Origin of the sequence: Streptomyces sp. NPDC050422 (genome assembly GCF_044458665.1) — a bacterium.
Taxonomy (GTDB): domain Bacteria; phylum Actinomycetota; class Actinomycetes; order Streptomycetales; family Streptomycetaceae; genus Streptomyces.
In genome coordinates this window covers 1-57,152 of sequence record NZ_JBITIE010000021.1, presented here as the reverse complement: position 1 = coordinate 57,152, position 57,152 = coordinate 1, and the positions used below count along the sequence as shown (strand labels likewise).

Below are 57,152 nucleotides of genomic sequence, written 5' to 3'. Positions count from 1 at the left end.
ATCGCCCAGGCCGAACCGGAGCGGATCTCCGCGGCCCGGACGCTGCTGCGCGAGCTGCTGCACGACTGGGCGGATGCGGAACAGGTCGACTCGGCCGTGCTGATGGTGTCCGAGATGGCCACGAACGTGCTGGTCCACACGGACGGCGACGCCTTCATGGTGGCGCAGGCGACCGGTGAGCACGGGGAGCGGCGGCTACGGGTCGAGGTGTCCGACGGCAGCGACGAGCTGCCGCACAAGCGGCGGCCCGGCGAGATGGCGTCCAGCGGCCGGGGCCTGGTGTTGATGGAGATGCTCGCCGACGTGTGGGGGGTGGACCCGCGGGGCTCGGGGAAGTCGATCTGGTTCGAGCTGTACGAGTCGGCGGACCCTGCGGAGCCGTAGGGACCGGCGAGGGCGTTACGGTGACGGCTCCCCGGGCGGCCCGTCGGGTGTCTCCGGGGCGTCCGGGCGGCCCTTGCGCAGCTCGCCCAGGATGCCGAAGGCGGCCGCGCACAGCGGGACCGCGAGCAGCATCCCGAGGATTCCCGCCACGCTCGCGCCCGCCGTCAGCGCGATCAGGATCATGGCGGGGTGCATCTGGACCGTCCGGCTCTGGATCATCGGCTGGAGGACGTGCCCCTCCAGCACCTGGACGGCGAGGACGACTCCGAGCGCCCAGAGCGCGATCACCACCCCCCGGTCCGCGAGTGCGACCAGGACCGCGACGGCTCCGGAGATGAAGGCACCGAGGTAGGGGATGTAGGCGCCGACCAGGACCAGCGCGCCGAGCCCCACCGCACCGGGCACGCCCAGGATCAGCAGACCGATCGTGATGCAGACCGCGTCGATCAGGGCGATGAGCGTCGTCCCGCGCATGAAGCCCTCGACGGCCTCGAAGGCCCGCCTGCCCATCGCCTCCACCAGGTCACCGGTGCCGCGCGGGGCGATGGAGTGCGCGAGTCTCACGGCCCGGTCGGAGTCGCGCAGGAAGAAGAAGGTCAGCAGCAGGGCGAGGACACCGGTGGCGACGAGGGAGCCGATCAGGCTGATTCCGGTGAGGAGCCCGCCCGCGGCGCTGGCGCCGAACTTCTCCACCAGGGTCTTCGCGTTGGCCGCGAGGTCGTCGACGTTCGTGCCGCCCTCGATCCCGAAGTGATCGATGACCCACTGCCCGGCGTCCTTCAGCGACTGGACGATCTGGGAGCCCGTGTCGACGAGCGCGGTGACGACGATGTAGCCCGCGCCGCCCACGACGGCGACGAGCAGGGCACAGGTGAATCCGGCGGCCACGGAGCGGTTCACCCCGTGGGCGGTCATGCGGCGGTGGACCGGACCGAGCAGCGCCGTACCCAGCAGCGCGAGCAGGACCGGCGTGACCGCCGTCTTGAGAGTGCCGCACAGCCAGACGCCGACGGCGGCGACGCCGGCGACCAGCAGGACGACCCCGCACCAGGCGGCGGTCCGCCGGGCGGCATCGGGCAGGAGGGGCTTCGGGGTCTGCACCCTCCCACCCGACCACGCCGCGGGGGCCGTGTCCCGCCCGTGCCGCCGTATGAGCGAGGCACCGTCATACGGCGGCTGCGGTACTCACATTCCGTGGACGGCGGGCACGGTGCCGAGGCGGCCGGCCTGGAAGTCCTCGAAGGCCTGCTTGAGTTCGGCCTGGCTGTTCATCACGAACGGCCCGTAGTGCGCCATCGGCTCCCGGATGGGACGGCCGCCGAGCAGCACGACCTCCAGGTCCGGGGTGTTCCCGTCCTGCTGCTCGTCCGCACGGACGGTCAGCGAGGAACCGGCGCCGAAGACGGCGGTCTGGCCCATGTGGACGGGGCGGCGCTCCTCACCGACGGTGCCGCGGCCGGCGAGCACGTACGCGAGGCCGTTGAAGTCCTCGCGCCACGGCAGCGTCACCTCGGCGCCGGGGCGCACGGTGGCGTGGATCATCGTGATGGGGGTGTGGGTGATGCCCGGGCCCTCGTGGCCGTCGAGCTCGCCCGCGATCACCCGGAGCAGCGCGCCGCCGTCGGGGGAGGCGAGCAGCTGGACCTGGCCGCCACGGATGTCCTGGTAGCGCGGGGCCATCATCTTGTCGGCCTTGGGCAGGTTCACCCAGAGCTGGAGGCCGTGGAACAGGCCGCCCGACATGACGAGGGACTCCGGCGGCGCCTCGATGTGGAGCAGCCCGGCTCCGGCGGTCATCCACTGGGTGTCGCCGTTCTGGATGGTGCCGCCGCCCCCGTTGGAGTCCTGGTGGACGAAGGTGCCGTCGATCAGGTAGGTCACGGTCTCGAAGCCGCGGTGGGGGTGCCACGGAGTGCCCTTGGGCTCTCCTGCCGCGTACTCCACCTCGCCCATCTGATCCATCATGATGAACGGGTCGAGGTGCTTGTAGTTGATCCCCGCGAAGGCGCGGCGGACCGGGAAGCCCTCGCCCTCGAACCCGCTCGGCGCCGTGGTCACGGCGAGCACGGGACGGGCCGCGGCGTCGCCGGCGGCGGCGACCTTGGGCAGGGTCAGCGGGTTTTCGACGGTCACTGCGGGCATGAGAGCCACCTCCGGGGGACTGTTCTGGAACCAATTTAGTTGAATGGTGAACATCCTGCAAGGCGTCATCCATTCCCGCGCCGGCAGAGCAGCAGAAAGGGGCCCGTACCGCCGAGCGGTACGGGCCCCTCTCCGAAGGCCTGCGGTCAGCCGTACATGCGGCGCATCGCGAAGTCGACCATCTGCTCCACGGCCTTGGCGTCGAAGACCATGCGGTGCTCGCCCTCCATGTCCAGGACGAAGCCGTAGCCCGTCGGCAGCAGGTCGATCACCTCGGCGCCGGTGATCACGAAGTACTTGGACTCCTTGCCCGCGTACAGCCTCAGCTCCTTGAGCGTGGTGAACATCGGGATCACGGGCTGCTGGGTGTTGTGCAGCGCGAGAAATCCCGGATTGTCGCCGCGCGGGCAGTAGACCTTCGACGTCGCGAAGATCTGCTGGAAGTCCTCGGCGGACAGCGAGCCGGTCGTGAAGGCCCGTACCGCGTCGCCCAGCGAGGGCGGCGAGGGTTCGGGATACAGCGGCTGCTCGCCGTAGCCGCCACCCATCGGCTGCTGTGCGCCCTGGTTCTGGTCGTAGCCGTACATGAGGCAAAGAGTAATCGGACACATCCGACCCTTGAGGGGTTGCGTCTTATTACCGACGGGTAGCATCATCGTAGGGGTCAGCTGATACGTCCGGGCCACCCCTCCACGGGGCGCTGCGCGCCACTGCTATTGATTACGGAGCCTTCCCATGGGGCACTACAAGTCGAATCTCCGCGACATCGAGTTCAACCTCTTCGAGGTACTCGGGCGCGACAAGCTGTACGGCACCGGACCGTTCGCGGAGATGGACGTCGAGACCGCGAAGAGCATCCTCGACGAGGTCACCCGCCTCGCGGAGAACGAGCTCGCCGACTCCTACGCCGACGCCGACCGCAACCCGCCGGTCTTCGACCCGGAGACCAACACCGCACCGGTCCCGGACAGCTTCAAGAAGTCGTACCAGGCCTTCATGGACTCCGAGTACTGGCGGCTCGGCCTGCCCGAGGAGATCGGCGGCACCACCTCGCCCCGCTCCCTGATCTGGGGTTACGCGGAGCTGCTGCTCGGCGCCAACCCGGCCGTGTGGATGTACTCCTCCGGCCCGGCGTTCGCCGGCATCCTCTTCGACGAGGGCAACGACGCACAGAAGAAGATCGCCGAGATCGCCGTCGAGAAGCAGTGGGGCTCGACGATGGTGCTGACCGAGCCGGACGCCGGCTCCGACGTCGGCGCGGGCCGCACGAAGGCCGTCGAGCAGGAGGACGGCTCCTGGCACATCGAGGGCGTGAAGCGCTTCATCACCTCGGGCGAGCACGACATGTCCGAGAACATCATTCACTACGTGCTGGCCCGCCCCGAGGGCGCCGGACCCGGCACCAAGGGCCTCTCGCTCTTCATGGTCCCGAAGTTCCACTTCGACTGGACCACCGGCGAACTGGCCGAGCGCAACGGCGTGTACGCGACGAACGTCGAGCACAAGATGGGCCTCAAGGCGTCCAACACGTGCGAGATGACGTTCGGCGACCAGCACCCCGCCAAGGGCTGGCTGATCGGTGACAAGCACGACGGCATCCGCCAGATGTTCCGCATCATCGAGTTCGCCCGCATGATGGTCGGCACGAAGGCCATCGCCGCGCTCTCCACGGGCTACCTCAACGCGCTGGAGTACGCCAAGGAGCGCGTCCAGGGCACCGACCTGTCGCAGTTCATGGACAAGACGGCCCCCAAGGTCACCATCACGCACCACCCCGACGTGCGCCGCTCGCTCATGACGCAGAAGGCGTACGCCGAGGGCATGCGCTCCCTCGTGCTGTACACCGCCTCCGTCCAGGACGCGATCCAGGAGAAGGAGGCCGCGGGCGAGGACGCGAAGGCGCTGAACGGCCTCAACGACCTGCTGCTCCCGATCGTGAAGGGCTACGGCTCGGAGAAGTCGTACGAGCAGCTGGCGCAGTCGCTCCAGACGTTCGGTGGCTCCGGGTACCTCCAGGAGTACCCGATCGAGCAGTACATCCGTGACGCCAAGATCGACACGCTGTACGAGGGCACGACGGCCATCCAGGGCCAGGACTTCTTCTTCCGGAAGATCGTCCGCGACCAGGGCGCCTCGCTCAACACGCTCTCCGAGGAGATCAAGAAGTTCCTCGCGGGCGCCCAGGGCAACGAGGAGCTGTCCGGCGCGCTGGACCACCTCGCGAAGGCGGCCGTGGACCTGGAGGCGATCGTCGGCACGATGATCACCGACCTCACCGCGACCGGCGAGGACGTCAAGAACATCTACAAGGTCGGCCTCAACTCGACCCGCCTGCTGCTGGCTTCCGGCGATGTCGTCGTCGGTTACCTGCTGCTCAGGGGCGCGGCCGTGGCCGCCGAGAAGCTGCGAGACGCTTCCCCGAAGGACGTCGCCTTCTACCAGGGCAAGATCGCCGCCGCGAAGTTCTTCGCCGCGAACGTCCTGCCGGGCGTCGGCGCCGAGCGCGCGCTCGCCGAGGCCGTCGACAACTCCCTGATGGAGCTGGACGAGGCCGCGTTCTGAGGCTTCGCCCGTAGAGATCCTCACCACAGCACCGCCACCCGGACCTGTTGCCGGGTGGCGGTGCTGTGTGGCGCCCTCTCTATGATCGAACCTGGGCCCGGGAGGGCCGAGTTGTGGAGTTGCCGAGGGGGAGGGTAAACAACTGTTCCTATTTCTTTCAGTGGATATGCGGTGTTCTCTGTGAATATCGTGGTGCTGTGAAGCTTTCGGAGTGGGCGGCGCGTAACGGTGTGCATTACCAGACTGCGTGGACGTGGGCGAAGGAGGGCCGGATGCCGGTCCCGGTCGTTCAGACGCCGTCGGGTACGTGGCTGGTGACGGAGCCCGTAGTGGAGTCGGCGGGCCGGGTGGTGGTGTATTGCCGTGTGTCGTCGGGTGATCAGAAGGCGGACCTGGACCGGCAGGTGGCGCGGACGGTGCAGGGTGCGACTGCCCGAGGTTGCGCGGTCTCCGAGGTGGTGACGGAGATCGGATCCGGTCTGGATGGGCGCCGCCGTAAGCTGCACGGGCTTCTGGCCGATCCGGGGGTGGGGACGATCGTGGTCGAGCATCGGGACCGCCTCGCCCGGTTCGGAGTCGAGCACCTCGAAGCGGCCTTCTCGGCCTCGGGGCGGTGTCTGCTGGTCCTTGATCCGGTGGAGACCGCCGATGACTTGGTGGGGGACGTCACCGAGGTCCTCACCTCGATGTGCGCCCGTCTGTACGGCCGGCGCTCGGCGAAGAACCGGGCCGCCCGGGCGGTCGCGGCCGCCACCGCCCCACAGGACATGGCCGGATGAAGAAATTCACGCCGCAGCCGGGCTTCACCGTGTCCGCTTGCAGGCTGGCCCTGGATCCGAACGCCACGGCCATGCGTCGTCTTCATTCGCATGCGGGTGCTGCACGGGCCGCGTACAACTGGGCCATCGCGCATGTCACCGCGGTGTGGTGGCAGCGCAAAGCCGAAGCCTCGTACGGCATTCCCGAGGATGAGCTGACTGCGTGGCGGTCATGGTCGCTGCCCTCGCTGCGGAAGGCGTTCAACGAGTCCAAGCGGGCCGATCCGCGGTTCGCAGGGTGGTGGGAGGAGAACTCCAAGGAGGCCTACAACAACACCGGCCTCGCGAACGCGTCGGCCGCCTTCGACAACTACGCCAAGTCCAAGAACGGCAAGCGCAAGGGTGCGCGGGTGGGTGTTCCGCGTTTCAAGTCGAAGCGAAAGGCCCGTCTGACGTGCCGGTTCACGACCGGCACGATCCGTATCGAGCCCGGCGGCAGGCATGCCACCCTGCCCAGGATCGGCACGGTCCGCCTCCACGAGAACCGCCCCGACCTGCGCGCCCGTGTCGACACAGGGCACCCTGCGGATCCTGTCCGCGACGGTACGTCTGGACCGGGGACGCTGGTTCGTCGCCTTCCAGGTCGAGGAACAACAACCTCTGCTGAGGGTCGCCCGCCCGGATGCTGCGGTCGGGATCGACCTGGGCATCAAAACCCTGGCGGTCCTCGCCGACAGCGACGGCACCGTGGCGCAGGAACCCAACCCGCGCCACCTCGACCACGCACAGAAGCAACTGCGCCGCACCAGTCGTGTCGTCTCACGCCGTCGGGGACCCGACCGGCGTACCGGGCAGCAGTCTTCGCGTCGGTGGGAGAAGGCGAACCGGGCCCGGAACAAGGTGCATCACCGGGTCGCGAACCTGCGCGAGGACACCCTTCACAAGCTGACCACCCGCCTCACCGCCGAGTACGGCACCATCGTGGTCGAGGACCTCAACGTCGCCGGGATGGGCCGCAACCGGCGGCTTTCCCGCCGGGTCGCGGACGCCGCGTTCGGTGAGATCCGCCGCCAGTTGACGTACAAGACCCGCCGGCACGGCACCCGCCTGATTGTGGCCGACCGGTGGTTTCCCTCCTCGAAGACGTGCTCACGCTGTGGTGCGGTGAAAGCCAAACTGCCCCTGAGCGTGCGCGTCTTCGCATGCGACACCTGCGGGCTCGTCCTGGACCGGGACGAGAACGCGGGACACAACCTGCTCGCCCTCGCGACCCGCAACACCAGCACCATCCGCAGTACAGGTACCGGAGTGGTCGGAGACCTGGACCCCACCGCGGTGGGGTCGAAGCCCCGTGGAGCCGACCGCAAGACCCGCACCACCCGCCCACGCCCCACGGCGTGTGCGGGGCGGGCAGGTGGCACAATCCCCAGCCCCCGGGCCGGGACAGAAACGGGAGACCGTCAACAGGACACCAGGACACAACTCGCGCTCTGGTGAAACCGTTACGGACCATTCCGGCAGAAACGCCGGGATTGCTGAGATCTACTGATGATTAAAGCAACGGTGACACGTGAGCGGTCTGCGTAAGCGGTGGTGCGTACGGAGCGGGGCGGCCGGGGTGGTCGCACTGCTGCTGGCCGGCTGCGGGGGTCCGGAATCCGGTTCCGCCGAGGACGCCAAGGCTGCCTGGATCGACCAGAGCCGGATGCGGACGGTACTGCCCGACGCACAGGCCATGCCCGGCTGGAAGACGACCGCGGCCCTGTCGACCGCGCCGATGTCGGACCGGATGAGGAAGAAGCTCATCTGCCCGAATGCTACCCAGACGGGCTGTGAACGGGCCCGGTTCCTCGGCTCCGTCAGCTTCCGGCGCGACGACGACCGGGCCGAGGCCCGGTTCTGGCTGGTCACCTACCAGAACGAGCGGGACGCCGACCTCGCGTACGACATCCTGTGGAAGGACACCTGGGGCAAGAACGGCACCGAGAACGTCGACATCGGCACGGTGGGCGCGGAGCGCGGTGCCACCGGGGGCACCGCCCGCCGGAACACGGACGGGTTCACCGCCCAGGTCCGCGTCGGCACCGTGATCCTCTGGGTCGGCAGTTCCGCCGCGACGGGCACGGCCGACAAGGACTTCGCCAAGGACGTCACGGCGATGTTCGCCGAACGGGCCCAGCAGGCGCAGAACGACGAGAAGCCGTCCTCGCGCTGCCCGGACAATAGCTGTGCGGCGAGCGGGGGACGACGGTGAATCCTCCCGGCCGGGTCTGGTTACAGTGAAGAACATGAGTTCCTCCCTCCGGTTCGACCGCGGCCACACCGACGATCTGATGGCCTTCCTGATGTCCGCCCCCTCGCCGTACCACGCCGTGGCGAGCGCCGCGGCGAGGCTGGAGAAGGCCGGTTTCCGGCAGGTCGAGGAGACCGCGGCCTGGGACGGGACCACCGGCGGGAAGTACGTCCTGCGCGGCGGCGCGATCGTGGCCTGGTACGTGCCGGAGGGCGCCGGGGCGCACACCCCGTTCCGGATCGTCGGAGCACACACCGACTCCCCGAACCTGCGGGTGAAGCCGCTTCCCGACAGCGGTGCGTACGGCTGGCGGCAGATCGCCGTGGAGATCTACGGCGGCACGCTCCTCAACACCTGGCTGGACCGCGACCTCGGCCTCGCGGGCCGCATCTCGCTGCGCGACGGCACGCACCGGCTCGTCAACATCGACCGGCCGCTCCTGCGCGTCCCGCAGCTGGCCGTGCACCTGGACCGGTCGGCCAACACCGACGGGCTCAAGCTCGACCGCCAGAAGCACATGCAGCCCATCTGGGGGCTCGGCGACGTCGAGGAGGGCGACCTCCTCCGTTTCGTCGCCGAGGAGGCGGGCGTCGACGCCGAGGACATCGCCGGCTGGGACCTGATGCCGCACCCGGTCGAGGCACCGTCCTACCTGGGCCGCGACCGTGAGCTGGTGGCCGGTCCCCGCATGGACAACCTCCTCTCGGTGCACGCGGCGACCGCGGCGCTCGCCGCCGTCGCCGGGCAGCCCGACGCCGAGATCCCGTACATCCCGGTGCTGGCCGCCTTCGACCACGAGGAGAACGGCTCGCAGTCCGACACCGGCGCGGACGGACCGCTGCTGGGCACGGTCCTGGAGCGCTCGGTGTTCGCCCGCGGCGGTACGTACGAGGACCGTGCGCGCGCCTTCGCCGGCACCGTCTGCCTCTCCTCGGACACCGGTCACGCGATCCACCCGAACTACGCGGAGCGGCACGACCCGACGCACCACCCGGTCGTCAACGGCGGACCGATTCTCAAGATCAACGTCAACATGCGGTACGCGACCGACGGCAGCGGCCGGGCCGTGTTCGCCGCGGCGTGCGAGAAGGCGGGCGTGCCGTGGCAGACGTTCGTCTCCAACAACTCCATGCCGTGCGGCACGACGATCGGCCCGATCACCGCCGCCCGGCACGGCATCCAGACGGTCGACATCGGCGTGGCCATCCTGTCCATGCACAGCGCCCGTGAACTGTGCGGCGCCGACGACCCGTACCTCCTGGCGAACGCGCTGGCCTCGTTCCTGGCCGGCTGACACGAAGGCCCTGACGGCCCCCTGCCCGTGCGACGGAACCCGTCCCACGGGCAGGGGGCCGCTGTCATTCCGCGACGGTCCTGAACCGGCGCCGGTACTCGGTCGGTGTCGTGTCGAGCCTGCGCCGGAACGCCCTGACCAGGGTGTCGACGGTGCCGAACCCACAGGTGGACGCGATCCGCTCGAGGGTGGCGTCGGTGGATTCCAGCTGGTGGCGTGCCCGCTCGACGCGGACCGACTCGATGTACGCGTGGGGCGTCGTACCCAGTTCGGTCTTGAAGATGCGGGTGAGCTGCCGGTCGCCGATGTGGCCGTACTCGGCAAGGTCGGCGACGGTGAGCGGTTCGCCAGCATTGCGCATGATGTAGTGCCGCAGGTCCTCGATGCGCCGGGTCGGGGAGGCCTGTTCCAGCGGAACGCTGAACTGACTCTGCCCGCTCGGCCGCTTCAGGTACATCACGAGCTGCCGGGCGATCCGCAGCGCGAGGGCCTCACCCAGATCGTCGGCGACGAGGGCGAGCGACAGGTCGAGGCAGGCGCTGATCCCCGCACCGGTCCACACGTCCCCCTCGCGGATGAAGATCGGATCGGCGTCGACCTCGACCAGCGGGTGGTCCGCGGCGAGCTGCCGCGCTGTCGACCAGTGTGTGGTGGCCCGCTTGCCGTCGAGGAGCCCGGCGGCGGCGAGAAGGTGCGCGCCGACGCAGACGGACGCGACCCTGCGCGTGCGCCCGGCGAGCTGTTCCACCCGGCGCACCACGGCCGGGTCGGTGAGCGGGTGCACGCGCCCCCGGCCGTCGACCTCCACGGCACCCGGTACGAGGAGGGTGTCGATGCTCCTCGCCGCGAGGTCGTCGAAGGTGAGGTCGGGGAGGATCCGGACGCCGGCGGCGGTGGTGACCGGGTCCGTCGTCTCGGCGGCGAGCACCACCTCGTAACCCGCCGCCTCCTCCGTCTCGCGGCGTGCGAGGGAGAACACCTCGGGCGGTCCGGTGACGTCGAGCAGGTCGACGCCGGGGAAGAGGACGATGACGATCAGTCGTTCGACGGTACTCACGGGCTCACGGACCTCCTGCCCCGACGTACGGCTGCCGTCATGTCGGTTTCTGCATGTTAGACGACATTGCCGACACACCGGGGTCGGTCGTAGCGTCGTCAGCGCGGTCCACCGCACCGGTGGGCACCGCCCTCCCCGACCCGGAACCCGAGGTGCCCCAGGCATGCCCCGAACAACGCTGCGCCGGCTCAACGGCCTCGACGACACCCCCGCGAAGCTCGCCGACTCGACCCTGGTCCTCATCGACTACCAGAACACGTACACGACCGGCGTGATGGAGCTGGACGGCTGGCAGTCCGCGCTCGACGCCGGCGCCCGTCTCCTGGCACGCGCCCGCGAGGCGGGCGCCGCGGTCATCCACGTCATCAACGACGGCGGCGAAGGCACCCCGTACGACATCCGGGCCGAGATCGGCCGGATCCACCCGAGCGTCGCCCCGGCCGACGGCGAGACCGTCGTCGTCAAGCAGGCACCGGACTCCTTCGTCGGCACCGACCTGGGCGAGCACGTCGACGCCGCGGGCAGGAACGACCTCGTCCTCGCCGGGTTCATGACCCACATGTGCGTCGCGTTCACCGCCCAGGGCGCCTTCCTGCGCGGCAACCGGCCCACCGTCGTGGCCGATGCCTGCGCCACCCGTCCGCTGCCGGTCGCCGGAACCGAACTGGATGCCTCCCAGGTGCACCACGCCGCCCTCGCCACCATCGCCGACCTGTACGGGGTCGTCGTCCCGACGCAGGAGTCCCTGAGCCGGGCCGTGTCCCAGGCGCGTGTTTCAGCAGCATGCTCGTCGGCGGGCCGGGTACACGAGCCGTGAACGGTCCGGAGCTTCCGGGCCTGAAGGAGGCGGAACTCATGGGACTCGGAGGATGCATCATCCTCATCGGTGCGGGGGCGATCCTCGCCTTCGCCACCGACTGGCACATGGACACCGTCAACGTCGGCATGGTCGGCTGGATCATGATGGTCGTCGGCGTCATCGGCGTCTTCGTCTACGCGAGCGTGATGCGCCGGCGCCGTATGGTCGTACCGCCCACCACGGTGATGTCCGAGGACGAACGCCGGCTGTGACCCGGACGGGCGCGCCCCGCCCACCGGGCGCACCCCTTCGCCGGTACCTCGCAATCCCCGATATTCTGGGCACTTGTCCGTGACCCGGCACCGGGCGCGTCACACCCGGAAACAGGGGAGCCGCTCGTGGAGTTCCGGTTGCTCGGCACGGTCTGCGTCGACACCATGACCGGGCCGCTGCCGCTCGGCCCCGCCAAACGCCGCAGCCTGCTCGCCGCTCTGCTGCTGAGCGCCAACACACCTGTCTCCATGGCCCGGTTGACCGACTGCCTCTGGGACGACGCCCCTCCCCTGCACGCTCGCACGGTCATCCAGGGCCATGTCTCCCGGCTGCGCGCCCTGCTGGTGGGCGCGGACGCGGAGGCGTACGGGGTCGAACTGGCCACGCTCGGCGACGCGTATGTGCTGCGGGCGCCGGAGACCCTGCTGGACTCCCAGCGGTTCGAGGAACTGCTGATGCTGGCCCGGGAGCAGCGCAGTCCGGCCGACGCGGTGCTCATGCTGAAGGAGGCCCTGTCGCTGTGGCAAGGGCCCGCACTCACCGGTACGTACGCGAGCGCGCCGCTCCAGGCGGCCGCCCACGCACTGGAGGAGTCCCGGCTGACGACGGTCGAGCAGCTGGCCCGGTCCTACGCCGGGCTGGGGGAGTACCACCGGGCGGCGGCGGTCCTGCGGGCCGAGGCCGTCGCGCATCCGATGCGGGAGTCGCTGGCCGCGGCCCTGATGACGGCGCTGTACCGGTCGGGGCGTCAGTCCGAGGCGCTGGACTGGTTCCACCGCACCCGGCGGCTGCTCGCCGACGAGTTGGGCATCGATCCGGGGCGCGAGCTGGCCGACGCGTACGCGCAGATCCTGCGCGGCGATCCGGACCCGGCGGACGCCGGGCGCGGCAGCACGCCCCGGGCCGGGGGGAGGCCGGAATCCGTTCCGTCGTCCGTGGCCCACCGCAGGCCCGGCACGGGCGACGAGGTCGGCGCCGCCCCGTCGTCCGTGGCCCACCGCAGGCCCGGCTCGGGCGACGGGGCCGGCGCCGCCCCGCTGCCCCACCAGGCCGGTGGCACCACGACCGCCCCGGCCCGCTCCCCGCGCCTGCTGCCCCCGCCGCACCCGAGCGTCGCTCCGCACCCCGTCGATCTGCTGCCCCGCGCCCCTCGCGGCTTCCACGGGCGGGGCGTGGAGCTCACCGCGCTCTCCCGGGCCGCGGCGGGCGAGGCTCCCGTCTGTCTGGTCACCGGTCCGGCCGGGGTGGGCAAGACCGCGCTGGCCCTGCACTGGGCGCGCCGGTCCCCCGCGGCCTTCCCGGACGGGCGGCTCTTCGCCGACCTGCGCGGGTTCTCCGACACCGGTGAGCCGACACCCCTCGAAGTCCTGCGCGAGTTCCTGCTCGCGCTCGGCGTCGCGCCCCGCCGGGTCCCGGAGTCCGTCGCCGGCGCGGCGGCACTGTTCCGCTCGCTGACCGACCGGCTCAGCGTGCTCGTCGTCCTCGACAACGTCCGGGACTCCGCCCAGGTCAGGCAGTTGCTGCCGGGTGGCACGGACTGCGTCACGCTGATCACCAGCAGGCACCGGCTGGAGGGGCTCATCGCCTCGGACGCCGCCGTGCCGGTCCCGCTGGACGTGCTGGAACCGCCGGACGGCACCGCACTCCTGGCCGGGGTGCTGGGCGAGGAACGGGTCACCGCCGAACCGGTGGCGGCCCGGCGGCTCGCCGAGCTGTGCGGCGGACTGCCCCTCGCCCTGCGGGTCACGGCGGCCCGGCTGGCGGGGCGACCGCAGTGGACGCTCGCCGGCATGGCCGACGAACTGGCCGACGAGCGCAGTCGGCTGACGTATCTGGCCGTGGAGGACACGGGGGTCTCCGCCTCGCTCCGGCTGACCCTGCAGCAGCTGCCGCCGGACGCCGTCCACCACTTCACCCGGCTCGGCCACCACCCGGGCAGCCACTTCGACCCGTACACGGCAGCCGCCCTCGCCGGCACCGACCCGGTCGTCGCAGCGGCCGCGCTGGAGCGGCTCGCCGCCGCCCATCTGGTCACCGAGGCCGGCCCCGGGCACTGGATACTGCACGATCTGGTGCGGCTCTACGCCCGCGGACTCGACCCCGGGGCCGGAGCCGACGCGCTCACCGGCGTGCTCGACCACTACATCGCCACCGCGCTGGCCGCCGCGGACACGGCCGAACCCGGTGGGGAGCCCTGCTTCGTGCTGCCGGAGGGCTTCCACCGGCCCGCCGCCGTCCGGGACTTCACCGACCGGGCCGTGGCGATGGACTGGCTCGCGACCGAGCGCGAGGACCTCGCGCTGGCCGCCGCGGCCGCCCGCACCGCCGGACTGGACGACCGGGCCTGGCGGATCATCCTGCTCCAGTGGCCGCACGTGGTGTGGCGGGCGCGGGACGGCTGGGCCCCGATGCTGGAACTGGCCCTGGCCGCGGCGCTCGCGCGCCGCGATCCGTACGCCGAGTCCCGGGTGCGCAACCTGCTGGGCTGGGTGCTGTCGGAGGAGGGCAGGACCGCCGAGGCGGTGGCCCTCCTTGAGCCTTCGCCCGGTCTCGCCCGGCAGGCCGGGGACCGGCTCGGTGAGGCGACGGCGCTGATCAACCTGGCGATCGTCCAGGCCGAACAGGGCGGTCTCGACGTGGCGATGGAGGGCTGCGGCCGGGCCCTGGAGCTGGCCAGGAAGGAACCCGACGCGCACACGGAGATGCTCGCCCTGCAGCACCTCGCCCGCATGCAGCTCACCGCGGGACGCCCGCAGGACGCCCTGGACTCCACCCGCGCTGCCTTCGAGCTGGGCCCCGAGCACGAGGAGGCGGCCCGCCGGGTGCTGCTGACGACCGTCAGCGGCGAGGCGCAGCTCGCCCTCGGCGCGGAGGACGAGGGGGTCCTGCTGCTGGACGTGGCGGCCACGGAGGCCGAGCGCGCCGGGTACGACGTGGGCGCGGTGCGCGCCCTGGAGGCACTGCTGCGGGTGGCCGCGACGCCGGAGTACGTGCGGCGGTACGAGGAAGCGGCCCGGCGGCTAGCCGACAGCGGGTGAGAGCGGGCCGGGACGGGCGGCGGTGACGCTTCCCGCCGTCCCGCCCGGCTTCGCCTTCTCAGCCCTGCTCGTCCATGCCGGCCAGCACCAGCGGCAGGCGCGAGACCCCGTCGGCGGTCACGCTGACGGGGACGCCCCAGTCCTGCTGGTGGACGTGGCAGGCCGGGTACTCGTTGGCCGGGTCGTCGTCGCAGGACGCGGCCATCGCGGAGACGTGCAGGACGCCCTCGGTGACGCCGTCGGCGAGGACCAGGTCGCGGAAGAGGTCGGTGCCCGCCCCGTCGCCCCCGGCCAGCAGCTCCGGCGGGGTCGCGGAGACCAGCAGCCGGGTCGAGGGGCCGTAGCGGGTGTCCAGTTTCTGACCGGCCGGCGCCTGGAAGACGACGTCGAGCCGGAGCGTGCCGGGGGCGATCCCCGTCGCCGCGCGCTGGGTCCGGTGCGCCTGGTCCGCGACCCGTACCGCCTCTTCGGGCAGCCGCAGCCGGGTCAGCCGGTGCCGGGCCGACTCGACGACCACGAGGTCGCCGTCGACCAGCACGGCGTCGCTGGGCTCGCGCAGATCCGTGGCCAGCGTGGTGACCTCCCCGCTCGCCGGGTCGTAGCGGCGCAGGGCGTGGTTGTACGTGTCGCAGACGGCGACGGACCCGTCCGGCAGCGCGGTGACGCCCAGCGGGTGCTGGAGCAGCGCCTGCGCGGCGGCCCCGTCGCGGTGGCCGAAGTCGAAGAGCCCGGTGCCGACGGCCGTGTGTACGGCGCCCTGACGGTCGACGTAGCGCAGCGCGGACGTCTCCGAGTCGGCGACCCACAGCCGGTCCTCGGTCGCGGCGAGCCCGGACGGCTGGGCGAACCAGGCCTCCGCACCGGGACCGTCGACCAGCCCTTCGTTGGTGGTGCCGGCCGCGACCCGTACGGTGCCGGCCTCGGGGTCGTACGTCCACAACTGGTGCACGCCCGCCATGGCGATCCACAGCCGCCCGTCGAACCAGGCGACGTCCCACGGCGAGGAGAGGTCGGTCTCGTGGCCCGCGCCGCTGGTGGGCGCACCCTGCCACCACTGGCGGCCGGTGCCCGCGAGGGTGGTCGTCCCACCGGTCGTGAGGTCGAGCGCGCGGATCGCGTGGTTGACCGTGTCGGCGACGGCGATCCGCCCGTCGGGCAGCAGCGCCAGCCCCTGCGGCTCGCTGAACCTGACCTCGTCGGGCCCGCCGTCCACGAGCCCCCGCTCGCCGGACCCGAAGTGGCGCCGGACGCTCTCGCCGTCCGCGTCCAGCTCGACCAGCCGGTGGCGGGTGGTGTCGGAGACGAGGAAGCCGCCGTCGGCGAGGAGCAGGGCCTTGCCGGGGAACCGCAGATGCGTGGCCACCGGCTCCGGCGCCACATAGGGCCCGTCGCCGCGGCGCAGCGTGCCCTTCGCCGCGTGCTCGGCCTCCAGCTCCTCCACCAGCTTCTCGATGGCGTGGGCGTGGCCCTCACCGGCGTGCTGGGCGACGACATAGCCCTCGGGGTCCACGACGACGAGCGTCGGCCAGGCACGTACGGCGTACTGCTTCCAGGTGGCGAGCTCGGGGTCGTCGAGCACCGGGTGGTGGACCTCGTACCGCTCAACAGCGTCGACGACGGCCCGGTGCTCCGCCTCGTGGACGAACTTCGGCGAGTGCACGCCGATGATCACCACGGTGTCGCGGTGTTTCTCCTCCAGCTCGCGCAGCTCGTCGAGGACATGCAGGCAGTTCACACAGCAGAACGTCCAGAAGTCCAAGATCACAATGCGCCCCCGCAGGTCAGCGAGGGTGTACTGCCGGTCGCCTGTATTGAGCCAGCCACCCTTGCCGACGAGTTCGGGGGCCCTGACGCGCGCACGTGTTGCCATGGGATCAGTCAACATCACCGTGGCGTCCACGCATTCCACGGAGGGGTCGGGGAACCTGTGAGCCATGAGACTCCTCGTGCGTGAGCGACTGTTCGGCATCGGTGACGACTACTGGATCGAGGACACGGACGGCCGCAAGGTCTTCCTCGTCGACGGCAAGGCCATGCGGGTGCGCGACACCTTCGAGCTGAAGGACGCGCAGGGCCGGATCCTCGTCGAGATCAAGCAGAAGCTGCTCAGCCTGCGCGACACCATGCTCATCGAGCGCGACGGTGAGCAGCTCGCGAAGGTCAAGCGGAAGCGGCTGTCACTGCTGCGCAACCATTACCGGGTGACGCTGGTGGACGGGACCGAGCTCGACGTCAGCGGCAAGATCCTGGACCGCGAGTTCGCGGTGGACTACGACGGGGAGCTGCTGGCCCAGATCTCGCGGCGCCGGCTGACCGTCCGGGACACGTACGGGATCGACATCGTGCGCGACGACGCGGACGCGGGGCTGCTGATCGCGGTGGCGGTGTGCGTGATCGTGCTCGCGGAGAAGGAGCACGAGGACTGAGGGGCGGCGGCCCCTGTTTCACGTGAAACAGGGGCCTGGACCGGCGTTCGGCCAGATGCTGCGTCCGACGTTCGGTGAGACGCCGCATCCGACGTTCGGTGAGACGCCACGTCCGACGTTCGGTTACGCCGGGCCCTTCGGTGGCGCGAGACCCAGCCGGCGGTCCTTGAGCGCGGGGAACTGCTCCCGGGTGGCGGCGACCTTGGCCGGATCGAACTCCACGGTCAGCACCTCCTCGTCCGCGCCCGCCTCGGCGAGCACCTCGCCCCAGGGGTCGACGACGATGCTGTGGCCCGCCTGCGGGATCCCGGCGTGGGTGCCGGCGGAGCCGACGGCCAGGACGTAGGCCTGGTTCTCCACGGCGCGGGCCTGGGCGAGCAGCGTCCAGTGGGCGCGGCGGCGCTCGGGCCAGCCGGCCGCGACGACGAGGGTCTCGGCGCCGGCGTCGACGAGGCCGCGGAACATCTCGGGGAAGCGCAGGTCGTAACAGGTGGCGAGGCCGAGCGTGGTCTGCGGCAGGGCGAGCGTCACCAGTTCGTCGCCGGCGCCCATCATGACCGCCTCGCCCTTGTCGAAGCCGAAGCGGTGGATCTTGCGGTAGGCGGCGGCCCGCTCGCCCTCGGGCGTGAAGACGAGCGTGGTGTTGTAGAGCGTGCCGTCATCGGCCCGCTCGACGAAGGAGCCCGCGTGCAGCCAGACCCCGGCGTCGGCGGCGGCCTTGGCCATCACCTCGTGCGTGGGGCCGTGCAGCGGTTCGGCCTCGGCCTCGAATCGCGTGTAGGCGAAAGCTCCGACCGGCCAGAGCTCGGGCAGGACGACCAGATCCGCGCCCCGTTGGGCCGCGATGAGCGAGGCCGCGCGCCCCCTGCGGGAATGGGCTGATTCGTCCGGGTCTACTGCGATCTGGATGAGAGAGGCGCGCACACTACCACCGTCCTGGCATATGAGCCGTCAACACGGGCCTACGATCGTCACACGAAAGCACTGCCGGGGTGCCTGCTCGCAGCGTAACTTGGACCGACCGAACCTCATTGCAGCTCGCAGCCCGCCATCCGCGCCCAGCTCTCCAGCCCATGCACCGCAGAACCGCACGAGGGGTCCCGTGACCGTCCATCCCAGCCTCCAGACCTACGCCGACGCCTGGACCCACTCCATCGAGTCGATAGCCGAGCTGGTGAGCCCGCTCACCGAGGGGGAGTGGAACGGCCGTACCCCATGCCCCAACTGGTCGGTGCGCGACATCGTGTCGCACGTCATCGGTATGGAGTGCGAGCAGCTCGGCGACCCGCGCCCCATCCACACGCTGCCGCGCGACCTCTTCCATGTGCAGAGCGACTTCGCCCGCTACATGGAGATGCAGGTCGACGTGCGGCGCCACCACACCGCACCGGAGATGACCTCCGAGCTGGAGTACACGATCATCCGGCGGGCCCGTCAGCTGCGCAACGAGACGCGTGACCCGGAGACCATGACACGGGCCCCGCTCGGCGCCGAGCAGACCCTCGAACTGGCGCTGCGGATGCGCGCCTTCGACGTCTGGGTGCACGAGCAGGACCTGCGGACGACGCTGGGCAAGCCCGGCAACCTGGATTCCCCCGGCGCCACGATCGTCCGGGACACCCTGCTGGCGGCGCTGCCCAAGGTGGTCGCGAAGGACGCGGGCGCGCCGCCCAACTCGGCGGTCGTGCTGGATGTGCACGGCCCGGTGGAGTTCCTTCGCACGGTCAGGGTCGACGCGGAGGGCCGCGGTTCGGTGGACGGCGCGCCGTCGCTCGGCCCCGCGGTGACGCTGGCGATGGACTGGGAGACGTACGTGCGCCTCGCCTGCGGGCGGGTGCGGGCGAGTGCGGTGGCGGACCGGGTCAAGGCCGAGGGCGACCAGGACCTGGCCGCGGCCATCCTGCAGAACTTCACCGTCACCCCGTAGCCACGGCAACCGGTGCGCCCGCCTCGCAGAGGGACGGGCGCACCGCCGTTTCCGGAGTCACACGGGCACGTGCACGGCCTCCACGCGGCTGATCACATGGTGCTCCCGCTCCCGGTGCGCGGCCTTCAGCCGCAGCCGCAGGATCTGTACGACGCCGAGCGCCTCCAGGACGAAGACCGAGGCGAACGCGATGCGGTAGTTGTCGCCGGTCGCGTCGAGCAGCACCCCGACGGCGAACAGCGTGGTCATGGAGGCGACGAAGCCGCCCATGTTGACGATGCCCGACGCGGTGCCCTGGCGCTCCGGCGGGTTGGCCGGGCGGGCGAAGTCGAAGCCGATCATCGAGGCGGGTCCACAGGCGCCGAGCACCGCACACAGGGTGATCAGCAGCCACATCGGGGCGTGGTCGCCGGGGTGGAGGATGGCCGACGCCCACAGCAGGGCCGTCATGCCGACCGTCCCCAGCGCGAGCGGAATCCGGGCCGCGTGGTGGCGGGCGATGACCTGCCCGTAGACGAGGCCGACGGCCATGTTGGAGAGCACCACCAGGGTGAGCAGCTCCCCCGCGGTCCCCCGGCTCAGCCCCTGGTCCTCCACCAGGAACGGCATGCCCCACAGCAGCAGGAACACCATGGCCGGGAACTGCGTCGTGAAGTGAACCCACATCCCGAGCCGGGTGCCGGGCTCCCGCCAGGCGGCGGCGATCTGCTTGCGCACGTACGTCGCTCCGGCGTGCTCCGCGGGCGGCGGCTCGAACCCCTCGGGGTGGTCCTTGAGGAAGAGCAGGAGCAGCACCAGCACCACGACTCCGGCCAGCGAGCTGCCGACGAAGGTGGTGGTCCAGCCGAAGCCGTGCAGGGACCGGGCGATGACCAGAGTGGAGACGAGGTTGCCCGCCATGCCGAAGAGTGCGGCGACCTGCCCGATCAGCGGACCGCGCCGGGCCGGGAACCAGCGCGCGCCCAGCCGCAGCACGCTGATGAACGTCATCGCGTCGCCGCAGCCCAGCAGGGCACGGGAGGCCAGCGCGGTGCCGTACGAGGGGGAGAGCGCGAAGCCGAGCTGCCCGAGGGTGAACAGGACGGCTCCGAGCGCGAGGACCTTCTTGGTGCCCAGCCGGTCGACCATCAGGCCGACGGGTATCTGCATGCCCGCGTAGACGAGCAGTTGGAGGATGGAGAAGGTGGAGAGTGCCGAGGCGTTGACGTCGAAGCGGTCGGCGGCGTCGAGTCCGGCGACGCCCAGGCTCGTACGGAAGATGATCGCGACGAAGTAGACGGCGACACCGATGCCCCAGACCCAGGCGGCACGCCGGCCGCCGGGCGGGTCACCGGGCAGGGACAGGGTGGGGGCGGCGGCGGAACTCACCGGTCCTCACCCCGGACCAGCACCTTGACGCGGCTGACGTGGCGGCGCACGACCTGCGCGGCGCCCTCCGCGTCACCGGCCCTGATCGACTCCAGCAGCTCACCGTGCTCGGCGATGTTGGCGGCGATCCTGCCGGGGTGGGCCTCCATGACGGCGACGCCCATCCGCAGCTGACGGTCGCGCAGTTGGTCGTAGAGGCGGGACAGGATCTCGTTGCCCGCGTGGCGGACGATCTCGGCGTGGAAGCAGCGGTCCTTCACGGACACGGCCGCCAGGTCACCGGCCTCCGACAGCTCCCGCTGCTCGCCCAGGAGCTCCTCCAGCCGGGCGATCAGCTTCGCCGACGCGGGAACCGCCTTGCGTACGGCGAACTCCTCGACGAGCAGCCGGGTCTCCACGACGTCGGCGATCTCCTGCGCGGAGACGGCGAGCACGAGGGCACCCTTCTTCGGGTAGAGCTTGATCAGCCCCTCGACCTCCAGCCGCAGCAGCGCCTCGCGCACGGGCGTACGCGAAACCCCCACGGCCTCGGCCAGGCCGCCCTCGGTCAGGAGCGTCCCGCCCTCGTAACGGCGGTCCAGGACCGCGTCCTTGATGTGGGTGTAGACGCGCTCGGCGGCGGGGGGCTGCTTCACGGGCGCGCGGACGGGAGAGGGGGCTGGGGCAGGCATGCACACAGCATAGATACAACAGGCACGCAAGAGTGAACCCTTCCACGATGCGGACACCGCACCTCCGCCCGCGATCCGGAACCCGACCCCCCGGATTTCGTAGGAAATCACCCCCCGAGCACCGCAACCATTCACCGGCCCCATGGGTCTCACCAACGCGCGGCACCCCCATGCAGCCGCATTCCAGGGGCATTTGGAGAGTTCAACTTGAAACTCGGCATTCAGCGCATAAGGCGCGTCTCGGCCACTGCCACGGTGGCCCTCACCGCAGGAGCCGTCATCGCGGGCGGCGCGTTCGCGTCCACGGCACAGGCCGCCGCACCGCCGGCTCCGACGATCGTCGCCAAGGGCGGCTTCCTGATGGACAACGGCACCGGGAGGACCGTGTTCACCAAGGCCGCGGACACCCGGCGCTCCACCGGCTCCACCACGAAGATCATGACCGCCCGGGTGGTGCTGGCCCAGAAGGGCCTCACCCTGGACTCCAAGGTCACGATCCAGAAGGCGTACAGCGACTACATCGTTTCCAAGGGAGCCTCCTCGGCCCGCCTCATCGTGGGCGACAAGGTCACGGTCCGTCAGCTGCTGTACGGCCTGATGCTGCCGTCCGGCTGCGACGCCGCGTACGCCCTGGCCGACAAGTTCGGCTCCGGCTCCACACGTGCGGCCCGGGTGAAGTCGTTCATCGGCAAGATGAACAGCACCGCCACGAGCCTCGGCCTGAAGAACACGCACTTCGACTCGTTCGACGGCATAAGCAACGGGTCCAACTACTCGACCCCGCGCGACCTGACGAAGCTCGCGAGCAGCGCGATGAAGTACTCCACGTTCCGCACGGTCGTGAAGACGAAGTCGACGAAGCAGAAGGTCACCACGAAGACCGGCGGCTCCCGCTACATGGCGTGGTCCAACACCAACAAGCTGCTGGGCACCTACAGCGGCGCGATCGGCGTGAAGACCGGCTCCGGCCCGACGGCCAAGTACTGCCTGGTCTTCGCCGCGACCCGCAACGGAAAGACCGTCATCGGTGCGGTCCTGACCTCCACCTCGGAGGCGACCCGCACGGCGGACGCGAAGAAGCTCATGGACTACGGCTTCAAGAGGTACCTCAGCCGGGCGTGAAAAACCGGGCGTGTGAAGCCGGCGCGAGAAACCGGCGCGAGAAACCGGCGTGTGAAACCGGCGTGTGAAACCGGCGCGAGAAACCGGCGCGAGAAACCGGCGCGAGAAAGGTGCCCGGCGTGCGTACACCGCATACGCCGGGCACCTTCGCGTTCCGGGCCTACCGGGTCCGAGGAACCATGGCTCGGCTACGGCCGGCCCGGAGCCGACCCGACGACCACGACCCGACGCCCGCGCGTGTGGCCGGCCCGGCTGTCGGCGTGCGCCGCCGCGGCCTCGGTGAGCGCGTACGCCTTCTCGACCGGGATGTGGAGCTTCCCCCGCGAGAGGAGACGGGCGGCCTCGGCGAGCGCCTCCGGCACACTCCCGGCCACGCCGGAGAACCGGACACCGAACTCCGGCGCACCGAGATCGGCGATGGAGACGACCCTCCGCGGATCCCCCGTCAGCTCGACGAGCTCACGGATCACACCCGAGCCGGCCAGGTCGAGAGCGGCGTCGACCCGGCCGAGCCGCCGCACCCGCTCGGCCCAGCCCTCGCCGTACGTGGTGGCGATGGCGCCCAGGCCCCGCAGATAGTCCTGGTTCGAGGCACCGCCCGTGCCGATCACCGCGATGCCGCGGTCGCGGGCGATCTGCAGCACCGCCGATCCGACTCCCCCGGACGCTCCGCTGACCAGCAGCGTCTCCCCGGGCCGCACACCCACCTGATCGATGACGCGCAGCGCGGTCTCCACCACGGAGGGGTATCCGGCCGCCTCTTCGAACGTCAGCCCCGCGGGCATACGGGCCCAGGCCGACAGCACGGCGAACTCGGCGTACGTACTGGAGCCTTCGCCGAACACGTGGTCGCCGATCTCGATCCCGTCGACGCCCTCGCCCACCTCGTCCACGACCCCGGCGGCGTCCAGCCCGACTCCGGCGGGCAGCTCGGTCGGGTGGGCGCCCAGGACCTGGCCTTCACGGACCCGCCAGTCGACGGGGTTCACGCCCGCCGCCCGCACGGCGACGCGTATCCGGCCGGGGCCCGCGTGGGGCTCCTCGGCATCGATGAGTTGCAGAACGTCCGGACCGCCGAACTCGGCGAAGCTCACTTTCTTCATACGAGGGAACGTAACACTAACGGTTAGCTTTTTGAAACGGTAAGGATTTCCTACCTGCTAGCGTGATCGCATGACCGTTGAGTCCGGACGCCGTGAGCGCAAGAAGGCCGCGACCCGCCAGAAGATCGCCGACACCGCCCTGCGGCTCTTCCTGGAACGCGGGTACGACGCGGTGGGCATCCGTGACGTGGCCGCTGAAGCCGATGTGGCCGTCACCACGCTCTTCTCCCACTTCGCCTCCAAAGAGGCCCTGGTGTTCGAGCAGGACACGGACTTCGAGCTGCGCCTCACGCGGGCGGTCACCGACCGGGCGCCGCACGAGCCGCTCCTGCCCGCGCTGCGCCGCGAGATCCACGCCCTGGTGCGCCACTGCACGGCGGACGGCAACGCCCCCGTCTGGCACCTGATCGACGGATCCCCCGCTCTGCGGGAGTACGAGGAATCGATGAGGCTGCGCCATGCGGAGACGCTGGCGGCTGCCATCGCCGCTGATCCTGACCTCGCCCGGACGCGGACCACAACGGCCTGCCGGACGATCGCAAGGTTCGTGATCGACGCCTACGCGCTGGCCCGTGAGGCACCCGATCCGGAGGCCGCGGTGGACGAGATCTTCGCGATGATCGAGGCGGCGTGGGGCGTCACCTCCCCTTAGCCGGCTACTTCCCGGGGGCGGCGGCCCCGCACAGTTCCTGCTCCACGAGGGCCCTCATCGCCCGCTGCGTGTCCGGGCCGCCGTCACTCGTCGCGTACACCACGGCAGTCCTGGCCCCGTCCCTGGTGATGCCGGCCCAGGTGCGGTAGCCGAGCAGTTCGCCCGGGTGACCGAAGTAGGTGCCGCCGCAGGACAACGGGATCTCGCCCAGCCCGAGTCCGTACCTGACGCCCATCTCCGGTGCGGCCACGGTGGCCGTCATCTCGTCCAGCTCCGCCGGCTCCAGCAGCCGGCCGCCGAGCAGTGCGGCGTAGAACCGGCCCAGGTCGTGCGTGGTGCTGATCACCGCGCCGGATCCGACCGCCATGCTCGTGTTGAGCGCCGTGACATCGATGCCGGTGCCTGCTCCTGCTCCCGCAGCCGTTCCCGCATCTGTTCCCTCTCCCGCTCCCGCTCCTACTCCTGCGCCGAAGGCGGCGTAGGCGCGGGCATGGGGGCCGGGGATGAAGGGCGAGGTGCCGGGCGTACTGGTACCGCTCAGGCCCAGCGGCCGGATGATGCGGTCCTCCACCTCCCGGCCCCAACTCCGGCCGGTCACCTCGTGGATGATCATCGCGGCGAGAATGTAGTTGGTGTTGGAGTACGACCACGCGGCCTCGGCCGACACGTCCTCCGCCCGCCCCATCGCCAGCCCCACCAGCTCCTGCGGGGTGTACGTACGGAACCGCTCGGCCAGATACCCGTCGGCGCTGTTCAACGCGGCGATCTCCGGCAGGACTTCGGGGATCCCACTGGTGTGCTGCAACAGCTGCCGCACGGTGACGGAACCGCCGTCGCCCCCGACCGCTCCCGGCAGCCACCGCTCCACGGTGTCCTCCAGGGACATGCGCCCCTCGCCGACGAGTTGCAGCACGACCGTCGCGGTGAACGTCTTGGTGGCGCTGCCGATCCGGAACCGTCCGTCCCGGGGCATCGGCCTCCTGGTGCCTCTCGCGGCGACCCCGGCCCGCGCGACGGCCCGGGTTCCCGGTGAGGTCACCTCGGCGGACACCCCGACCACCCCGGTGTCGTGGATCGCGTCCACCTGCCGTTGGAGCGGATCGCCGCGCTGCGGGTCTGCCACCGCTGTCGGGCCGCCCGATGCGGCGAGGACGAGCGCGGCCAGGCCGGTCAGGACGAGCAGCCGTCGCCGACGCCTTCGTAACACCTGCATGAGGGGCCCTTCTCTGTCGGGTTGCCCGGCACCCGGAGCCGGTGGTCGGGTCCATCCCACCAGCACGGAGGGGCGCGGCCCATCCTGCATTCCCCCGTCGTACGGAGGCGCTGTCGTCAGGGCCGCCCCGGGGGCTACCCCTGCCGGGCGAGCTGGGGCTTCCCTCCGGACGGCGCCCCGGACCTCGCGGGTCAGCCGCCCTGGCCGGCGCTTCCGATCGGGCCCACCAGCACCTGGCCGCCGTTGCCGCTGTCCGAGACGGGCAGCGAGCTGTTGCCCGGCCAGTCGAGGGTGACCGACTTCGTCTCGTTCGGCGGGGTCACCACCAGACCGGTGATGCGGACGCCGGAGCCACCCGATTCGTTGAGCGGGTAGCTGACGTAGAAGTCGATCTCCTTGCCGTTCTTGAGGGTGTACGGGTCGCCGGGGTCCCCCTTACGCGCCGCGGAGATCGTCCCCGCGTTGGTCTTCAGGTCGACGCCCGCGAAACCGGAGATCACACAGTCCGCGCCGCTGCCGTTCTTCAGCGCCACCACGACGGTTCCGTCAGGGTCGCCGTCGATGAAGTTGTCCGTCGCCGTGATCTCCAGCCCGTCGGTGGTGCACTTGCCACCCTTGGCGTCGGAGCCGCCCCCGCTTCCGCCGGAGGTCGAGCCGCCGGCGGTCGATCCGGCGGAGTCCGGGGCCGGTGACTCCTTGCCACCGTCCTGGTCCGAACCGCCCGAGTCCGATCCCCCGCCGGAGGAGGAGGCGGCGGCGGACGCGGACGACCCGGACGACGGGTCGGCCTGCCCCACGGCGGCGTCGTCGTTCTGGCAGGCCGTGAGCGAGAGGCCGGCGGCAACGACCAGGGCGGCGAAGGTGAGCCTGCGAGCGCGCATCATTTCTTCCTCAGCATCGGTGGAACAGGACCGGCCGCTCCGTACGGGTCCGGTACGAGCGAGCGTTACTGATCACCAAGACCGGCGGGCCCACCACACCGTTCCGCCGAAGCACCGCCTAAGACATGCCTGTTACACGCACCGACTGCCAACGCACCCCACACCCCGGGCCCGCCGGACCCGAACACGCCGCCAGGCCTGCCGGGAGGGCACTTCCCCGCCACGGTTCCGCACTCGTTCGCGGCCGCCGCCCGCTGGGACAGACCCGTAACCCAACACACGGGATGCGGGCATGGCGTCTCACGACAACTTCTGCTCCCGGAGCACCGCGACGGCCGCGTCGAAGGCCGAGTCCCGGTCCGTCGCGAACTCCTCCTCGGTGAAGACCGGTGTACGGATGTGGGGCGGGATGCCCGCGCCGTCGAAGGTCTGCCCACGGCGGGTGAGGAACTCCTCGTTCGGAAGCCAGACCGCCATGCCGCCCGGCAGCGTGCGGTCCAGGGTGTCGGAGAAGACGCCCTGCGTGTTCTCCCCGATGCGGACGGCCCCGCCGGGCCGGTCGATGAGGGCCTGGGTGAACGTCTCACCCGCGCTGAACGTCGTCGCGGCCGTCAGCACGGCGACCGGACCGCTGTAGCGGGGGACGCCGCGAGCGGGCGTAACGGGGACGGGCTGCGGCCGGGTGTACTGGGTGCGCTTGCGGTAGGCCACGTACGAGGAGTCGGTCAGGCGCTCGGCAAGGTGCAGGCCGAGGGCGTCGGACCCACCCCCGTTGATCCGCAGGTCGATGACGAGGCCGGTGAGCGAAGCCGTGTGCTCGGCGGTGAACACCGCGTCCAGCGCCTTGTCGAGCTCGGCCAGCTCTGCGGCGTAATCGTGCCCTTCGTTGCTGCTGTAGCCGGCGAACCCGGAGAGCCGCAGATAGCCCTGCCCGCCGGGCAGATCCGCGTAGCCGATCCGCCCGTTCGCGAACTCCCGCAGCGACTCGCCGTCGAGGTCGCTCCGCACGATGTAGTCCTTGACCTTGGTGTCCAGATCCCCACCGATCACGGCTGTACCCGGACGGACCTCGGAGAAGCGGCGCTCCCCGTCGAAGACGGTGACGTGTGCGTCGTACAGCGGCGTCACCATCTCGCTGAAGAGGGCGAAGAGTTCGTCCCTGGTCGTGTCGGCGTGCACCTTCGGCCGGTACGTGTCGCGTACGGCATGCCAGTCGATGCCCTTGGCGGCAAAGAACGGGTAGTTCTCCTCGAAGGACTGCCAGAAGACGTCGAAGGTCGTCACCGGGTCGTCCTCGGAAATGGGCTGCGCGCATGCCGCCGGGAGCCTGCCGAGCCGGCGCATTTCCCTGTACCCGGCCGAACCGGACAGCCGCAACGCCCCGGAGGCCCGTACGGTGAGGAGCGTCCCGTCGCCGGACCTGTACACACCCGGTGCCGTCTGCTGCGCGGACTCGCCCTTGAGGCAGCCGAGCGCGGTGGTCTGGTACTGCTGAAGCCGCCCGTGCGCGATCGACAGGACGGTGCCGTAGCCGTTCACGCGCCAGACACCGTCGACGGTGGGCCGTGGCGCCGCGACGGCGGGGACCACCGCCCCGCCGGCAAGAGCCAGTGCTACAAACGCCGTTGCCGCCTTGGAAATCCCGTGTCGCAAGGTGTTCCTCTCCCCGTACGCGATCTGCGTCAGGGGACCGACGATCGCCGAGGGGCGGCCGGGGTGCCATCCTGCGGGCTGGTGGGTCGTCAGGGGGATATCCCCCGGTACACCCCCCACGCCCGGCGCAGTCCGGCCTGGAAGGCGTCCCATGCGGTGGGGGTGATGAGGAGGACGGGGCCGACGGCCCGCTTGGAGTCGCGGACGGCGACGGTGCCGGGGATGTTGCGGGCCACCTCGACGCACTCGCCATTGCCGCTGCTGTAGCTGGACTTGACGAACTCGAAGTGCGGCACGACTACAGCTCCTTACGAATACGCTCGATGAGAGCGAGGGAATCGCGGGGAGCGAGGCCATTTCCCGCGATGCGACCGAACGTGACGTTGTGGCGCGCGGCGTCCGTCTCGCTCCCCAGCCACACCACCCCCAACCACGCGGCCGAAACCGCGCTCCTCGTCGGCGAGTTGGCGACCACCGCCTTACTGCACGGCTGCATGCGGGGCCGGCTCTTCCGGGTACACCTCAGCCTTACCGCGGCCACCCTCCGCATCGGAGTCAGCGACCCCCCGCGGGGAACGGCTCCCCGGACTCCCCGAGGCAGGCGCCGACGACTGTTACGGGCGGGGCTCCTCATCGTCGCCCAGCTCGCCGACCGCTGGGGCGTCGAGCCGCGCACTGCCGGCAAGACCGTCTTCGCCGAACTCGCCGTGCGACGGGAGAGGGACGCAGCGGCAGGCCCTGCCCCCGCCGCCTCACCGGGAGGGACGTTGAGAGCGAAATGGGCGCATTCGACGGCCCCTTGGGCGTGGGAAAGCGCCCACATCACTCTCAACGCCGGATTACCCGCGGTGCCGGCCCCCGTACCGGCGCCCCAGCTAGACCTCGCCCACCCCGTCCGCGCGGGACAGCGCTTCGGCGATCATGCGGGTGGCGAAGTCGTGGTCGTCGGCGATGCGGTTGATCTGCTCCGCGAGCAGGAAGGCGGTGGCTTCCAGAGGCGTCATCTCCGCCTCGGTCCACTCCCCGTACTGCTTGCGCCACAGGCTGGGGCTCAGCCCGGTGCCCGCGGCGACGACCAGGCCGGCCATGGTGGGGATGGCCTCGGGGCCGACGCTCTTGGGCATCATGCGCATCGAGGCCACCAGGGTGGGCACCACGTACTCGATGACGTCCTTGTCGTGGGCCTCATGAGCCTTCCGCAGCCACGTCATGAACATGTAGATGAGCGTGCAGGTGCCGTCCAGTACGTCATCGGCTTCCGCTGGACCCAGCGAGGCGTTGAACTGCTCGACCAGCGCCCGTTGTTCGGCGTCGGTCTCGGTCGTGCCGTCGTACACGCTCTTGAGCCGGGAGTCGATCATCATGAGCGCCGCGCCCACGTCGCCTGCGGGAGCGTGCTGGGGATCGCAACTCGAAGACACGGGCCCTCCTCAGGCGACTGCGGCCGGTAGCGCGACACCTCCGTAGAGTAATGGGTCGAGGGGGCAGAGGAGTGGGCCCGCGCAGAATTCACACGGGCCCACCTCATGCACGTACAGCCGGGGCGACTACGCCCAGGTGATCAGTCGCTTCGGCTGTTCCAGGATCGCGGCGACGTCCGCCAGGACCTTGGAGCCGAGCTCGCCGTCGACCAGGCGGTGGTCGAACGACAGTGCCAGCGTAGTCACCTGACGGGGCTTCACCTTGCCCTTGTGGACCCAGGGCTGGAGCTTGATCGCGCCGACCGCGAGGATCGCGGACTCGCCGGGGTTCAGGATCGGCGTGCCCGTGTCGACGCCGAAGACGCCGACGTTGGTGATGGTCACCGTGCCGCCCGCCATCGCGGCGGGGGACGTCTTGCCCTCGCGGGCCGTGGAAACCAGCTCACCCAGCGACGCCGCCAGTTGCGGCAGCGTCTGCTCGTGCGCGTCCTTGATGTTCGGCACGATCAGCCCGCGCGGGGTGGCCGCGGCGATGCCCAGGTTGACGTAGTGCTTCTGCACGATCTCCTGGTTCGCCTCGTCCCAGGCGGCGTTGGCCTCGGGGTTCCGCTTGATCGCGACGAGGAGGGCCTTGGCGATGATCAGGAGCGGGTTGACCCGCACCCCGGCCATGTCCTTGTCCTCCTTGAGCTCCGCCACGAGCTTCATCGTGCGCGTCACGTCGACGGTCACGAACTCCGTGACGTGCGGCGCCGTGAACGCGCTGCCCACCATCGCCTGCGCGATCGCCTTCCGTACGCCCTTGACGGGGATACGGGTCTCGCGGGCGGTCACGGAGGGTGCCGCGACCGGGGCCGGAGCCGGGGCTTCGGTCTGCACCGGCGCCGGGGCGGGCGTGGGCGTCGCCGCCGCGTGGACGTCCTCGCGGGTGATGATGCCGCCGTCACCGGTCGGGGTGACCGTGGCCAGGTCGATGCCCAGGTCCTTGGCCAGCTTGCGGACCGGCGGCTTGGCGAGCGGGCGGGCCTCGGCGACCGCGGCGGGACCGTGCCCGTTCATCTCGCCCTGGATCGCGGCGGAGGCGGCCGCGGGGGCCGGCTCCGCGCCCTTGCGGGCGCGCCGCTTGGTGGAGGACTCGGCGACGCCGTAGCCCACCAGGACGGGCTGGCGGCCCTTGGGCGCCTCCGGCTCGGCCTCGGGCTCCGGCTCGACGGCGGCGGGCGCGGGCTCCGCGGCCGGCTCCACGGCAGCCGCGTCGCCGGAACCCGGCGCCACGTCCACCGCGATGATCACCTGGCCGACGTCGACGGTCGTGCCCTCGGGGAAGCGCAGCTCGTGCACCACGCCGTCGAACGGGATCGGCAGCTCGACGGCCGCCTTCGCCGTCTCGACCTCGCAGACGACCTGGCCGTCGGTGACGGTGTCACCGGGCTGGACGAACCACTTGAGGATCTCGGCCTCGGTCAGTCCCTCGCCCACGTCGGGCATCTTGAACTCGCGGAAGCGAGCAGCGTTGGAAGTGTCGGTCATCGTTGTCACGTCCCCGTCCTCAGTACGCCAGCGAGCGGTCGACGGCGTCGAGCACGCGGTCGAGACCCGGCAGGTACTCGTCCTCCAGCCGCGCCGGCGGGTACGGGACGTGGTAGCCGCCGACCCTCAGCACGGGTGCCTCCAGGTGGTAGAAGCACCGCTCCGTGATGCGAGCGGCGATCTCCGCGCCGGAGCCGTAGAACACCGGCGCCTCGTGGACCACGACCAGCCGGCGGGTCTTCTCGACCGAGGCCTGGATGGCGTCGAAGTCGATCGGGGACATCGAGCGCAGGTCCACGACCTCGATCGACTTGCCCTCCTCCTGGGCGGCCGCGGCGGCCTCCAGGCAGACCTTCACCATCGGGCCGTAGGCGACGAGCGTGAGGTCCGTGCCGGTACGGGCGACGGAGGCCCGGTGCAGCCGGCCCGGGATGGATTCGGTGTCGAGTTCGCCCTTGTCCCAGTAGCGGCGCTTCGGCTCGAAGAAGATGATCGGGTCGTCGCTCTGGACGGCCTGCTGCATCATCCAGTACGCGTCCGACGCGTTGGAGGGCGAGACAACCTTCAACCCCGCGACGTGCGCGAACAGTGCCTCGGGCGACTCGCTGTGGTGCTCCACCGCGCCGATGCCGCCGCCGTAGGGAATCCGTACGACGACCGGCAGCTTGATCTTGCCGAGCGAGCGGGCGTGCATCTTCGCGAGCTGCGTGACGATCTGGTCGTACGCGGGGAAGACGAAGCCGTCGAACTGGATCTCCACGACCGGCCGGTAGCCGCGCAGCGCGAGGCCGATCGCCGTACCGACGATGCCGGACTCGGCGAGCGGGGTGTCGATCACCCGGTCCTCGCCGAAGTCCTTCTGGAGTCCGTCGGTGATCCGGAAGACCCCGCCCAGCTTGCCGACGTCCTCACCCATGATGAGGACCTTGGGGTCGGTGTCGAGGGCCTTGCGCAGCGACTCGTTGAGCGCCTTCGCGATGGACATCTTTTCCATGGCCATGGCTACTTGCCCTCCTCGGCGAACGATGCCTGGTACGCGGCGAACTGGGCGCGCTCCTCGTCGACGAGCGCACTCCCGTCGGCGTAGGCGTGGTCGAAGATCGCCATCCGGTCGGGCTGGGGCATGGACCGCACCGCTTCGCGGACCCGCTTGCCGAGGGTCTCGCTCTCCTCGTCGAGGGCGGTGAAGAACGCCTCGTCGGCCGCTCCCTCGCTCTCCAGGTACGTGCGCAGGCGCAGGATCGGGTCCTTGGCCTCCCAGGACGCGGTCTCCTCGTCGGCCCGGTACTTCGTCGGGTCGTCGGAGGTGGTGTGCGCCCCCATCCGGTAGGTGAACGCCTCCACGAGGGTGGGGCCTTCGCCGCGGCGGGCCCGCTCCAGTGCCGACTTGGTGACGGCCAGGCAGGCGAGTACGTCGTTGCCGTCGACGCGGACGCCGGGGAAGCCGAAGCCCTGGGCGCGCTGGTAGAGCGGCACCCGGGTCTGCTTCTCGGTCGGCTCGGAGATGGCCCACTGGTTGTTCTGGCAGAAGAACACGACGGGGGCGTTGTAGACCGCGGAGAAGGTGAACGCCTCGGCGACATCGCCCTGGCTGGAGGCGCCGTCACCGAAGTACGCGATCACGGCCGAGTCCGCGCCGTCCTTGGCCACGCCCATGGCGTAGCCGGTGGCGTGCAGGGTCTGCGAGCCGATGACGATCGTGTACAGGTGGAAGTTGTTGGTGTTCGGGTCCCAGCCGCCGTGGTTCACGCCGCGGAACATCCCGAGCAGATTGGTCGGGTCGACCCCGCGGCACCAGGCGACGCCGTGTTCGCGGTAGGTCGGGAAGACGTAGTCGTCGTCGCGCAGCGCCCGGCCGGAGCCGATCTGCGCGGCCTCCTGGCCCAGCAGCGAGGCCCACAGGCCCAGCTCGCCCTGACGCTGCAGCGCGGTGGCCTCGGCGTCGAAGCGGCGGGTCAGGACCATGTCCCGGTACAGACCGCGCAGCTCTTCCGCGGTCAGGTCGATCGAGTAGTCCGGGTGCTCGACGCGCTCGCCCTCGGGCGTCAGCAGCTGTACGAGCTCGGGCCCGGAACTCTGTGGCGTCTTCGCGGGCGTCTTCGCGGCGCTGGTCCGCTTGCTGCTGCGTCGCGGTTTACGCGCGGCAGCAGTGCTCTCCACGGTCACGTGCGTGCTCCTCCGTCGGTCCGGCCCCCGGGGTCTGCCGGGAGACCAGTGCGGCTCGCCTGTGTCCGTACCCGTGCACGGGGTGGGTGCCGCTCGGTCCGGGAACAGGCGTGACAGGTGCCCCGGCGAGCGCCCTGTCAAAGGCACGTTACCCAGTGCTTCGCATAACTGCGAAACCCTTCCTGACCTGCGATTTTGCTTGGATATCCAAGTAAATCGAGGAATTCGGGAACTCTCGCTGGTCACAGCACTGGTAACAGCCTTGCAGGCCGCCGGAACAACGGCACGTTATCCCGCCGGACAGCGGCAGGGAAGAGGGGAGTGTGTGAGACTGCGTTTGTGCGCAAAGAAGGAAAAATCACTGTTTTTCTGCTGGACGACCATGAAGTCGTCCGCCGCGGAGTCCATGAGCTGCTGTCGTCCGAGGACGACATCGAGGTGGTCGGCGAGGCCGGTACGGCCGCGGACGCGCTGGTGCGGATCCCCGCGACCCGGCCCGATGTCGCCGTCCTCGACGTACGGCTGCCGGACGGCAGCGGAGTGGAGGTCTGCCGCGAGATCCGTTCGCAGGACGAGTCCATCAACTGCCTGATGCTGACCTCGTACGCCGACGACGAGGCGCTTTTCGACGCGATCATGGCGGGCGCCTCCGGATATGTCCTCAAGGCGATCCGCGGTAACGAACTCCTGAACGCGGTACGGGACGTGGCGGCCGGGAAGTCGCTGCTCGACCCGGTGGCCACCGCGCGGGTGCTGGAACGGCTGCGCGACGGAAAGAAGGGCCGCGGCGACGACAAACTCGCGGGCCTCACCGACCAGGAACGCAAGATTCTGGATCTGATCGGCGAGGGGCTGACGAACCGGGTGATCGGGGAGCGGCTCCACCTCGCCGAGAAGACGATCAAGAACTACGTCTCCAGCCTGCTCTCCAAGCTGGGCATGGAACGACGCTCGCAGGCCGCCGCGTACGTGGCCCGGCTCCAGGCCGAGAAGCGCTGAGCGGTACGCCCCGAGGGTCCGGGTTCGGGACTTAGGTCCCGGCCCACCCGGGGCCCCGGCCTCTTATTCCGTGCACACAGCTGACGGACAGTGGAGGGCATGTCCTCCGAGGAACTCCACGCGATTGAACTGCTCGGCCGGGTCCCCTACGGCCGGCTGGCGACGAGCATGCGGGCCCTCCCGATCCTGACGGTGGCCCGGCACATCGTCACCGACGGGCGCGTCGTCCTGCGCATGCACAGCGGCCTGGGCTACCACGACGCCTGCGACGGCGCGGTCGTGGCCTACGGGGCGGACAACTACAACGCCGCCACCTCGGCGGGCAGCCGCGACCTGTGGTCCGTGCAGTTCACCGGCCCCGCGCAGATCGTCGAACCGACCTGCGCCCAGCGCGAGCTCTTCGGTCCCGCCCCGGTCGAGGTCAACGGGGAGCCCTTCGCGCCGGCCTACCTCCGGCTCGACCCGCACTTCGTCACTGTGCACACTCTGGACTTCCACGCAACTCCGCAGATCCGCAACGCAGCGTGATCTAACATCTGTCGAGTGCCGCGCTCATCTGTAACCTTCCCTCCTGTTCCTCCGGTCGGCGAGGTGCTGCGCCGCTACCCCGGCGCCGGCGAACCGCTCACCTGCGAACCCCTCGACCAGGGACTGCTCAACCACGGTTACCGGGTGTCCACGACGCGTGGCTCCTACTTCCTCAAGCACCACCTCGACGACTCCACCGGCGACCGCGCCACGATCGTCCGCCAGCACCGGGCCACCCAGCGGCTCCAGTCACTCGGAGTGCCCGTCGCACCGCCCGTCGTGGACAGCGAAGGGGACACCGTCACCGAGATCGGCGGCCGCTGCTACGCCCTGCACCCCTGGGTCGAAGGGCTGCACCGGGCAGGCGCCCAGCTCACCCTCGCCCAGTCGTTACGTCTCGGGGCGCTGCTCGGAGCCGTACACACAGGACTTGAACAGGTGATGGACGCGGGCGCGGGGGCCGGTGGGCGGTCCGGCCACGCCAGTCCCGACCCCGCCGACACCTTCGCGCTGATCGACGAGCTGCTGGCCACGGCGCGCGGCCGCCGTCCCCGGGACTCCTTCGACGAACTGGCCGAGCACCGGCTCCTGGAGCGGCGCACCCTGCTGGAACAGCACGCGGACCGCCGCCCGCCCGCCCCGGACGGTCCGGCGACCGGCTGGGTGCACGGCGACTTCCACCCGTTGAACGTGCTCTACCGGGGCGCCGACCCGGTGGCGATCCTCGACTGGGACCGGCTCGGGGTGCAGCCGCGCGCGGAGGAGGCGGTACGGGCCGCGGCGATCTTCTTCGTGCAGCCCGCCGGGGAACTGGAGCTGGGCAAGGTGCGGGCCTACGCGCGCGCCTACCGGCGGGCGGCCGGGGCGGGGGCCGACGAGCTCGCCGCGGCGGTGCACCGGGTGTGGTGGGAGCGGCTCAACGACTTCTGGATACTGCGCTGGCGGTACTGCCTGAACGACCTCAGGGCCGACCCGCAGTTCCCTGCGGTGTCGGCCCTGGCGGTCTGGTGGACCCGCGAGTACGAGGCGGTGCGCGACGCGTTCACGGGGTGAGGGTTACGGGGTGGTGCCGGTGCCCGTCGTGGTTCCGGCAGCGGCGTTCCCGGCGGTGGCTCCGGCGTCCGCGCCGGCGTCAGCGCCCGTGCCGGCGTCGGTGCCTGTGCTGGTGCCCGCGTCCGCGCCCGCGTCGGTCCCGTGCTGGTGCCCGCGTCCGCGCCCGCGTCGGTCCCCGAGTCCGTGTTCCCCTCGCTCGTGTTGCCTTCGGTCGTACCCGACGTGGCCGTCTCGGTCGGCGCCGTGTCCGAGGGCGTCGGATCGGTCGTCTCGCTCGGGGTGTACGACGGGGTGTAGGACGGCTGCCTCGGCGTCTCCTGCTGGTTACCCGTGGAGTTGCCCGGCTGATCGGCGCCCTGTGTCGTCTCCGCGTCGGTCGGCGTAGGCGATGTCTCCGTCGGAGTGGGGGTGCTGGACGTCGAGGTGACCGGCGTCTTGGGCTTCTCGCCGCCACTGTTCGCCGCGTTGACCGCGATGGCGACACCCGCACCGATCGCGATCAGCGCGAGCACGATGAACAGCCACAGCTTGCCGCGGCCGCCACCGCCCTGCCGGGTGCTGCCGCCGTCGTATCCGCCGTCGTCCGGGTTCATCGGCGGCAGGATCGGGCCCTGCGAGGTGTCCCCGTGCTGCTGGTAGCCGCCCATGGCGCGGGTGGCGCCGGTCATGCCCCGGGGCGGGGTGCCGGAGCCGTCGTTCATCACGACCGGGCCGGTGTTCCACGTACCCGTGTGGCCGCCCTGCACCTGGAGCATCTGCAGGCTGTACTGGACCAGCCCGCGCATCTCCTCGGCGCTCTGGAACCGGTCGTCCGGATCCTTCGCGAGCGAGCGCATGACGAGCCCGTCGAGTTCCGGCGGGACCGCCCCGTTCGAGATCTCCGACGGCGGAACCGGAATGTCCTGAACGTGCTGATATACCACGGAAAGCGGCGTTTCGCCGGTGAACGGGGGCCGCAGTGCGAGGAGTTCGTACAGCAGGCAGCCGGTGGCGTACAGATCGGAGCGGTGGTCGACGGCCTTGCCCAGCGCCTGCTCGGGGGAGAGGTACTGCGGCGTTCCCATGACCATGCCGGTCTGGGTCATCGTCGACTGCGCCCCGTGCAGCGCCCGGGCGATGCCGAAGTCCATCACCTTGACCGCACCGGAGTGCGTGATGATCACGTTGGCGGGCTTGATGTCCCGGTGCACGATCCCGTGCTGGTGCGAGTAGGCCAGCGCCTCCAGCACCCCGGAGACGATGATCAACGCCTGCTCGGGAGGCGGGGCTTCGGCATTGAGCAGCAGGTCACGGATGGTACGGCCCTCGACCAGCTCCATGACGATGTACGGGACGGTCTGGCCGGCGACGGTGTCCTCGCCGGAGTCGTACACCGCCACGACCGCATGGTGGTTGAGCCCTGCGACCGACTGCGCCTCGCGCGTGAACCGGGCCTTGGAGACCGGGTCCTCGGCAAGATCGGAACGCAGCAGCTTCACCGCGACCGTACGTCCCAGCCGGACGTCCTCGGCCGCGAAGACCTCGGCCATACCGCCCCGGCCGAGGCGGCCGGTCAGCCGGTAACGTCCGTCCCCGACCACACCGCCGATGCCCCAGGAGTCGGTGCCATCCGGAACTCCGCCGCCGTTTGCTTCGGGTTCGGGTGCCATCAGTCCTCGCCGTCGTTTCTGTCCGCGCGTCCGCGGGTTCTCACGGTGCCTTGCTGCGTTGCCGGCCGCGTTGCCGACTGCATTGCGACGTCACGCTACAGCCTTCGTCGGACACACCGTTTCCGAGAGGGACGGGCCATCCAACCGGCTGGCGCGCCCACCACGCAAATTCCATGCGGTTCCTGTAACGCTTCCGAGACGCTTCTTGTGCGTAGGGTCACGGAACGGGCACCTGGCTTGACGTGTCGTACCCCTCGGGCAGACTTGGCCAGTAATACGGATCTTCGCGCGGTCGCGCGCCCTAGGGGGAAGCAAGTCATGAGCCAGGACGGCGCACAGGGTGCCCAGGGTCGCTACGCGGGCGGTTCGGTCGCCGGCGGCCGTTACCAGCTGCGTGACCTGCTGGGCGAAGGCGGCATGGCGTCCGTATATCTGGCGTACGACTCCGCCCTCGACCGGCAGGTCGCGATCAAGACGCTCCACACGGAGCTCGGCCGCGAGCAGTCCTTCCGCGAGCGGTTCCGGCGCGAGGCGCAGGCGGTCGCCAAGCTCCAGCACACCAACATCGTCTCCGTCTTCGACACCGGCGAGGACGAACTCGGCGGCGCGCTGATGCCGTACATCGTCATGGAGTACGTCGAGGGGCAGCCGCTCGGCTCCGTGCTCCAGGCGGACGTCACGAACCACGGTGCGATGCCCGCCGACAAGGCGCTCAAGGTGACGGCCGACGTGCTGGCCGCCCTGGACACCAGCCACGAGATGGGCCTGGTCCACCGCGACATCAAGCCCGGCAACGTGATGGTGACCAAGCGCGGTGTCGTGAAGGTCATGGACTTCGGCATCGCCCGTGCCATGCAGTCGGGCGTCACGTCGATGACGCAGACCGGCATGGTCGTCGGCACCCCGCAGTACCTCTCCCCCGAACAGGCCCTGGGCCGCAGTGTGGACGCGCGATCCGACCTGTATTCGGTCGGCATCATGCTGTTCCAGCTGCTGACCGGCCGCATCCCCTTCGACGCGGACTCGGCGCTCGCCATCGCGTACGCGCATGTGCAGGAGGAGCCGGTCGCCCCGTCCACCATCAACCGGTCCATCACTCCGGCGATGGACGCGCTCGTCGCCCGCGCGCTGAAGAAGAATCCGAACGAGCGCTTCCCGAGCGCCGCCGCGATGCAGGACGAGATCGCGCGCGTGCTGGCTTCGAGCGGCCACACCGGCGCCCCCGTGATCGTCAGCGGTGCGGGCGCACCCGCGAACAGCGGCTCGGGCGTCGGGTCGGCGGTCTTCCCACCGGTCGACCAGTCCACCCCCGCGCCGCAGAACGTGCAGACGCCGTACCAGCCGGGCCCCTACCAGTCGCAGCAGCAGCCCGGCCCCTACGGCGTGCCGACCCCCGCGCCCGCCCCGGCACCGAGTTACGGCTATCCGCAGTCGGCTCCGGGGTACCGGACGCCGGCGGCGATGTCGCCGATGCAGCAGCAGAGCCCGCCGCCGTACTCGGTCTCGCCGCAGACGCACGTGCCGTCCTCGGGCGGCGGCTCCAAGCGGAACATGCCCGTGATCGTGGGCTCGATCGTCGTCGCCCTGGTCGCGATCGGCGGCCTGATCACGGTGCTCGCGCTGAAGGACGACAACACGGGCAAGGGCGGCACCGAGGCCACGTCGAGCGAGTCCCCCGGCGGCGATCACAAGGATCCCGAGCGGAACCGGACGATGAAGACCGAGGCCTGCACGGACGCGTCGGAGGACACCGACGACCCGAACAAGGTCAGCGCGCCGAGCTTCCTCTACAAGGACATCCTCTCGGCACGTGCGTGCACGGACGCCGCGGGCTGGACCGTCAAGATCATCAAGGTTCCCGGCAACGCCTACGCGGAGGACCAGATCATCGACCAGTTCCCCACCCCCGGGGCCGCGGTGTCCGAGACGGGCGCCCACTTCGAGCTGCGCGTCGCGACGGGCGACCCGGCGTAGGGGTAGGGGTAGTAAGCACTGCCCGTGCGACGTGCGACCCGGCGCAGGGCACTGCCCGTAGCGTCGCTGCGCCATCCGTCCGCATTACCTGAGATGCCGGACATACCGTCACATGTGACGCTGACCTCATGGCTTCAGGACACCTCGCCGCAAGGCCCTCAAGGTGCGTGGCCTGCCTGGCACTGACGGCAGCCGCGGCATTGGGGGCCATGACGGCCGGGGAGGCACAGGCCGCCGGTCAGCGCGCGCCCGTCCGGGGTACGGCGACGGCGGGCGCGTCCATGGCGACGGCAGCTCGGGCGCCGCTGCCGTCCGGTTCACCGTCCGTCGCGCCGTCAGCCCTGCTGCCACCAGCGCCGTCGCCCGTTCCGTCGTCGGCATCCCCCTCCGCTTCGCACCCCGGTGCGCCCGTCGGCCCGTCGGCCGCGCATCCCGCACCGCCGCAGTCCGCCTCCCCCTCGCCTTCCGCGTCCTCGTCCGGCTCGTCCGGCTCGTCCGACTCGTCCGCCTCCTCCGCACCGCCTTCGCCGAGCGCCGGATCGTCGCGCCCGGACGACGTCCAGTCGCCGATGGCCGGGCTGCCCGCCGGAGAGGGGCGGCCGCGGCCCGGACGGACGATGACGCCCAAGGAGCTCGCCCGCATCGACGCGCTCGACGAGGCGGAGGAGGCCGCGAAGGAGCCCGCGGCGACGGAGCCCGCGGCCGTACCGGCCGTAACGCCGGACGCGAGCCCGTCCGCCGGAACCGGACGGATGTCACGGCAGGCCCTCGACGGGCCGGCCATCGAGCAGGTCCAGCAGATGTCGCTCGGCGCGGGAATCGCCCTGGTCGGACTGGGTATCGGCTTCCTCGCCTTCCGTATGCGCCGCTCCGGCTGAGCGGCGTACGGCAGAGGGGCCGGCCGTCGGCCCCGTCGTCCGCCGAGACTTGCGTTGAGCAACATACTCGGTATACATACTCAGTATGTCGATCCGCCACGGGCTGCTGGCCCTCCTGGAGCGGGGGCCTCGCTACGGCTCCCAGCTCCGCACCGAGTTCGAGTCGCGCACAGGCTCCACCTGGCCGCTCAACGTCGGGCAGGTGTACACGACGCTGAGCAGACTGGAGCGCGACAACCTGGTCGTCCAGGACGGCGAGGACGACCAGGGGCACGCCCTCTACGCGATCAGCGACGACGGCCGCACCGAGCTGCGCGCCTGGTTCGAGACGCCGGTCGACCGCAGCAGCCCGCCCCGCGACGAGCTCGCCATCAAGCTCGCCATGGCCGTCGGCGCCCCCGGCGTCGACATCCGGGCCGTCATCCAGTCCCAGCGCCACCACACGGTGAAGGCGATGCAGGACTACACCCGCCTCAAGGCGAAGGCCCTCACCGACGTACCCGCCAACCGGGACGAGGTCGCCTGGCTGCTCGTACTGGAACAGCTGATCTTCCAGGCCGAGGCCGAGGCCCGCTGGCTGGACCACTGCGAGTCCCGGCTGGTCCGCCTCGCCGAGGCCGCCGCCACGGAGCCCGAGGCGAGCACGACCCCGCGCACCGCCTCCCGCACCGCCTCCCGTACCGCCTCCCGGCCCCGCGCACGGCGCTGAGCCGGCGCCCCGTACCGCACGGCACCCGCACCGCACCGCTGCGCCCAGCCGGCGTCCCACAGTGCTCAGCAGCGGGCCCCGCAGCCCGCTGCCGGCAGAACACCGACCACAGACCTGTTCCGAGGGGGAACCCACCGTCATGTCCCCGCACGTCCCGTCCCCGTCCCCGGCCCCGGCCGCTCCGCCCCTGCCGGTGGATGCTCCGGTGCTCGAACTCCGCAACCTCACCCGCACCCACGGCACCGGCATCGCCGAGGTCCACGCCCTGCGCGGGATCAACCTCGCCGTGCACCCCGGTGAGCTCGTCGCCGTGATGGGCCCCTCCGGCTCGGGCAAGTCCACCCTGCTGACCCTCGCCGGCGGACTCGACACCGCGACCAGCGGGCAGATCGTCATCGAGGGCCAGGACATCTCCACGCTCGGACGCAAGGGCATCGCCGCCCTGCGCCGCCGCAGCGTCGGATACGTCTTCCAGGACTACAACCTGATCCCCGCCCTGACAGCGGCCGAGAACATCGCCCTGCCGCGCGAACTCGACGGGGTCTCGGTACGCAAGGCGCGCAAGGAGGCCCGGGCCGCGCTGGAGGAGATGAACCTCCTGGATGTCGCCGACCGTTTCCCGGACGAGATGTCCGGCGGCCAGCAGCAGCGCGTCGCGATCGCCCGCGCACTGGTGGGGGACCGGCGCCTGGTCCTCGCCGACGAACCGACCGGGGCGCTCGACTCCGAGACCGGCGAGGCCGTCCTCGCGCTGCTCCGCAACCGCTGCGACCAGGGCGCCGCCGGGGTGATGGTGACGCACGAACCGCGGTACGCCGCCTGGGCGGACCGGGTGGTCTTCCTGCGGGACGGTTCGATCGTCGACCAGACGCTGACCGCGGGCGCCGACTCGCTGCTGGCCGCCGGGAGCGTCGAGTGAGCCTCTTCACGGGGTGGCGCGCCGCCCTCCGCATAGCCCGCCGCGACGCCATGCGGGCGAAGGGCCGCAGCGCCCTGGTGGTCGCGATGATCGCGCTGCCGGTGCTCGGCGTGACGGCCGCGGACATCACGTACCGCAGCATCGACTCCACCGAGGCCGAGCAGCTGACGGCCCAAATGGGCGCGGCCGACGCGCTGTTCAGCGACCCGGGCATGGGGCCGCTGCAGCAGATGCCCGACGGCAGGGGGTACGACATCGCCGGTGACGAGCGACCCGAGGGGGAGGTCCCGCCGATCGACATGCGCACCGCCTTCCCCAAGGGCGGGCGGGCGATCAGCATCCAGTCCGTACCCGCGAGCGTCACGACCGCTTACGGGCTGACCAACACCGAGATCGTGGAGTTCCGCACCTCGGACCCGATGGCCCGCGGCAAGATCGACCTGGTCGAGGGCGCGTACCCGCACGGCAACGGTGAGATGGCGGCCACCGAGCCGTTCCTGAAGTCGTCCGGGCTGCACATCGGCTCCCGCACCACCGTGGACAGCGCCGGCCGGACCTACACCATCACCGGTGTGGTCGAGCAGCCCGACGACCTGAAGTCGCAGCAGCTGTACGCCGACCCGGGCGCCGTCATCGCCCCGTGGCAGGCCGCGGCCGACCGCGACAGGAAGGTGCTGCCGCCCAACACCGGCTCGACCGAGTGGCTGGTCAAGGGATCCGGCTCGGCGGGCATCGGCTGGGGCGACGTGCTCGCGGCCAACAAGACCGGCGCCCTCGTCGTGTCCCGCCAGGTGGTCCTCGATCCGCCGCCGGACTCCGAGGTCCCGATGGCACAGTCGGCCTCCTACTCCTACGGGAACGACTCCGGCGAGGCGAGCGCGGCCCTCGTCACCGTCGTCGCCATGGCCCTCCTGGAGATCGTCCTGCTCGCCGGGCCGGCCTTCGCCGTCGGTGCGCGCCGCTCGCGCCGTCAGCTGGGCCTCGTCGGCACCTGTGGCGGCGACCGACGCCACGTACGTGCCGTGGTGCTCTCCGGCGGGCTGGTGCTGGGCGCCATCGGGGCGGTGACCGGCGTCGCGGCCGGGCTGCTGCTCACGGTGGCGTTCCGGCCGCTGATCGAGGACTGGGCCGGTCAGCGCTTCGGTTCCCTGCTCCTGAAGCCGACGGAACTCCTCGTCATCGCCGCGCTCGGTCTGGTCACCGGTCTCCTCGCGGCCTTCGCCCCGGCGGTCGTCGCCGCCCGGCAGTCGGTACTGGAATCGCTCACCGGACGGCGCGGTGTGCGCCGCAGCTCCCGGGTGCTGCCCACCGTGGGCGCCTGTGTGCTGGCCCTCGGCGTCGCCATCGCCGTCTTCGGCGGCACCAGCGGCAGTTCCACGCTGGTCGCCGGCGGCTCGGTCGTCGCCGAGCTCGGGCTGCTCGCCTGTATTCCGGTGATCGTCGGCCTGCTGGGCCGGCTCGGCCGCAGGCTGCCGCTCTCGCCGCGGATGGCGCTGCGCGATGCCGCCCGCAACCGCGGCCGCACCGCTCCGGCGGTGGCCGCCGTGATGGCGGCCGTCGCGGGCTCGGTGGCCATCGCGACGTACATGTCCAGCAGTCTGGCCGAGTCCGACCAGGACTACAGGCCCATGCTGTCCAAGGGGACGATGGTCGTGTCGTCCACCGACGCCAAGGCGGCCGAGCGGCTCCCGCTGGCCCGGGCGTCCGTCGAGCAGCACATCACGGTGACCGGCGGTCACGCGGACTTCTCCCGGGTCTGGGCCGGCAGCGACTGCAACGTCTACTACGAGGACGAGAGCACCTGCGGCAGCATCGAGCTGGTCAAGCCCACCGGCAAGGGCCACACGTGCCCGCTCAACACGAAGGGCGCCAAGGAGCTCGCCGCACGGCTCTCCGCGGAGGAGCACCGACAGATGATGCGCTCCCCCGCCTGCACCGACGAGTACAACTCCTGGGGCAGTCTCAGCTCGGATGCGAACAACATCGTGGTGGGCGGCCCCGAACTGCTCCGCACCTATGCGAAGCTCGACGACCCCGCGGCCGCAGCGGCACTGAAGGCCGGCACCCCCGTCCTGCTGAACCAGGCATACGCGAAGGACGGCGAGGTCACGCTCAAGGCCGTCCACACGTACAACGCCAAGGACGAGAAGAACCGCAAGCTGCACCCGGGGCCGGCCCGCACGTCCACGGACCGGATGAAGGTGTACGTCGCGGACGCCGAGTACGCCGCCACCCCCGGCATCCGCATGATCCTTCCCCAGCGGACCGCCGAGCGGCTCGGCCTGCACACCGAGCCGTCCGGCAGTGTGTACGCCGTCCCCCACCCGCCCTCGGACGCCGAGGAGCAGCGCGTCTCGGCCGCCATCGACCAGGCCGGCGGCGGGCTCTGGCTCCAGACCGAACGCATCCCCGGTGACCGGGAGAGCATCATTCTGCTGATCCTCACCCTGTTCGCCGGTGTGGTGACCCTCGGCGCGGCGGCCATCACCACCGGTCTCGCCAAGGCCGACGCGGAGGCCGACCTCACCACACTGAGCGCGATCGGCGCGCCCCCGCGGGTACGGCGCTCGCTCTCCGGGTTCCAGTGCCTGGTGGTGGCGCTCACCGGAGTGCTGCTGGGCACCGCGGCGGGGCTGGTTCCGGCGGTGGCGCTGCGCCTGGTCGATCTGCACAACGCGATGCAGCAGATGCGGAAGGAACCCATGGAGTCCGCCTTCACGCCGATCGTGCTGCCCTGGGCCACCATCGGGATTCTGGCCGTGGTCGTTCCGCTGCTGGCCGGGCTGCTGGCGGCGGCGCTCACCCGCTCCCGGCTGACGCTGGCACGGCGCGCGGGGTGAACCGGCGCAGGGCCGCGGCGGCTGCCTGACCGGCCGCTTCGCCCGGTATCACGCGCATCCGGTGCCTCCGGAGACGGTGGATCATCCGTTTCCGGGGGCACCACAGTGTTGTACGGCGTGTGTGCGAGACAATGGACGGCATGGAAATGCCGAGGAATGAACGGTCGCAGGAGCATCCCCAAGTCCTCGTGGTGGGGCAGGACGGAATGGCGATCGGCGGCGGTGGCACTGACGACGAGTCGCGTGAGGTCCCGGTGACGGAGATGGTCGAACAGCCCGCGAAGGTCATGCGCATCGGCAGCATGATCAAGCAACTCCTGGAGGAGGTCAGGGCGGCTCCTCTCGACGAGGCGAGCCGAGTACGCCTGAAGGAGATCCACGCCAGCTCCGTCAAGGAGCTGGAGGACGGCCTCGCGCCGGAGCTGGTGGAGGAGCTGGAGCGGCTCTCGCTGCCGTTCACCGAGGAGTCGGTTCCCTCCGAGGCGGAACTCCGGATCGCACAGGCCCAGTTGGTCGGCTGGCTGGAGGGCCTCTTCCACGGCATCCAGACGGCGCTGTTCGCCCAGCAGATGGCCGCCCGGGCGCAGCTGGAGCAGATGCGCCGCGCGCTGCCTCCCGGCAGCGGTCACGAGGAGGAGGACGGCGGCGCGGACCCGCACGGGCCACTCCGCTCCGGCCCGTACCTGTAGGCCTGGAACAGGCCTGTCGCAGGCCTGAACCTGCATCCGTCGATCTACCCGATTCCGCGAAGGGCCCGGCACTTGCGTGCCGGGCCCTTCGCGTGTTCCACCGCCCCGCGGGGCGGGATCAGGCCTTTGCCTGCGCCTGGAGGAGCACCTTGCCGACGTGGGTGCTGGACTCCATCACCCGGTGGCCCTCCGACGCGTCCCGCATCGGCAGCGTGCGGTCCACGATCGGCCGGACGACACCGTCGGCGATGAGCGGCCAGACGTGCTCGCGTACGGCGGCGACGATCGCGGCCTTCTCCGCGAGCGGGCGGCCGCGCAGCGACGTCGCCGTGACGGCGGCCCGCTTGTTCAGCAGGGCGCCCAGGTTCAGCTCGCCCTTGGCGCCGCCCTGGAGACCGATGATCGCGAGCCGGCCGTTGACTGCGAGCGCCTGCACGTTCCGGTCCAGGTACTTCGCACCGACGATGTCGAGGATGACGTCCGCGCCCGCCCCGTCCGTCGCCTTGCGGAGCTCCTCGACGAAGTCCTGCTTCCGGTAGTCGATCAGGATGTCTGCGCCGAGTTCGGCGCAGCGTGCCAGCTTCTCGGGGCCACCGGCGGTCACGGCGACCCGGGCACCGACCGCCTTGGCGAGCTGGATCGCCATGGTGCCGATGCCGCTGGAGCCGCCGTGCACCAACAGCGTCTCGGCGGGGCGCAGATGAGCCACCATGAACACGTTGGACCAGACCGTGGACGTCACTTCGGGCAGCGCCGCGGCGAGCGTCAGGTCCAGCCCGTCCGGTACGGGAAGCAACTGCCCCACGGGGACGGCGACCTTCTCCGCATAGCCGCCGCCCGCCAGGAGCGCGCACACCTCGTCGCCGACCGACCAGCCGACGACACCGGGGCCGAGGGCCGAGACGCGCCCCGCGCACTCCAGGCCCGGGTAGGGGGACGCGCCGGGCGGCGGGTTGTAGAAGCCCTGCCGCTGGAGCACGTCGGCCCGGTTGACCGCGCTGGACACGACATCGACGAGGACCTCGCCCTCGCCGGGAACGGGATCGGGCACCTCGGCCCACACGAGCGCCTCGGGGCCACCGGGTTCGGGGATCGTGATCGCATGCATGGCCGCGAGGCTACTCCGTGGAAGCCGGGCGGCCACGCGATGCGCGGCGGTGCGGCGCGGGGCGGTCGGTGGCCCTGGCCCTCCCCGGCCGGGGGGCCCGGGCGGTGGTTCGCTTCGGTCAGGTGCGCGGGGCAGGGTGCGGCGGGTGATTCAGCGGCGGGTCGTTGGAGACGCGCACGATGGTGATCAGGCGGTCCGTCAGCTGCAGTGGGCTCGCCGCCGGATCGTCGTACCCCAGGAGCCGGTGGCCGCGCAGGACGTTGACCACGAGGTCGTCGGTCTCGCGGACGCTCTTGCCCACCTCGGCCTTTATCACCGGCCGTTCGACCAGGTCGAGCCCGCTGCCCTGCTGGATCAGGTCCTCCATCACCGTGCCCGCGCTGGGGCTGAGGACGGAAAGACCGAGCAGCCGGCCCGCCGCGCTGGCGCTGGTGATCACGGCGTCGGCGCCGGACTGCCGGAGCAGCGGAGCGTTCTCCTCCTCGCGCACCGCGGCCACGATCTTCGCGCCGCGATTGAGCTGCCGTGCGGTCAGTGCGACCAGGACCGCCGTGTCGTCGCGCTGGGTGGCGATGATGATCTGACGCGCCTTCTGCAGCTCGGCCCGCAGCAGCACATCGCTGCGTGTCGCGTCCCCGAGCACGCCCGTGAAGCCCTCGGCGTTGGCGATCTCTATCACCTTGGACGCCGGGTCGACGATGACGATCTGGTCCTTCCGCAGCCCGGTGGCGCAGAGGGTCTGGATAGCCGAACGGCCCTTCGTACCGAAGCCGACGACGACGGTGTGGTCACGCAAGTTGGTTCTCCAACGCTTCAGCCGGAAGTCCTCGCGGGTCCGTTCCGTGAGGACCTCAAGGGTGGTGCCGACCAGGATGATGAGGAAGAGCACGCGCAGCGGTGTCACGAGCAGCACGTTCACGAGCCGGGCGCTGTCGCTGTACGGGGTGATGTCGCCGTATCCGGTGGTGGAGAGGGTGACCGTCGCGTAGTACACCGCGTCCAGCAGGTCGACCTTGCCGTCGGCCGCGTCGTGGTAGCCACCACGGTCGATCCAGACGATCAGCACCGTGACGCCGAGCACCATCAGAGCCATCATCAGCCGCTTGCCGACCTGACGGGCCGGGCCGGCGACGACCCGGCGCGGGAGCATCACCCGGGTGGGGACGACCTGTTCGTCGGCACGCCTGGCCATCGCGTCATGGCCGGGAAGTTTCACGTGAAACACCCTTCAGTCCACGGCGTCGCCGCGGCCCACGGTAGATCGAGGATCTCCACCTCGGTGCCGGACCGTACCCCGCCCGGCTCCACAACAGCCAGCCCGTCCGCGGCGGCGACGCCGCGCAGCATGGCCGGACCGTTGTAATGCAGGGGTACGACGTGCTCCGCGCCCCCACCGGTTCCCGCGCTGTCGCGGTGCGTCGCGGAATCAGGGGGGCCGGCCGCGCAATGGACCACGGGGACCAGCCGGGTGTCGTGCGGGTGGCCGTGCACGTCGTCGCGTATGGCCACCCGGTAGGGGTCCTCGGAGGTCCGGCCGGCCAGCCCTCTGAGTAGCGGCTCGGCCAGCGTGAGCAGGCCGGACACCGCGGCCAGGGGGTTGCCGGGCAGCCCCACGAGGTACGGGCCCCCGCCGTCCAGCCGGGCCAGCAGCATGGGATGGCCGGGGCGCACCGCGACCCCGTCGACGAGCAGCTCGGCACCGATCCCGGCCAGGACAGGGTGCACATGATCGACGGGCCCTGCGGCGGTGCCACCGGTGGTGACGATCAGGTCGGCCTCGGAGCCGGTGAGCGCCTGCCGAAGGGCCTCCGCGTCGTCGCCCAGGCGGCGTGGTGCGGAGACCTCGGCGCCCAGAGCGCGCAGCCAGGGGCCGATCATCGGGCCGAGTGCGTCCCGGATCAGCCCGTCGTGCGGCAGCCCGGCCGTGAGGAGTTCGTCGCCGAGGACGAGGACGTCGACGCGCGGCCGGGGCCTGGTCGGCAGCTCGTCGTAACCGGCGGCCGCGGCCAGTCCGAGGACCGCGGGCGTCACCAGCGTTCCGGCGGGCAGGAGCTGGTCGCCCGAACGGCACTCCTGGCCGCGCGGCCTGATGTCCTGCCCGGGATGCACCTGTCGCTGCGCGTGCAGCAGTCCCCTGGACTCGTCGGCGTGGGCGTGTTCGCTGCGGATGACAGCGGTGACGTCCGCCGGGATCCGGGCTCCTGTGGCGATGCGGATGGCGTCGCCGTCGGGGAGCGGGGCGGGTGTGGCGTGTCCGGCGAGGATCCCCTCGTCGTCCCGGATGGTCCACGGTCCCGGTCCCGCGACGGCCCAGCCGTCCATGGCGGAGGTGTCGAAGGACGGGAGATCGGTGAGCGCGGCGAGCGGCTCGGCGAGCACCTGCCCGAGCGCCCGGTCGAGCGGAACCCGCACGGTGCGTGGCGGGACTGCGCGCCCGGCCCTGGCGGCAACGGCACGGGCCTCGCCCCAGGAGGTCATTCGGGAGTGCGGCCGGCCGTGGGGGGCGGGCCGGTCTTGGCCGGGCGCGGGGGAGCGCTCGGCCACGTGGTGCGAGGAGGCGGCCGCATCGGCCCGGGACCGGTCCGATGCGTGGGGCTCGGGCCCTCCGCCCGGGCCGGCCCCCGAAGGCGCTTGCCGGCCGACCAGAGCGAGGGCCTGCGCCACGGCCCGCTCCTCGTCGGCCTCGGCGTCGGCAGCGCTGCTCCGGTCCGCGGCGGGCGGGAGCCGGTCCGCGGCGGGCGGGAGCCGGTCCGCGGCGGGCGGGAGCCGGTCCGCGGCGGGCGGGAGCCGGTCCGTGGCCGGGGGCCGGTCCGCGGCGGGCGGGAGCCGGTCCGTAGCGGGCGGGAGCCGGTCCGTGGCCGGGGGCCGGTCCGCGGCGGGCGGGAGCCGGTCCGTAGCGGGCGGGAGCCGGTCCGCGGCGGGCGGGAGCCGGTCCGTGGCCGGGGGCCGGTCGCCGCCGCCGCTGTGGCCCGTCATGGCGTCTCGGCCTCGTCCGCCCATCGGAGGGCGAGCGCGGCGGCCTTCCGGGCGGCCTCGGCCACTGCCTCCGGGCCGCCGCCGTCGCCGCTCGCCTTCGCCGCCGCGTAGCCGACCAGGAAGGTCGTCAGGGGCGCGGCAGGGCGGGCGACGCCGTGGGCGGCGTCACGGGCGAGGTCGAGGAGGACGCCGGTGTCGACGTCGAGTTCGATGCCCAGTTCGTTCTTGACTGCGGTGATCCATTCATCCAGCACGGTCCCATGCTCCCTGATCCGGGCCCGGGCCGAAGCGATGTCCTCCCAGGTGTCGCAGTCAAAGGAGGCCAGAGGGTCCGCCGCCACCCTGGAAAGCTTCAGTTCGTGGGTGAGCAACCGCAGGGGCAGACCCGCCAGGCTGCCGTGCTCGGTGGCGATGAGCGCCAGTTCGCGGCGCAGCGCCTCCGCGCGGTAGACGGCGACCAGCGGCTGGTCCCGGCCGTCCCGGTCGGTGCAGACAGCGCCCTCGGCGTCCCCCTGGCCGGCCGCCTCCAGCAACGCGCCGACCGTGTCCGCTCCCAGGAACGGCAGATCGGCGGAGAGCACGAGTACGCGCTCCGCCGCCGTGTGCCGCACCCCGGCGCCGAGCGCGGCCAACGGGCCACCGCCCTGGGGCTCTTCGCGCGTCCAGGTCACCGCGCGGGCGGTGGGCCGCCGTCCCCCCACCACCACGGTGGCCGCTGCACCGGCGCAGGCGCCGAGAACCCGGTCGAGCAGCGCGCGGCCGCCGACCCGGACCCCCGGTTTGTCGGCACCGCCGAGCCGCTTGGCGGCCCCTCCGGCGAGAACGATGGCGTCATACGCGGTCATGCCCCGAGTATGCGTGCCCCACCGTCCGGTGGATCCTTCCGGTCCACCGGAAGAACCCCCGGACGACGCCGGACCTACAACGTCCGCAGCAGCACCGCCGGCTGTTCCACGCAGTCGGCCACGTAGCGCAGGAAGCCTCCCGCCGTACCGCCGTCGCAGACCCGGTGGTCGAAGGTCAGTGAGAGCTGGACGACCCGCCTCACGGCCAGTTCGCCCTCGTGCACCCACGGCTTGGGGATGATCCGGCCGACGCCGAGCATGGCCGCCTCCGGGTGGTTGATGATCGGCGTCGATCCGTCGACCCCGAACACCCCGTAGTTGTTGAGCGTGAACGTGCCTCCGGTCAGTTCAGCGGGCTTCAGCGTCCCCGTCCGCGCCGCCTCGGTCAGCCGGGCGATCTCCGCCCCGATCGACTCCACGTTGCGCGTCTGCGCGTCCCGGACAACCGGGACGACCAGGCCGCGCTCGGTCTGTGCCGCGAACCCGAGGTGGACCTCCGGCAGCCGCACGATCTCGCGCGCCTCCATGTCCACCGTGGAGTTGAGTTCGGGATACCGGGCCAGGGCCGCCGTACAGATACGGGCGAGCAGGGCGAGCACCGACACCTTGGGACCGGCACCGGAACCGCTGACACCGTTCATCGCCGCTCTGGCCGCCATCAGCTCGGTGGCGTCGGCATCCACCCAGCACGTGGCGTCGGGGATCTCGCGCCGGCTGCGTGCCAGCTTGTCGGCGACAGCGCCCCGTACACCGCGCAAGGGGATCCGTTCGCCGGCAGGACGTGTCGTGAGCCCTGCCGTCACCGCGGGCCGCGCCCCCGGCGTCCCGGCCGGAGCGGCGGCGGGAGCCGGCGTCGCCGACCGGATGGCAGACTCGACGTCGGCGCGCAGGATCAGCCCGTCGGGACCGGATCCCGCGAGCTGCCGCAGATCCAGGTCGTGCTGCCGCGCAAGCTTGCGCACCAGCGGGGAGACGACGGCCACCGGCCCGGGGGCGACGGCGACAACGGCTGCGGCGGGCACCGAAAGGACCTGCGGCCGGACCCGCCGGCGTCGCACCGGCGGCGCCCCGGTCCCGTACCCCACCAGCACATTTCCTGACCCGGACGGTTCCGCGTCGACGGCCGCCTCACCGGAACCCGGCCCCGCGCCGGCACCGGCACCGGCACCGGTCACCGTCTCCGATGGTTCCGCGGTCCCGACGGCGACCGTCAGCAGCGGTGCTCCGACGGGCAGTTCCGTCCCTTCGTCGCCGAACCGTGCGGTCACCACGCCCCCGTACGGGCACGGCACCTCCACCATCGCCTTGGCCGTCTCGACCTCGACGACCGGCTGATCGATGGCGACGACATCGCCGACCTCCACCAGCCAGCGCACGATCTCCGCCTCGGTCAGCCCCTCGCCGAGATCCGGAAGCTTGAATTCGAGTACCTGAGGCATCAGTTCTCCGCCTCCCACTGCAGTCGTGCGACGGCGTCGAGCACCCGGTCCACGCCCGGCAGGTGGTGGCGCTCCTGCATCGGCGGCGGATACGGAATGTCGAAACCGGCGACGCGCAGCACCGGCGCCTCCAGGTGATGGAAACAGCGCTCGGTGATCCGGGCGGCGATCTCGCCGCCCGGGCCGCCGAAGCCGGTGGACTCATGGACGACGACCGCGCGGCCGGTGCGCCGGACGGAGGCGGCGACGGTCTCGTCGTCGAACGGCACCAGCGAGCGCAGGTCGACGACTTCGAGGTCCCAGCCCTCCTCGACGGCGGCCTGCGCCGCCTCCATGCAGACCGGCAGCGACGGCCCGTACGTGATCAGCGTCGCGCTGCGTCCGGGGCGGCGCACGACCGCCCGCCCGATCGGTTCGACGGCGGCCGGCGCCTGCGGCGACCAGTCCGCCTTCGACCAGTAGAGCCGCTTGGGCTCCAGGAAGACCACGGGGTCGTCCGACGCGATCGAGGCCCTCAGCAGCCCGTAGGCGTCCTCGACCGTGGCGGGCGTGACAACGTGGAGACCCGGGGTCGCCATGTAGTACGCCTCCGAGGAGTCGCTGTGGTGCTCGACGCCGCCGATGCCGCCGCCGTACGGAACCCGGACCGTGATCGGGAGCGGCATCGCGCCCCCGGTCCGGTTCCGCATCTTGGCGACGTGGCTGATGAGCTGCTCGAACGCCGGATACGCGAAGGCGTCGAACTGCATCTCGACCACGGGCCGCAGCCCGTACATCGCCATGCCGACGGCTGCCCCGAGGATGCCGGCCTCGGCCAGCGGGGTGTCCGTGCACCGCTCGTCGCCGAACTCCTTCGCCAGGCCGTCGGTGATCCTGAAGACCCCACCGAGCGTCCCGACGTCCTCCCCGAGGACGTGCACCGAGGGATCCTCGGCCATCGAGTCACGCAGCGCGCGCCCGAGTGCCTGCGCCATGGTCGCGGGCTTGGCCTTCGCCGTCCGCTCCCGGGCCGTGGCCGCTGCCGTGGTCATTGCCCTGCACCCCTGTCGTCCGTGCTGTGCTCGTCCTGCTCGGCGTCCAGCTCGACCCGCAGACGGGCCGCCTGCTCGCGCAGTTGTGTCGTCTGCTCCGCGTAGACGTGGGCGAAGAGGTCCATCGGGTCGAGCACCGGGTCCGCGTTCATCCGCTCCCTCAGCTGCGCCGCCATCTGCTCCGCGGCCACGCGTGCCTCCTCGATGCCGTCGTCGCCGAGCAGCCCGCGCCCGGTCAGCTCGCGCTCCAGGAGCTGGACCGGATCGTGGGCCCGCCAGGCCTCGACCTCGCTGTCACCGCGGTAGCGCGTGGCGTCGTCCGCGTTCGTGTGCGCGTCCATGCGGTAGGTGACGGCCTCCACGAGCGTGGGGCCGCCACCGCTCCTCGCCCGCGCCACGGCCTCGGAAAGCACCTGGTGCACGGCGGCCGCGTCGTTCCCGTCAACCAGCCGGCCGGGCATCCCGTACCCCACGGCCTTGTGGGCCAGGGACGGTGCCGCGGTCTGCTTGGCCAGGGGTACGGAGATGGCGAAGCCGTTGTTCTGCACGAGGAAGACGACCGGGGCCCGCCAGACGGCCGCGAAGTTCAGCGCCTCGTGGAAATCGCCCTCGCTGGTGCCGCCGTCACCGACCATGGCGAGCGCCACCACGTCGTCCCCCTTGAGCCGCGCCGCGTGGGCCAGACCCACGGCATGCGGCAACTGGGTGGCGAGCGGGGTGCACAGGGGGGCGATGCGGTGCTCGCGCGGGTCGTACCCGGTGTGCCGGTCGCCGCGCAGCAGGGTCAGGGCCTCGACCGGGTCCAGCCCCCGCGCCACGGCAGCGAGGGTGTCGCGGTAGCTGGGGAACAGCCAGTCCCGCTCCTCCAGCACCAGGGCGGCCGCGATCTCGCAGGCCTCCTGCCCGGTGCTCGACGGATAGACGGCGAGCCGGCCCTGCTTGGTGAGGGCGGTCGCCTGTGCGTTGTACCGCCGGCCGCGCACGAGCTCGGCGTAGAGCCGCAGCAGCAGCTCGGGATCTGCGTCGGCCACGGCGTCCGTACCGAGCACGCGGTACGGCGCGGGGTCCGGGAGCAGGGGCGCGGGATCGGTGAGCGGCTTCCAGGCCGGGGGCGGCGTGGGCCGGTAGGCGGCCGCGCCGGGCAGCTCTTGGACCGTCATGACAGGCACCTCCTGGCGTCGAGGGGTATCGAGCGACATCTGCGGCACGGGGGGGGTGCCCGGTGCCGAGGGGTGTTGATATATGTCGAAATAACCAAAGCCGTGCGAGGCGCGCATGTGGTGCGTCTCACCTACCGATTGTTCGGTCGCGAGCGCATTTTGGCTACAGGCACCGTCAGCCTGTGGACAAACGGTTCTCCACAGCCTGGGATGGGAACAGGTCGTCCAGGACGGGGAGGCACGGGAACATGGCAGCTGAACAAATGGCCGACGGGGGCGAGGAGCCCGGCCGGATCCCCCCGGCACGCCCGCTCGACTCCATCGACCGCGCCATCCTCCGACTGCTCCAGACGGACGGCCGCGCCTCGATACGGTCGGTGGCCGACCGCGTCCACGTATCGCGGGCCAACGCGTACGCCCGGATCAACCGGCTCATCGAGGACGGCGTGATCCGCGGCTTCAGCGCACGGGTGGACCATGAGCGGGCGGGGCAGGGCGCCTCCGCGTACATCACGCTCAAGATCGTGCAGAACTCCTGGCGCACCGTGCGGGAGCAGCTCCAGGCGTTGCCCGGGGCCACGCACATCGCGCTGGTCAGCGGCGATTTCGATGTCCTGCTGCTGGTGCACACCCCGGACAACCGGTCACTGCGCGAGCTGGTCCTCACCAGGATCCAGGCCATTGAGGAGGTCCTGTCCACGCGCACCCTGCTGGTGTTCGAGGAGACGGACCTGGCCCCGGGCTCCGACCGGCCCGCAGAACTCACCTGAGCAGGGCCGCCCCGGCCGGGGTCGACGAGGTCAGCGGCTGAACTTCATCGGGCAACGGGGTCAGCGGCTGAACTTCATCGGGCAACGGGGTCAGCGGCTGAACTTCATCGGGCAACGGGGTCAGCGGCTGGACTTCATGCCTTCGAAAGCCAGCTGTACGACGGTGTCGGCGAGCCGCTCCCCCTCCGCGCCGCCGTCCGCCAGCGGCCGGAACCACTCCACGAGCGAGTTGACCATCCCGAACAGCAGCCGCGTCGCAAGCCGTATGTCGACGTCGGAGCGGAGGTCGCCGTCCGCGACCGCCGCCTTGAGCAGGTCGGCCACGCGCTGGTCGAACTCGCGCCGCCGCTCCAGGGCCCAGCGCTCGGTCTTCGTGTTGCCCCGCACGCGCAGCAGCAGCGTGACGTAGGGCAGTTCGGCTATCAGCACCTCGACGGTGCGACGCGTGACGTATTCGACGCGCTCGATCGCACGGCCCCGGGTCGCGCCCGGCTCGTCGAGGATGCCGAAGAGTCCGTCCAGCGCCCGGCTCACCGCACGTCGCAGCAGCTCTTCCTTACCGGCGACATGGTGGTAGATGGACGATTTCGAGATGCCCGCCGCCTTCGACAGGTGCTCCATCGACGTGCCGTCGTAGCCGCGCTCGTTGAAGACACGGACAGCGACGGCGAGCAGAGTCTCCGGGGTGTACGTGTCCCGCTTGGCCGTGGTCATGCCCGCGATCCTCCCCTACCAGTCGGACCGACCTTCAAATGGGGGCGGTCTTGTCCACAGGTTTCGCGGGCCCTCTTGTCCCGACCGATCGTTCGGTTACTCTAACTCTGTCCGCCCGTCCCTGCCCAGCTCGATGAGGAGTTGGTCCGTCATGGCCGCCGAGCTCTCCCCGCACCTGCTGTCCGAGAAGCACCGTCCCACGCTCGACCGGGCCCTCGACGCGATCCGCACGCGTGCCTACTGGTCGCCGCATCCCGAGCACCCGAAGGCGTACGGCGAGGGCGGCGCGCCCGGCAGCCTGGGCGCCGCCGAGGGCAAGGCCGCCTTCGACGCCGTGCTGCACACCCGCCTCGACCTGGACCAGCCGGGAACGGACGGCTGGACGGGCGGCGAGATCTCTCCGTACGGTCCGGAGCTGGCCGTCGAGTATCCCCACGCCGACCTCGACGTACTGCTTCCGGCGATGCGCGCGGGCATCCCCGCCTGGCGCGAGGCCGGCCCGGAGACCCGGGCCCTGGTCTGCCTGGAGATCCTGGCGCGGATCAGCGCCCGCACCCATGAATTCGGCCACGCGGTGATGCACACCAGCGGGCAGGCCTTCATGATGGCGTTCCAGGCCGGCGGCCCGCACGCCCAGGACCGCGGCCTGGAGGCTGTGGCGTACGCGTACGAGGAGCAGACGCGCGCGCCCCGAAGCGCCGACTGGTCCAAGCCGCAGGGCAAGCGCGACCCGATCGACCTGCACAAGACGTTCACCGCGGCCGGACGCGGCATCTCGCTGCTGATCGGCTGCAACACCTTCCCCACGTGGAACGGCTACCCGGGCCTCTTCGCCTCCCTCGCCACCGGCAACCCGGTCCTGGTCAAGCCGCACCCCCGGGCGGTGCTCCCGCTGGCCCTCACCGTTCAGCTGGCGCGCGAGGTGCTCACCGAAGCGGGCTTCGACCCCAACCTGGTCGCCCTGGCCGCCGAGCGTCCGGGCGAGGGCATCGCCAAGACCCTGGCGGTCCGCCCGGAGATCAGGATCATCGACTACACCGGCTCCACCGCGTTCGGTGACTGGCTGGAGGCCAACGCCCGCCAGGCGCAGGTGTACACGGAGAAGGCCGGGGTCAACACGATCGTCCTCGACTCCACGGACGACTACCGCGGCATGCTGGCCAACCTGGCGTTCTCGCTCTCCCTGTACAGCGGCCAGATGTGCACCACCCCGCAGAATCTCCTGATCCCCCGGGACGGCATCACGACGGACGTCGGCGACAAGTCGTACGACGACGTGGTCACCGACATCGCCGCTGCCGTCACCGGCCTCCTGGGTGACGACGCCAGGGCCAACGGCCTGCTCGGCGCCCTGGTCAACCCGGACGTGAAGGCACGCCTGGAGTCGGCCGCCCAGCTGGGCGAGGCCGCTCTGCCCTCGCGCGAGGTGACCCATCCCGACTTCCCCGAAGCGGTCGTGCGTACGCCGCTGATCGTCAAGCTCGACGGCAGCAAGCCGGACGACGATTCGCCCTATCTGTCGGAGTGCTTCGGCCCGGTCTCGTTCGCGGTCGCGGTCGATTCGACGGCGGAGGCTGTGGAACTGCTGCGCCGCACCATCCGCGACAAGGGGGCGATGACGGTCGGCGCCTACACCACCTCACCGGAGGTGGAACGCGCGATGGAGGACGTCTGTCTGGACGAGTCGGCCCAGCTGTCCCTGAATCTGACCGGCGGGGTGTACGTCAACCAGACGGCGGCGTTCTCCGACTTCCACGGCTCGGGGGGCAACCCGGCGGCGAACGCGGCACTGTGCGACGGCGCTTTCGTCTCCAACCGCTTCCGCACCGTGGAAGTCCGCCGCCAGCGCTGAAACGGAACCACTCCGGCAGACCCAGGCCTCTCCGGCGGGGGCCAGCCCTCCGACCCCGGGCACAGGCTCTCTCCGGCGGGGGCCAGCCCTCCGACCCCGGGCACAGGCTCTCTCCGGCGGGGGCCAGCCCTCCGACCCCGGGCACAGGCTCTCTCCGGCGGGGGCCAGCCCTCCGACCCCGGGCACAGGCTCTCTCCGGCGGGGGCCAGCCCTCCGACCCCGGGCACAGGCTCTCTCCGGCGGGGGCCAGCCCTCCGGCCCCGGGCACAGGATCTCTCCGGCGGGG

50 protein-coding genes and 1 pseudogene (1 of these 51 running past the window's edge) are annotated in these 57,152 nt (G+C 71.2%); 24 read left to right on the top strand and 27 right to left on the bottom strand.

Translation table 11 applies throughout. The features are described from left to right. Positions 1-384 carry the final stretch of a SpoIIE family protein phosphatase gene (locus tag ACIBJG_RS30115; protein WP_399312215.1) on the top strand. It extends 1,716 nt beyond the left edge of the window, so the window shows 384 of its 2,100 coding nt (coding positions 1,717-2,100); its start codon lies beyond the left edge, outside the window; the stop codon is at positions 382-384. A gap of 15 nt (positions 385-399) precedes the next feature. Here ACIBJG_RS30115 and ACIBJG_RS30110 read toward each other — a convergent pair whose 3' ends face one another. From ACIBJG_RS30110 to ACIBJG_RS30100, 3 genes are all read right to left on the bottom strand, one after another. After that, positions 400-1,485 carry an AI-2E family transporter gene (locus ACIBJG_RS30110; protein ID WP_399312214.1) on the bottom strand — a complete coding sequence of 362 codons (1,086 nt, stop codon included), beginning with the start codon at positions 1,483-1,485 and terminating at the stop codon, positions 400-402. A gap of 84 nt (positions 1,486-1,569) precedes the next feature. After that, positions 1,570-2,526, bottom strand: a complete 957-nt coding sequence (locus ACIBJG_RS30105) for a pirin family protein (protein WP_399312212.1) — start codon at positions 2,524-2,526, stop codon at positions 1,570-1,572. 146 nt (positions 2,527-2,672) lie between these two features. Next, on the bottom strand, positions 2,673-3,113 hold the full coding sequence (locus ACIBJG_RS30100; RefSeq protein WP_136207169.1) for an SseB family protein: 441 nt from the start codon (positions 3,111-3,113) through the stop codon (positions 2,673-2,675). A gap of 148 nt (positions 3,114-3,261) precedes the next feature. Between ACIBJG_RS30100 and ACIBJG_RS30095 the strand changes: the two genes are divergently transcribed. The 5 genes from ACIBJG_RS30095 to ACIBJG_RS30075 all read left to right on the top strand — a co-directional run bounded on the left by ACIBJG_RS30095 (position 3,262) and on the right by ACIBJG_RS30075 (position 9,433). Next, the gene (locus ACIBJG_RS30095; RefSeq protein WP_399312210.1) at positions 3,262-5,088 is read left to right on the top strand and encodes an acyl-CoA dehydrogenase; all 1,827 of its coding nucleotides are present in this window, start codon (positions 3,262-3,264) and stop codon (positions 5,086-5,088) included. A gap of 197 nt (positions 5,089-5,285) precedes the next feature. Next, positions 5,286-5,867 (top strand): IS607 family transposase, encoded by a 582-nt coding sequence (locus ACIBJG_RS30090; protein ID WP_399312208.1) that lies wholly within the window; start codon positions 5,286-5,288, stop codon positions 5,865-5,867. A gap of 543 nt (positions 5,868-6,410) precedes the next feature. Next, positions 6,411-7,343, top strand: coding sequence for an RNA-guided endonuclease TnpB family protein (locus ACIBJG_RS30085; protein WP_399312206.1), 933 nt, complete (start codon positions 6,411-6,413; stop codon positions 7,341-7,343). A gap of 73 nt (positions 7,344-7,416) precedes the next feature. Further along, positions 7,417-8,100, top strand: a complete 684-nt coding sequence (locus ACIBJG_RS30080; RefSeq protein WP_399312205.1) for a hypothetical protein — start codon at positions 7,417-7,419, stop codon at positions 8,098-8,100. 34 nt (positions 8,101-8,134) lie between these two features. Continuing rightward, entirely contained in the window at positions 8,135-9,433 is a 1,299-nt protein-coding gene (locus ACIBJG_RS30075) for a M18 family aminopeptidase (RefSeq protein ID WP_399312203.1), read from the top strand. A 64-nt stretch (positions 9,434-9,497) separates the two neighbouring features. Here ACIBJG_RS30075 and ACIBJG_RS30070 read toward each other — a convergent pair whose 3' ends face one another. Then, on the bottom strand, positions 9,498-10,490 hold the full coding sequence (locus ACIBJG_RS30070) for a GlxA family transcriptional regulator (protein WP_399312202.1): 993 nt from the start codon (positions 10,488-10,490) through the stop codon (positions 9,498-9,500). A 163-nt stretch (positions 10,491-10,653) separates the two neighbouring features. On the opposite strand from ACIBJG_RS30070, the gene ACIBJG_RS30065 reads away from it, so the two are divergent. The 3 genes from ACIBJG_RS30065 (at position 10,654) to ACIBJG_RS30055 (ending at position 14,600) form a co-directional block, all read left to right on the top strand. After that, a complete protein-coding gene (locus tag ACIBJG_RS30065) occupies positions 10,654-11,307 on the top strand; it encodes a cysteine hydrolase family protein (protein ID WP_399312200.1) in 654 nt (217 codons plus the stop codon). Positions 11,308-11,345: 38 nt separating this feature from the next. Beyond that, positions 11,346-11,561, top strand: coding sequence for a DUF6458 family protein (locus ACIBJG_RS30060; RefSeq protein ID WP_399312198.1), 216 nt, complete (start codon positions 11,346-11,348; stop codon positions 11,559-11,561). Positions 11,562-11,687: 126 nt separating this feature from the next. Continuing rightward, positions 11,688-14,600, top strand: a complete 2,913-nt coding sequence (locus tag ACIBJG_RS30055) for a BTAD domain-containing putative transcriptional regulator (RefSeq protein WP_399312196.1) — start codon at positions 11,688-11,690, stop codon at positions 14,598-14,600. 58 nt (positions 14,601-14,658) lie between these two features. Here the strand turns inward: ACIBJG_RS30055 and ACIBJG_RS30050 are convergent, their stop codons facing one another. Next, positions 14,659-16,470 carry an NHL domain-containing thioredoxin family protein gene (locus ACIBJG_RS30050; protein WP_399312194.1) on the bottom strand — a complete coding sequence of 604 codons (1,812 nt, stop codon included), beginning with the start codon at positions 16,468-16,470 and terminating at the stop codon, positions 14,659-14,661. A 64-nt stretch (positions 16,471-16,534) separates the two neighbouring features. Between ACIBJG_RS30050 and ACIBJG_RS30045 the strand changes: the two genes are divergently transcribed. Next, a complete protein-coding gene (locus ACIBJG_RS30045) occupies positions 16,535-17,026 on the top strand; it encodes an LURP-one-related/scramblase family protein (RefSeq protein WP_399312193.1) in 492 nt (163 codons plus the stop codon). Between the two features lie 123 nt (positions 17,027-17,149). On the opposite strand, the gene ACIBJG_RS30040 is transcribed toward ACIBJG_RS30045, so the two are convergent. Beyond that, positions 17,150-17,950, bottom strand: a complete 801-nt coding sequence (locus ACIBJG_RS30040) for a carbon-nitrogen family hydrolase (RefSeq protein ID WP_399312191.1) — start codon at positions 17,948-17,950, stop codon at positions 17,150-17,152. A 178-nt stretch (positions 17,951-18,128) separates the two neighbouring features. On the opposite strand from ACIBJG_RS30040, the gene ACIBJG_RS30035 reads away from it, so the two are divergent. Next, positions 18,129-18,953 (top strand): maleylpyruvate isomerase family mycothiol-dependent enzyme, encoded by an 825-nt coding sequence (locus ACIBJG_RS30035; RefSeq protein WP_399312189.1) that lies wholly within the window; start codon positions 18,129-18,131, stop codon positions 18,951-18,953. Positions 18,954-19,010: 57 nt separating this feature from the next. Here ACIBJG_RS30035 and ACIBJG_RS30030 read toward each other — a convergent pair whose 3' ends face one another. Further along, positions 19,011-20,321, bottom strand: a complete 1,311-nt coding sequence (locus ACIBJG_RS30030) for a nitrate/nitrite transporter (protein ID WP_399312187.1) — start codon at positions 20,319-20,321, stop codon at positions 19,011-19,013. After that, complete coding sequence (locus ACIBJG_RS30025) at positions 20,318-20,992, bottom strand: GntR family transcriptional regulator (protein WP_399312185.1); 675 nt, start codon at positions 20,990-20,992, stop codon at positions 20,318-20,320. Before ACIBJG_RS30025 ends, ACIBJG_RS30030 begins: the two co-directional genes overlap by 4 nt. 207 nt (positions 20,993-21,199) lie before the next feature. Between ACIBJG_RS30025 and ACIBJG_RS30020 the strand changes: the two genes are divergently transcribed. Next, on the top strand, positions 21,200-22,114 hold the full coding sequence (locus tag ACIBJG_RS30020; RefSeq protein ID WP_399312184.1) for a D-alanyl-D-alanine carboxypeptidase family protein: 915 nt from the start codon (positions 21,200-21,202) through the stop codon (positions 22,112-22,114). 188 nt (positions 22,115-22,302) lie between these two features. Here ACIBJG_RS30020 and ACIBJG_RS30015 read toward each other — a convergent pair whose 3' ends face one another. Then, complete coding sequence (locus tag ACIBJG_RS30015; protein WP_399312182.1) at positions 22,303-23,217, bottom strand: NADP-dependent oxidoreductase; 915 nt, start codon at positions 23,215-23,217, stop codon at positions 22,303-22,305. A gap of 70 nt (positions 23,218-23,287) precedes the next feature. On the opposite strand from ACIBJG_RS30015, the gene ACIBJG_RS30010 reads away from it, so the two are divergent. Then, complete coding sequence (locus tag ACIBJG_RS30010) at positions 23,288-23,869, top strand: TetR/AcrR family transcriptional regulator (RefSeq protein WP_399312180.1); 582 nt, start codon at positions 23,288-23,290, stop codon at positions 23,867-23,869. Between the two features lie 4 nt (positions 23,870-23,873). On the opposite strand, the gene ACIBJG_RS30005 is transcribed toward ACIBJG_RS30010, so the two are convergent. The 8 genes from ACIBJG_RS30005 to pdhA (ACIBJG_RS29970) form a co-directional block, all read right to left on the bottom strand. After that, positions 23,874-25,082, bottom strand: a complete 1,209-nt coding sequence (locus ACIBJG_RS30005; RefSeq protein ID WP_399312178.1) for a serine hydrolase domain-containing protein — start codon at positions 25,080-25,082, stop codon at positions 23,874-23,876. Positions 25,083-25,273: 191 nt separating this feature from the next. Beyond that, a complete protein-coding gene (locus ACIBJG_RS30000) occupies positions 25,274-25,963 on the bottom strand; it encodes a DUF4232 domain-containing protein (protein WP_399312176.1) in 690 nt (229 codons plus the stop codon). Between the two features lie 300 nt (positions 25,964-26,263). Then, entirely contained in the window at positions 26,264-27,616 is a 1,353-nt protein-coding gene (locus ACIBJG_RS29995) for a S41 family peptidase (RefSeq protein ID WP_399312174.1), read from the bottom strand. An 89-nt stretch (positions 27,617-27,705) separates the two neighbouring features. Further along, positions 27,706-27,912, bottom strand: a complete 207-nt coding sequence (locus ACIBJG_RS29990) for a DUF397 domain-containing protein (protein WP_399312172.1) — start codon at positions 27,910-27,912, stop codon at positions 27,706-27,708. A 579-nt stretch (positions 27,913-28,491) separates the two neighbouring features. Continuing rightward, entirely contained in the window at positions 28,492-29,037 is a 546-nt protein-coding gene (locus ACIBJG_RS29985) for a hypothetical protein (protein ID WP_399312171.1), read from the bottom strand. Positions 29,038-29,163: 126 nt separating this feature from the next. Next, complete coding sequence (locus ACIBJG_RS29980) at positions 29,164-30,576, bottom strand: dihydrolipoamide acetyltransferase family protein (RefSeq protein ID WP_399312170.1); 1,413 nt, start codon at positions 30,574-30,576, stop codon at positions 29,164-29,166. 10 nt (positions 30,577-30,586) lie between these two features. After that, on the bottom strand, positions 30,587-31,567 hold the full coding sequence (locus ACIBJG_RS29975; RefSeq protein WP_399312168.1) for an alpha-ketoacid dehydrogenase subunit beta: 981 nt from the start codon (positions 31,565-31,567) through the stop codon (positions 30,587-30,589). 2 nt (positions 31,568-31,569) lie between these two features. Next, positions 31,570-32,733: a pyruvate dehydrogenase (acetyl-transferring) E1 component subunit alpha gene (gene pdhA / locus ACIBJG_RS29970; protein WP_399312166.1), complete on the bottom strand. Its 1,164-nt coding sequence runs from the start codon at positions 32,731-32,733 to the stop codon at positions 31,570-31,572. A gap of 339 nt (positions 32,734-33,072) precedes the next feature. On the opposite strand from pdhA (ACIBJG_RS29970), the gene ACIBJG_RS29965 reads away from it, so the two are divergent. The 3 genes from ACIBJG_RS29965 to ACIBJG_RS29955 all read left to right on the top strand — a co-directional run bounded on the left by ACIBJG_RS29965 (position 33,073) and on the right by ACIBJG_RS29955 (position 35,313). Continuing rightward, the gene (locus ACIBJG_RS29965; protein ID WP_399312165.1) at positions 33,073-33,732 is read left to right on the top strand and encodes a response regulator; all 660 of its coding nucleotides are present in this window, start codon (positions 33,073-33,075) and stop codon (positions 33,730-33,732) included. A 99-nt stretch (positions 33,733-33,831) separates the two neighbouring features. Further along, a complete protein-coding gene (locus ACIBJG_RS29960) occupies positions 33,832-34,260 on the top strand; it encodes a pyridoxamine 5'-phosphate oxidase family protein (RefSeq protein WP_399312164.1) in 429 nt (142 codons plus the stop codon). Positions 34,261-34,323: 63 nt separating this feature from the next. Further along, positions 34,324-35,313, top strand: coding sequence for a phosphotransferase enzyme family protein (locus ACIBJG_RS29955; RefSeq protein WP_399312161.1), 990 nt, complete (start codon positions 34,324-34,326; stop codon positions 35,311-35,313). A gap of 3 nt (positions 35,314-35,316) precedes the next feature. Here ACIBJG_RS29955 and ACIBJG_RS29950 read toward each other — a convergent pair. Further along, a pseudogene (locus tag ACIBJG_RS29950) lies at positions 35,317-36,962 on the bottom strand (protein kinase). A 318-nt stretch (positions 36,963-37,280) separates the two neighbouring features. Between ACIBJG_RS29950 and ACIBJG_RS29945 the strand changes: the two are divergent. Beyond that, positions 37,281-38,936 carry a protein kinase gene (locus tag ACIBJG_RS29945; protein WP_399312160.1) on the top strand — a complete coding sequence of 552 codons (1,656 nt, stop codon included), beginning with the start codon at positions 37,281-37,283 and terminating at the stop codon, positions 38,934-38,936. Positions 38,937-39,174: 238 nt separating this feature from the next. Here the strand turns inward: ACIBJG_RS29945 and ACIBJG_RS29940 are convergent, their stop codons facing one another. After that, the gene (locus ACIBJG_RS29940; RefSeq protein WP_399312159.1) at positions 39,175-39,564 is read right to left on the bottom strand and encodes a hypothetical protein; all 390 of its coding nucleotides are present in this window, start codon (positions 39,562-39,564) and stop codon (positions 39,175-39,177) included. On the opposite strand from ACIBJG_RS29940, the gene ACIBJG_RS29935 reads away from it, so the two are divergent. The 5 genes from ACIBJG_RS29935 to ACIBJG_RS29915 all read left to right on the top strand — a co-directional run bounded on the left by ACIBJG_RS29935 (position 39,554) and on the right by ACIBJG_RS29915 (position 44,971). Further along, positions 39,554-39,814 (top strand): hypothetical protein, encoded by a 261-nt coding sequence (locus tag ACIBJG_RS29935; RefSeq protein WP_399312157.1) that lies wholly within the window; start codon positions 39,554-39,556, stop codon positions 39,812-39,814. The genes ACIBJG_RS29940 and ACIBJG_RS29935 overlap by 11 nt on opposite strands. 85 nt (positions 39,815-39,899) lie before the next feature. Continuing rightward, positions 39,900-40,523, top strand: a complete 624-nt coding sequence (locus ACIBJG_RS29930) for a PadR family transcriptional regulator (RefSeq protein ID WP_399312155.1) — start codon at positions 39,900-39,902, stop codon at positions 40,521-40,523. A 139-nt stretch (positions 40,524-40,662) separates the two neighbouring features. Next, positions 40,663-41,442: an ABC transporter ATP-binding protein gene (locus tag ACIBJG_RS29925; protein WP_399312153.1), complete on the top strand. Its 780-nt coding sequence runs from the start codon at positions 40,663-40,665 to the stop codon at positions 41,440-41,442. Further along, on the top strand, positions 41,439-44,282 hold the full coding sequence (locus ACIBJG_RS29920) for an FtsX-like permease family protein (protein ID WP_399312150.1): 2,844 nt from the start codon (positions 41,439-41,441) through the stop codon (positions 44,280-44,282). The genes ACIBJG_RS29925 and ACIBJG_RS29920 overlap by 4 nt, the downstream gene beginning before the upstream one ends. A 140-nt stretch (positions 44,283-44,422) precedes the next feature. Continuing rightward, the gene (locus ACIBJG_RS29915; protein ID WP_148019789.1) at positions 44,423-44,971 is read left to right on the top strand and encodes a bacterial proteasome activator family protein; all 549 of its coding nucleotides are present in this window, start codon (positions 44,423-44,425) and stop codon (positions 44,969-44,971) included. A gap of 118 nt (positions 44,972-45,089) precedes the next feature. Here the strand turns inward: ACIBJG_RS29915 and ACIBJG_RS29910 are convergent, their stop codons facing one another. The 7 genes from ACIBJG_RS29910 to pdhA (ACIBJG_RS29880) form a co-directional block, all read right to left on the bottom strand. After that, positions 45,090-46,079: an NAD(P)H-quinone oxidoreductase gene (locus ACIBJG_RS29910; RefSeq protein ID WP_399312149.1), complete on the bottom strand. Its 990-nt coding sequence runs from the start codon at positions 46,077-46,079 to the stop codon at positions 45,090-45,092. Between the two features lie 118 nt (positions 46,080-46,197). Next, the gene (locus ACIBJG_RS29905) at positions 46,198-47,271 is read right to left on the bottom strand and encodes a potassium channel family protein (RefSeq protein WP_399312366.1); all 1,074 of its coding nucleotides are present in this window, start codon (positions 47,269-47,271) and stop codon (positions 46,198-46,200) included. Positions 47,272-47,291: 20 nt separating this feature from the next. Further along, a complete protein-coding gene (locus ACIBJG_RS29900; protein ID WP_399312147.1) occupies positions 47,292-49,055 on the bottom strand; it encodes a molybdopterin-binding protein in 1,764 nt (587 codons plus the stop codon). Next, a complete protein-coding gene (locus ACIBJG_RS29895) occupies positions 49,052-49,900 on the bottom strand; it encodes an NTP transferase domain-containing protein (protein ID WP_399312145.1) in 849 nt (282 codons plus the stop codon). The genes ACIBJG_RS29900 and ACIBJG_RS29895 overlap by 4 nt, the downstream gene beginning before the upstream one ends. Before the next feature lie 74 nt (positions 49,901-49,974). Continuing rightward, entirely contained in the window at positions 49,975-51,339 is a 1,365-nt protein-coding gene (locus ACIBJG_RS29890; RefSeq protein WP_399312143.1) for a dihydrolipoamide acetyltransferase family protein, read from the bottom strand. Beyond that, complete coding sequence (locus ACIBJG_RS29885; RefSeq protein WP_399312141.1) at positions 51,339-52,370, bottom strand: alpha-ketoacid dehydrogenase subunit beta; 1,032 nt, start codon at positions 52,368-52,370, stop codon at positions 51,339-51,341. Before ACIBJG_RS29885 ends, ACIBJG_RS29890 begins: the two co-directional genes overlap by 1 nt. After that, positions 52,367-53,530, bottom strand: a complete 1,164-nt coding sequence (pdhA, locus tag ACIBJG_RS29880) for a pyruvate dehydrogenase (acetyl-transferring) E1 component subunit alpha (protein WP_399312139.1) — start codon at positions 53,528-53,530, stop codon at positions 52,367-52,369. The genes ACIBJG_RS29885 and pdhA (ACIBJG_RS29880) overlap by 4 nt, the downstream gene beginning before the upstream one ends. A 263-nt stretch (positions 53,531-53,793) precedes the next feature. On the opposite strand from pdhA (ACIBJG_RS29880), the gene ACIBJG_RS29875 reads away from it, so the two are divergent. Next, the gene (locus ACIBJG_RS29875; RefSeq protein ID WP_399312364.1) at positions 53,794-54,300 is read left to right on the top strand and encodes an Lrp/AsnC family transcriptional regulator; all 507 of its coding nucleotides are present in this window, start codon (positions 53,794-53,796) and stop codon (positions 54,298-54,300) included. Between the two features lie 120 nt (positions 54,301-54,420). On the opposite strand, the gene ACIBJG_RS29870 is transcribed toward ACIBJG_RS29875, so the two are convergent. Then, on the bottom strand, positions 54,421-55,014 hold the full coding sequence (locus ACIBJG_RS29870) for a TetR/AcrR family transcriptional regulator (protein WP_399312137.1): 594 nt from the start codon (positions 55,012-55,014) through the stop codon (positions 54,421-54,423). 151 nt (positions 55,015-55,165) lie between these two features. Between ACIBJG_RS29870 and paaN the strand changes: the two genes are divergently transcribed. After that, positions 55,166-56,866 (top strand): phenylacetic acid degradation protein PaaN, encoded by a 1,701-nt coding sequence (gene paaN, locus ACIBJG_RS29865; protein ID WP_399312135.1) that lies wholly within the window; start codon positions 55,166-55,168, stop codon positions 56,864-56,866. The last annotated feature ends 286 nt before the right edge of the window (positions 56,867-57,152 follow it).

What these genes read in the sequence shown, in the direction of transcription:
- ACIBJG_RS30105 (WP_399312212.1), bottom strand. Translation starts at nt 2,526, where the DNA reads ATGCCCGCAGTGACCGTCGAAAACCCGCTGACCCTGCCCAAGGTCGCC.
- ACIBJG_RS30100 (WP_136207169.1), bottom strand. Translation starts at nt 3,113, where the DNA reads ATGTACGGCTACGACCAGAACCAGGGCGCACAGCAGCCGATGGGTGGC.
- ACIBJG_RS30095 (WP_399312210.1), top strand. Translation starts at nt 3,262, where the DNA reads ATGGGGCACTACAAGTCGAATCTCCGCGACATCGAGTTCAACCTCTTC.
- ACIBJG_RS30075 (WP_399312203.1), top strand. Translation starts at nt 8,135, where the DNA reads ATGAGTTCCTCCCTCCGGTTCGACCGCGGCCACACCGACGATCTGATG.
- ACIBJG_RS30065 (WP_399312200.1), top strand. Translation starts at nt 10,654, where the DNA reads ATGCCCCGAACAACGCTGCGCCGGCTCAACGGCCTCGACGACACCCCC.
- ACIBJG_RS30060 (WP_399312198.1), top strand. Translation starts at nt 11,346, where the DNA reads ATGGGACTCGGAGGATGCATCATCCTCATCGGTGCGGGGGCGATCCTC.
- ACIBJG_RS30050 (WP_399312194.1), bottom strand. Translation starts at nt 16,470, where the DNA reads ATGGCAACACGTGCGCGCGTCAGGGCCCCCGAACTCGTCGGCAAGGGT.
- ACIBJG_RS30045 (WP_399312193.1), top strand. Translation starts at nt 16,535, where the DNA reads ATGAGACTCCTCGTGCGTGAGCGACTGTTCGGCATCGGTGACGACTAC.
- ACIBJG_RS30025 (WP_399312185.1), bottom strand. Translation starts at nt 20,992, where the DNA reads ATGCCTGCCCCAGCCCCCTCTCCCGTCCGCGCGCCCGTGAAGCAGCCC.
- ACIBJG_RS30015 (WP_399312182.1), bottom strand. Translation starts at nt 23,217, where the DNA reads ATGAAGAAAGTGAGCTTCGCCGAGTTCGGCGGTCCGGACGTTCTGCAA.
- ACIBJG_RS30010 (WP_399312180.1), top strand. Translation starts at nt 23,288, where the DNA reads ATGACCGTTGAGTCCGGACGCCGTGAGCGCAAGAAGGCCGCGACCCGC.
- ACIBJG_RS30005 (WP_399312178.1), bottom strand. Translation starts at nt 25,082, where the DNA reads ATGCAGGTGTTACGAAGGCGTCGGCGACGGCTGCTCGTCCTGACCGGC.
- ACIBJG_RS30000 (WP_399312176.1), bottom strand. Translation starts at nt 25,963, where the DNA reads ATGCGCGCTCGCAGGCTCACCTTCGCCGCCCTGGTCGTTGCCGCCGGC.
- ACIBJG_RS29975 (WP_399312168.1), bottom strand. Translation starts at nt 31,567, where the DNA reads ATGGCCATGGAAAAGATGTCCATCGCGAAGGCGCTCAACGAGTCGCTG.
- ACIBJG_RS29960 (WP_399312164.1), top strand. Translation starts at nt 33,832, where the DNA reads ATGTCCTCCGAGGAACTCCACGCGATTGAACTGCTCGGCCGGGTCCCC.
- ACIBJG_RS29945 (WP_399312160.1), top strand. Translation starts at nt 37,281, where the DNA reads ATGAGCCAGGACGGCGCACAGGGTGCCCAGGGTCGCTACGCGGGCGGT.
- ACIBJG_RS29935 (WP_399312157.1), top strand. Translation starts at nt 39,554, where the DNA reads ATGACGCCCAAGGAGCTCGCCCGCATCGACGCGCTCGACGAGGCGGAG.
- ACIBJG_RS29930 (WP_399312155.1), top strand. Translation starts at nt 39,900, where the DNA reads ATGTCGATCCGCCACGGGCTGCTGGCCCTCCTGGAGCGGGGGCCTCGC.
- ACIBJG_RS29925 (WP_399312153.1), top strand. Translation starts at nt 40,663, where the DNA reads ATGTCCCCGCACGTCCCGTCCCCGTCCCCGGCCCCGGCCGCTCCGCCC.
- ACIBJG_RS29915 (WP_148019789.1), top strand. Translation starts at nt 44,423, where the DNA reads ATGGAAATGCCGAGGAATGAACGGTCGCAGGAGCATCCCCAAGTCCTC.
- ACIBJG_RS29910 (WP_399312149.1), bottom strand. Translation starts at nt 46,079, where the DNA reads ATGCATGCGATCACGATCCCCGAACCCGGTGGCCCCGAGGCGCTCGTG.
- ACIBJG_RS29905 (WP_399312366.1), bottom strand. Translation starts at nt 47,271, where the DNA reads ATGGCCAGGCGTGCCGACGAACAGGTCGTCCCCACCCGGGTGATGCTC.
- ACIBJG_RS29900 (WP_399312147.1), bottom strand. Translation starts at nt 49,055, where the DNA reads ATGACGGGCCACAGCGGCGGCGGCGACCGGCCCCCGGCCACGGACCGG.
- ACIBJG_RS29895 (WP_399312145.1), bottom strand. Translation starts at nt 49,900, where the DNA reads ATGACCGCGTATGACGCCATCGTTCTCGCCGGAGGGGCCGCCAAGCGG.
- ACIBJG_RS29890 (WP_399312143.1), bottom strand. Translation starts at nt 51,339, where the DNA reads ATGCCTCAGGTACTCGAATTCAAGCTTCCGGATCTCGGCGAGGGGCTG.
- ACIBJG_RS29885 (WP_399312141.1), bottom strand. Translation starts at nt 52,370, where the DNA reads ATGACCACGGCAGCGGCCACGGCCCGGGAGCGGACGGCGAAGGCCAAG.
- pdhA (WP_399312139.1), bottom strand. Translation starts at nt 53,530, where the DNA reads ATGACGGTCCAAGAGCTGCCCGGCGCGGCCGCCTACCGGCCCACGCCG.
- ACIBJG_RS29875 (WP_399312364.1), top strand. Translation starts at nt 53,794, where the DNA reads ATGGCCGACGGGGGCGAGGAGCCCGGCCGGATCCCCCCGGCACGCCCG.
- ACIBJG_RS29870 (WP_399312137.1), bottom strand. Translation starts at nt 55,014, where the DNA reads ATGACCACGGCCAAGCGGGACACGTACACCCCGGAGACTCTGCTCGCC.
- paaN (WP_399312135.1), top strand. Translation starts at nt 55,166, where the DNA reads ATGGCCGCCGAGCTCTCCCCGCACCTGCTGTCCGAGAAGCACCGTCCC.